Below are 54,837 nucleotides of genomic sequence, written 5' to 3' on the forward strand. Positions count from 1 at the left end.
CGCAGCCATTCGGCCTCCTGCGGCCCTGATGCGCCATGCGCGCCGAACGCGCCCGCCGCCACCGCCACTGCCGCCGAAATCGCCGCGAATACGCCAATCATGCTTCACCACCCTTGCAATGCCGTGCCGATGCGGCGAGCTATAGGGCGGCAGGAGGGAGAAGGCGATGCCCCGCGACACCCCGCTTCCCGAGGGACTAAAGCCGCCGAGCCGGCTTGCGACGCTCGGCGAGCTCGCGCTGCCGCTCGACATGCTGCGCTACGGCCTGTCGGGCTATCACCTGATCGGCGCACCGCGCGGCGACGGCCGGCCGGTCGCCCTCCTCCCCGGCTATGGCGCGAGCGAACTCTCGATGCGGCCCCTGGAGGCGTATCTCCGCCACCTCGGCTATCATGTCCGCGACTGGGGCATGGGCCGCAACCAGGGCCGCGTCGCCGCCGACGTCGAACGCTTCGCCGCCCAAGCCGCCGAGTGGGTCAAGGCCGACGGCCCCCCGCTCACCCTCATCGGCTGGAGCCTCGGCGGCGTCATCGCCCGCGAAACCGCGCGCGCCTATCCGGAGCTCATTGGCGAAATCATCACCATGGGCACGCCGATCATCGGCGGCCCCAAATATACCGCGCTCGCGCAGCGCTTCGCGGGCCGCGACTTCGACGCGATCGAACGCGAAATCCACGCCCGCAACCTCAAGGGGCTGACCCAGCCGCTCACCGTCATCTACTCCGACCGCGACGGCATCGTCGGCCCCGACATCGCGGTCGACATCTACAATCCGCAGGCGCGGAACATCAAAGTCGACAGCACGCATCTGGGGCTCGGAATCAACCCGCGGGTGTGGCGAATCGTGGCGGACACATTGGCAGGCGTGACAAACCCCGAAAAATAGACTAGGGGCGCCGCCAATCATGACAGTCAAAACCCTCCCCACCCAGCCGAAGGTCGGCATGGTTTCGCTCGGCTGCCCCAAGGCACTCGTCGACAGCGAACGGATTCTGACCAAGCTCCGCGCCGATGGCTACGGCCTGTCGCCCGATTATGCGGGCGCCGACGTCGTGCTCGTCAACACCTGCGGTTTCCTCGACTCGGCGAAGGAAGAAAGCCTCGAGGCGATCGGCGAAGCGATGGCCGAGAATGGCCGCGTCATCGTCACCGGCTGCATGGGCAATGAGGCCGAGGTCATCCGCGCGCGCTTCCCGAACGTGCTCGCAGTCACCGGCGCGCATCAGTATGAGCAGGTCGTCGACGCCGTCCACGACGCCGCGCCGCCGACGCAGGGCCCGTTCGTCGACCTCGTCCCCGAAGGCGGGCTGAAGCTCACGCCGCGGCATTACAGCTATCTGAAGATCAGCGAAGGCTGCAACCACAGCTGCTCCTTCTGCATCATCCCCGATCTGCGCGGCAAACTCGTCAGCCGCCGCATCGACGCGGTGCTGCGCGAAGCCGAAAAGCTCGTCGCCGCGGGGACGAAGGAACTGCTGGTGATCAGCCAGGACACCTCGGCGTACGGCGTCGACATCCGCCACGATCCGCGCCAGTGGCATGGTCGCGAAGTCCGCGCGCACATGACCGACCTCGCGCGCGAACTCGGGCAGCTCAAGACAAGCGAAGGCCGCGCCCCGTGGGTGCGCCTCCACTATGTCTACCCCTATCCGCACGTCGATGCGGTGATCCCGCTGATGGCCGACGGGCTGCTCACGCCTTATCTCGACATCCCCTTCCAGCACGCGGCGCCGAGCGTTCTCAAGCGCATGAAGCGCCCCGCGAACGAAGCGAAAGTGCTCGAACGGCTGAAGAGCTGGCGCGCCATCGCTCCCGACATTTCGATCCGCTCGAGCTTCGTCGTCGGCTTCCCCGGCGAGACCGAGGCCGACTTCCAATATCTCCTCGACTGGCTCGACGAAGCCCAGCTCGACCGCGTCGGCGCCTTCCGCTTCGAACCCGTCGCGGGGGCGCAGGCGAATGCGCTCGACGATCAGGTGCCCGAAGAAGTCAAGGAAGAGCGCTACCAGCGCATCATGGCGAAAACCGCCGCGATCAGCGCCGCCAAGCTCGAAGCCAAGATCGGCCGCACCCTCCCCGTGATCATCGACGAAGTCGGTGAGGCAGACGAAGACGGCAGCATCGGCGCGACCGGCCGCTCACAGGCCGACGCGCCCGAGATCGACGGTCATGTGTATCTGCGTGACGTCGCGGCCACATTGAAGGCCGGCGACATCGTCGACGTCGAGATCGAGGACGCCGACGAGCATGACCTGTTCGGGGCGGTCGCGGGCTAAAGCATAATATTGGAACGGTATTTACCGTTCGATGTTACCTAAAGGGCATCGAACAGGGGCCGTACCATGCACGCCAAGGCATTCGCCGCACTGCTGTTGATCGGATCGCTCACCGCTTGCGATCGCCAGACCGAGGTCGCGCCGCCCCCTCGCGCCTCGGACAAGGCCCCCTCGCCGACACAAAAATCGCTGATCGCCGTTCCGATCAACGCCAATACCGCCTCGCTGAAGCAAGCGCTCGAACGCGCGGTTCCACGGACATTGTGGACGATCAACCAGCGTGGGCGCGCCTGCGTCCAGCCGCAGCGCGTCAAGGTCTTTGGCAAGAAGGTCAAGGTCACCCCGCCCATCGCCTGCACGATCGTCGGACAGGTGACACGCGGGCCGCTGCGGCTGCGCGGGGAAGGCGCCGAGATCGTCGTCGACGTACCGCTCCATGCAAAGATCGCCGCACGCGACGTCGGCGGGGTGCTGAAGGGCGAGACCGCGACGGGCGCGGCGATGGCACACGCGCGCATCCGCATCGAACTCACCCCCGACTGGCGCACGCAGGGCAAGGCGCGCATCACCTATGGCTGGACGCAGGCGCCGGGCATCGATTTCCTCGGGCGCCGGATCACCTTCACCGACGAGGCCGATGCGAAGCTGAAGCCCGTCGTGGCGAGCGTCGAGCGCGAGGTGACCCGCGAGATCGCGAAGATCGACATCCGCAAACAGGCGGCCGACGTGTGGCGGCAGAGTTTCACATCGCTCGAACTCAACCGCGAGAATCCGCCGGTGTGGATGCGCGTGACGCCGCAGCGCATTCTCTATGGCGGCTACCAGGTCGAGGGGCAGCGGATGAACCTCAATCTAGGACTCGAGGCGATCACCGAGACATTTGTCTCGGGGCGGCCCGCCGACTCCGCACCTACCCTGCTGCCGCGGTTGGTCCGCGAAATCCCCAAACCGCATCTCGACGTGCGCGTGCCGGTGATCGCCGACTATGCGCAGCTCCAGCCCGTCGTCGACCGCGCGCTCGCCAAGCGGTCGAAGCGGCCGTTCGTGCTGCCGAAACTCGGCTCGATGATGGTCAAATTCGGCAAGTCGACGATCTACGGCGCGGAGGGTGGCCGGATCGCGGTGGGCGTCGACGTGGAGGCGAAGCTGGAGATGCGATCGGGCGCGCCGACGCGCGGGCGCATCTGGATGACCGCCATCTCGGCCAACAAGCCGGGCTCGGCCGAGGTTCATTTCACCGACCTCGTCATCAACGGCGACACCGACGGGGTCGGCGGCGACCTGCTCATCCTTCTCGGCCGCAGCGAGGGTTTCGCGCCATTGATCGCCGACGCGTTGACGCAGAATTTCACGAACGACCTCGGCAAGCTGCAAGGCAAGATCAAGCGCGCGGTCGACCAGCGGCGCGAAGGCGCTTTCGTTATCCGCACCCGCGTCGACCGCTTCGAAACCGGCGAGATCAAAGCCTATGGCAACGGCCTCTACCTGCCGGTGCGGATGGTCGGCGGGGCCAGCGTCGATTACCGTCCGGTGCGGTGAGCGGTCAGCGGCGGGTAAAATCCATCGTCCAGTTCACTTCCCAGCTTTCACCGCCGTCGGCCGACATCGCCTGCTCCCAGCGCGGGGTCGCGGTGTCGGTGCGGCTCCAGATGAAGCGCAACCGGATCGGCCGTTCGCCGAGCATGTCGTCGGCATAGAAGTGGCCGACGCCGTCCTCGAACCGGCCGATCACCGGAACGTCGAGGGCATGCGGGCTGCGCGCATCGAGCCACCAGATCGCCCATCTGCCTTGCGCCGGGTCATAGGATCGCAGCGCGATCGCGCGGTAGGTTCCGCCGGGGATATGGAGGACATTGTCCTCGACATTGCCGTCGCCGCCCAGAATCGGCCGCATGTCCGAAGTTCCGTCGAACTCTTCCCAATCGTCGCAACCGGCAAGCCGCTCTTTCAGCCGGCGGTGCTTCACCTGCCAGCTGCCAATCTGGAAATCGAAATCAGCGGCCATCGTGCGCGCTCCCCATTGTCACCGAGAGAGTGTTCTTATTACGTTCTCATCCGAACGCAACCCCGCCCAATTCAGAACAGGCGGGTGATCGCATAGAAGACCGCCGCCACCGCCGCGCTTGCCGGGATGGTGATGAACCACGCCGCGACGACATTGCCCGCGACGCCCCATCGCACCGCGCTCGTCCGGCGCGCCACGCCTGCGCCGATGATGCTGCCGGTGATCGTGTGCGTCGTCGACACCGGGATGCCGAGCAGGCTGGCGGTGAACACCATGATCGACCCGCCGGTCGACGCGGCAAAGCCCTGATGATGCGACAGCTTGGTGATGCGGCCGCCCATCGTCTCGATGATCTTCCACCCGCCCGACAGCGTGCCGAGCGCGATCGCGATGTAGCAGCTGAACGCGACCCAGTGCGGCACATGGAATTCGCCGCCGAGATAGCCGGTCGAATAGAGGAGGACGGTGATGATCCCCATTGTCTTTTGCGCGTCGTTCAGCCCGTGGCTGATCGAATAGGCGGCGGACGAAAAGAGGTGGAGGTGCCGGAAGGTCTTTTCGGCGAAACCGGCGGTCGCGCGGCGGAGCGCCCAGCTGCTGACCAGCATCACCAGCATCGCGAGCATCATGCCGAGCAAAGGCGACAGGAAGATCGCGATCACCGTCTTGTTGAGACCGGTCCACTCGATCCCCTCGAACCCGGCATGCGCGACGCCCGCGCCGACGATGCCGCCGACAAGCGCGTGGCTCGACGAGGAGGGAATGCCCTTCAGCCAGGTGACGACGTTCCAGAACATCGCGCCGACGAGCGCGCCGAACACGACCGCGGGGGTCACCAGATCCTTGTCGATAATCCCCTTGCCGATCGTTTCGGCGACCTTGTGCAGCTCGGGAAAGATGACCGACAGAAAATAAGCGGCAAAGTTGAAGAAGGCAGCGAACAGCACCGCCTGCACCGGCCGCAGCAACCTCGTCGCGACGACGGTCGCGATGCTGTTCGCGGCGTCGTGCAGGCCGTTGAGAAAGTCGAACGCCAGCGCGAGGATGACGAGGCCGACGAGGAGCGGGAAAGCGAGTTCGTGCATGGTGGACGTCCCCGCTTATGCGTGGTCGATGACCAGGCCGTCGATTTCGTTCGCGACATCCTCGAAGCTGTCGGTGACGCGCTCGAGATGGCGGAAGAGTTCGCGCGTGATCAGGAAGCGGGTCGGGTTCGATTCGCCATGCTCGCGGAACAGGCGCTTGAGCCCGGCAGCATGGATTTCGTCGGCATGACCTTCCATCCGCACCAGCCGCTCGGTGAGCTCGTGGAGCCGCGGACCGTTGGCGCCGATGTTGCGAAGCAGCGGCAGCGCTTCCGCCGTCAGCCGAGCGGCGTCGACGATGATCCCGGCGATGTCGCGCATCTCGGGCTCGAACTCGGTGACGTCATACAGGTCGACCGCACCCGCGGTCTTCTGCATCTCGTCGATCGCATCGTCCATCGAGGCGATCAGGTCGGTGATCGCGCTGCGGTCGAACGGGGTCAGGAAAGTGCGGCGGACGGTCTGGAGCACTTCGCGGGTGATCGCGTCGGCGTCATGCTCGCGCTCGATGATTTCCTGGACATGGTCGGCCATGCCCTCGCCGCCCTGCAACATGCGCGACAGCGCGTTCGCCCCGGCGACGAGCGTCGCGGCGTGGCTTTCGAACAATTCAAAGAAATTTCCCTGTCGCGGCAGCAAACGCTGAAACCATGCGAACATCCAGCTAACCCCTGTCTTGTCTGCTACATTTTCGACGACCCCGCGCGGCTGGGCGACGGCGCGGAAACCGCCATCACCGAACGAGCGGATGAGCGCCTGCAAATCGGGTTCCTCGACCGCCGAGGCGGCGTCGCGGAACGAAAACCATTTGCGGTCGCGTTCGTCCATTTCCTTCCAGTCGTCGAGCTCGTTCGTCACGGCGAGCGGGAAGACTTCGACATCATATTTGATCGACGCGCCGTTAGCGCGGCGCTTCCGATATTCATAGCTGCCGATCGGCGTCGGACACACCGCGCCGATCACCCCCGCCTCTTCTTCCGCCTCGATCGCGGCGGCGGCGTGACGCGTGATGCCGGTCAGCGGATTGCCCTTCGGCACCACCCAGCGCTTCGTCTCGCGCGACGTGATCAGCAGGATTTCGGTCGGCCCGTCCTGCGCGGGTCCGCCGAATCGATAGGGAAGGACGGCGATCTGACGCATGAGGCTTTCATCCTTTCCGGCGGTTTCGGGCGCGCGAGGCCATGGGTGACAAACAGGTTACGCCCCTATGACAATAATGTGACAGCGACAAGGACGCTTCATCGCCGCGGTACTTTCCGTAAACGTCAATTCGATTGCAAAATGAAACGCGGTGCGTAATCTACCCATCAAACATAGTCGGGAGACAGGATGATGGCAGGCACGGCGACGACGGAACGCCCCGCGGACGCGAAAGCTGCACCGGTCGATCAGGATGTGCTGATCGTCGGCGCGGGGATTTCGGGCATCGGCATGGCCGTGCATTTGCAGATGAATTCTCCCGACCGCAGCTTCGCCCTCGTCGAGCGCCGCGAACAGCTTGGCGGAACCTGGGATCTGTTCCGTTACCCCGGCATCCGTTCGGACAGCGACATGCACACGCTGGGTTTCGTCTTCGAACCGTGGAAGCATGAAAAATCGATCGCCGACGGCCCCTCGATCCTCGACTATCTCAATCGCATCGTCGATGAACGCCATATTCGCGAGCGCATCCGCTTCGACAGCAAGGTCGTCGGCGCAGACTGGGACAGCAATGCCGCGCGCTGGACGGTAACGATGGAGGACAGCAAGGGCGCAAGGTCGACCACGACCGCGCGCTGGCTCTATCTCGGCTCGGGCTATTACGACTATGACGAGCCCTTCGACGCGCAGTTTACGGGCCGCGAGGATTTCCAGGGGCAGATCATCCACCCGCAATTCTGGCCGAAGGACCTCGATTACAAGGGCAAGAAAGTCGTCGTGATCGGATCGGGTGCGACCGCAGTCACCATCGTCCCGTCGCTGAAAGAAGCCGCGCACGTCACGATGCTCCAGCGCACGCCGACCTGGTATTTTATCCGGCCTGCCAAGGACGCGTTCGCCAACTTCCTCCGCAAATTCCTGCCCGAAACGCTCGCGTACAAGATCACGCGCTTCAAGAATGTGCGATTGCAGGACATTGCCTTCCGCCGCGCGCGCGAGAAGCCCGAGAAGGTCAAGGAGTTCCTGACCAAGAAGCTGCAGGAAAGCCTTGGCGACCGCTACGACGCCGAAGCTTTCACGCCGCCCTATAACCCATGGGACCAGCGTCTCTGCCTCGTCCCCGATGCCGACTTCTTCGAGGCGATGAAGGCCGACAAGGCGTCGGTCGTGACCGATCATATCGAGAAATTCGACGCGACCGGCATCCAGCTGAAATCGGGCAAGCACCTCGACGCCGACATCATCGTCACCGCGACGGGTCTGAAGCTCGCGGTCGCCGGCAAGATCCCGGTGCGTGTCGACGGCGCGCCCGTCGATTGGCATGACCATTTCTATTACAAGGCGTGCATGTTCTCGAACGTGCCGAACTTCTCGGCCGTGTTCGGTTATCTCAACGCAAGCTGGACGCTGCGCGCCGACATCGTGTCCGAATATGTCTGCCGCGTGCTCAACCATATGCGCGACACCGGGACCACGGTCGCGACCCCCGCGCTCGCCGACCCGTCGAGCCTCGAAGAGGAAAATGTCTTCGACTTCTCGTCGGGCTATATCCAGCGCTCGCTGCACATCATGCCGAAGAGCACGGTCGCGCTGCCCTGGCGGCTCAGCCAGAATTATGTGCAGGACCGGATCGACATGCGCACCGGCGCGATCGCCGACGGGGTCCTGACCTTCTCCAAAGCGCAAGCGAAGGCGGCGGCGGCTCCGGCGGAACTCGAAGCCGCGGAGTAACCTCTAGTCGACGTGTTCAGGCTTGCCCTTGGCCGAGCCCTTGGCGAAATCCTCGAGCTGCTTTTCAGTCATGCTCTCGGCCATCTCTTTCGATGCGCCTTTGAGCTTCGACTTCGGCGTATCGCCGCGCTTGGCGCTGAGCGCGGCTCCGGCGGCTTTCTGCTGGGCTTTCGATTTGGCTGGCATGGTAATTCTCCTTGCCCGCCCCGCTAGCCATTAACGATCGTACCGCCGTTGGGATGCAGCACTTGGCCCGACATATAGCTGCTGTCGTCGCACGCGAGGAACAGGAAGCAGGGCGCAACCTCATTGGGCTCGCCCGGGCGTTTCATCGGTGTGCTCTCGCCGAAGGTCGCGACTTTCTCAGCGGGCGCGCCGCCGCGCGGGTTCAGCGGGGTCCAGATCGGCCCCGGCGCGACGCCGTTTACACGAATGCCCTTCTCCACCAGATTTTCGCTGAGCGAGCGGGTGAAGGCGGTGATCGCGCCCTTGGTAGCGCTGTAGTCGAGCAGGCCCTTTGAGCCCTGATACATGGTGACGCTGGTGCAATTGATGACCGCCGCGCCTTTTTTGAGGTGCGGCAACGCCGCCTGCACCAGATAGAACATGCCGAAGATATTGGTGGCGAAGGTGCGTTCGATCTGCTCGGCGCTGATATCGCGGATATCCTCGGCGGGATGCTGCTCGCCGGCATTGTTGACGAGGATGTCAAGGCGGCCGAGTTTCTCGACCGTCTGCGCGACGATCTTTTCACCCGCCTTGGGTTTTCCGACATCGGCCTTGATAGCAATCGCGCGGCCTCCTTCGGCCTCGACGATCGCCGCGGTCTCGACCGCGTCGGCCCTGTTCTCGAGATAGACGATCGCGATATCGGCGCCCTCGCGCGCGAACAGCGCGCAGACCGCCCGGCCGATGCCGCTGTCGCCGCCGGTGACGATCGCGACCTTGCCGTCGAGGCGGCCCGAGCCCGGATAGCGCGGCTCCCATTGGGGAGCGCGGTCGAGATCGGTTTCGCGATCCGACGGCGGCCTGGCGATCGTCTTGCCCGACCCGACCGCGCGGCGCAGCTTGGCCGCGGCGCTGCGCTTGCCCTTCTTTTCCCTCGCGCTTTCGCCAACCTTGCCGGGTTTGGGCCGCTTCGCCATGGCCTTGTCCTTCGGTTCAGTTGATGGGGAGGAAGTCGCGCGCATATTCGGCCTTCACGGCTTTGACGAGCACCCCCGTCACCGGCACGTTGATCTTGTAGCTCCCCTCGGCATAGGGGCCGACTTCATAGGGCGCGATCGCGATCGTCATGCGGTCGAGGTAGCGGCCGTCCGAAGAGCCGAGCCACACCGTCTGCGCCGATGCGGGCGGGCATTTGGCGAACGGGCTGTCGGGCGCCTCGTCGGCCGTGATCCCCTTCGCGACCTTCGCGCGCTTGATCCCGGCGCAGAAGGAATCGCGGATCGCGGCGTCGAACGCCTCGCCGCTCTGGAACAGGTCGAGCGGCTTCAGCTGCGTGCGCCGGTTGCGGTCCCAGATCAGCGTGTCGAAGGTCTGCATCCCGTGCGCGCCGCCGGTATAGGTCTCGATCTCGGCCGACAGGCTGAGGAAGCGCGGCGTGCTCGTCACACGTTGCCAGGTCTGTCGATAGCTATGCGCACGATAGGGAAATTCGCCCTTTTCGGCCGCCGCCTTGTCGCGCCGCGCGGCGGCGACCAACGCCTCGCGCTTCGTCGCCCGGTCGCTGTCGAGCGCCTCGGCGAGTTCGGGGATTTGGGCGGCTTCCTTGGGATAAGCGTAGACGAATTCGATCAGATCGTTGCTTTCGGCGACGTTCGACGCTGGCGCATCCTTCGCCGCTTCGTCGGCGGCGCCGCCTGACGGCGCGCCGGGCACCGACGCGGCGGCCACTTTTTCCGCCTTCGTCGGCTTGTCGTCGGAACAGCCCGCCAGCAGCAGCGCGCCGGCAAGAACGGGAGTGGCATTTCGCCAGAGTGTTTCAGTCGTCATGCCGACATAACGCCGGGAATCGACAAAATATCCCGAGCGGCCTAGCACCGCTTGCATGACCGACTATTCCGACCTGGTCCAGCCCGACAAGGGGCAGGACGCGCGCCCGATCCATCTCGTCGACAAGAAGGGCTATGATGAATGGCTGAAGGGCCGCAGCGCCCGCGAACGCGCGCATCTTGCCGCAGTCGGCTTCAAGCCCGACGCCTTCGTCCACGCGATCCTGCCGGGGGACGATCCCGAAAAATGGGCGGTCGTCACCACGGTCGCGAAGGTCGACAGCCTGTCCGCCTGGTGCCTCGCCAAACTCGGGCAAATCCTGCCCGAGGGCCGCTACCGCGTTGAAGGCCAGCAGCCGGGCAAGGCCCTGTTCGGATGGATGAGCGCGCAATATCGCTTCGACACCTATAAATCGAACCCGTCGACTAAAGGCCCGCGCGTGCTACTGACGACCGATGTCGGTGCGATCGCGCCGATGGTTGCGGAAATGCGCGCGACCGCGCTCGTCCGCGACCTCGTCAACACGCCCGCTGCCGATATGGGGCCCGCGGCGATCGAAAAGGCGGCCGAACGCATCGCCAAGGCGCACGGCGGCAAGCTGACCGTCACCAAGGGCGAGGCGCTCGAACAGGGCTATCCGATGATCCATGCGGTCGGGCGTGCTGCGGCGAAGCATCACGCACCGCGCCTGATCGAGATCGAATGGGGCAAGGACGATCATCCGCGCGTCGCGCTCGTCGGCAAGGGAATCAGCTTCGACAGCGGCGGGCTCGACATCAAGCCCGCGGCGGGCATGCGGTTGATGAAGAAGGATATGGGCGGCGCCGCGCACGTTCTCGCGCTCGCCGAGCTGGTGATGGCGAGCGGGCTGCCGGTGCGGCTCCACTGCCTTGTCGCCGCAGCCGAAAACGCGATTTCGGCCGATGCCTTCCGCCCGGGCGATGTGTTGAAGAGCCGCCTCGGCCTGACGGTCGAGATCGGCAACACCGACGCCGAAGGACGGTTGGTGCTCGGCGATGCGCTTGCGAAGGCGGGCGAAGGCAAGCCCGAGCTGATCGTCGATTTCGCGACGCTGACCGGCGCCGCGCGCGTTGCGCTCGGTCCCGACCTGCCGCCGCTCTTTGCCAATGACGACGCGCTTGCCGAAGCGATGCTGGCGGGTGGGATCGACCGCGACGATCCCCTGTGGCGGATGCCGCTGTGGGATGGCTACGCCGACCTGCTCGAAACCGACATCGCCGACCTTGGCAATGCGGGCAGTTCGGCCTTTGCCGGGACGATCACCGCGGCGCTGTTCCTGAAGCGCTTCATCCCCGAGGGCGTCCTATGGGCGCATCTCGACACCTTCGCCTGGCGCCCTTCGGCGAAGCCAGGGCGTCCGAAAGGCGGCGCCGCGCTGGGCCTCCGCGCGGCGTGGGCGATGCTGCAGGCGCGTTACGACCGGCGCGGGAAAGCCTGAACATTCTTGATCAAGAGGGTCCTGCTGGTCTAATGGCGCGCGATTGTCCGCGGCGCGCGGAACCCAGCTTTTTACAGGACGGCAAGTGACATCAGAAAGTGGCGATAATTCAGCGGCAAACCGCGTGCGCATGGGGCGTCCCGGCGCCGCGGGCGCGGGCCGCGATCGCTTTGGCCTGACCGGCACGTCGCAGGGCTTCGACCCGCGCGTCGTCGCGATCCGTCCCGACCTGGCCGATATCGCGGTCGCGGGAACGCATTTCGCGCCGCATTACGCCGCGCCGATGATGCGCAGCGGCGTGCTGCCCGCCGCATCGCTGCGCGCATCGCCGTCGGTCGACGCCGACCAGACGAGCGAGCTGCTGTTCGGCGAAGGCTTTGCCCTGCTCGACCTTACCGGCGGCTGGGCGTGGGGTTATTGCCTTGCCGACCATTATGTCGGCTATCTCGCCGCCGAGGCGCTCGCCGCGCCGATCGCGCCGACGCACCGCGTCGCGATGATCGAGGCGATGCTACACAGCGCGCCCGATGCCGCGAGCGGCGGCCCCGCCGTCCTGCCGCGCGGCGCGCTTGTGATGGGCGAGCCCGAGGGTGAATGGCTCGCAACCTCGCACGGCTATCTGCCGCTCGCTTCGCTTGTCGAAGTCGGCACGGAAGACAACGACCCTGCCGAACTCGCCGAACAGATGATCGGCACACCTTATGTGTGGGGCGGCCGCACCGCGAAGGGCATCGACTGTTCAGGCCTCGTCCAGATCGTATGGACTGCCGCCGGGATCCAGCTGCCGCGCGACAGTGACCTGCAGCTCGCTGCGCTCGGCGCCGACAAGGATGTCGATCCGGCGGCGCTCGCGCGCGGCGACCTCGTCTTCTTCCCCGGCCACGTCGGCATCATGGCGGACAGCCAGACGATCATTCACGCTAGCCGACGATGGATGGCGGTGAACAGCGAACCGCTGGCCGACGTCATCGCGCGATCGGCCGCAAAGGATCATGATCCGCCGGTGAGCGGATATAAAAGACTGCGATAACATTATGACGAAAACGGTTTTCATCGACGGCGCGGCGGGTACGACGGGCCTCGAAATCGCCGAACGCCTTGCGGGGCGGAACGAGTTCACGATGATCGCGCTCGACGATGCGCGCCGCAAGGATGCCGCGGCGCGGCGCGAGGCGCTGAATGATGCGGATTTCGTGATCCTCTGCCTTCCCGACGATGCGGCGCGCGAGGCGGTCGCGATGATCGGCAATGATCGCACCCGCGTCATCGACGCATCGACCGCGCATCGTGTCGCGCCGGGCTGGGTCTATGGCTTCCCCGAAGTCAGCGGACACGACGCCGTGGCCGAAGCCGCGCGCGTGTCGAACCCGGGCTGCTATTCGACGGGCTTTATCGCGCTGGTCGCACCGCTCGTGCAGGCGGGCCTGCTTCCCGCCGACTGGCCCTATGTCTGTCATGCGGTCAGCGGCTATTCGGGCGGCGGCAAGGCGCTGATCGAACGCTTCGAGGAAGATTCCGACATCGCCTGGCGCGGCTATGCGCTGGCGCTCGGTCATAAGCATGTGCCTGAAATGCAGGCACGGTGCGGGCTTGCAATCGGTCCACTCTTTTCGCCCGCCGTGATCGCCGCGCATCGCGGGATGGTGGTCGAGGTCCCGTTGCCGCTGATTGCCATGCCGGCCGCCGCGTCGCCCGACGCGCTGCGCGCGGCGCTCGCCGATTTCTATGGCGCGAGCCCGATCGTCGTCATGGGCGAGGCGCCGGCGGACGGCGAAATGCTCCTTCGCGCGTCGGATGCGGGCGATGACCGGATCGAATTGTCCGTCTTCGCCAATGCCGATGCCAGCCAGGCGCGCCTCGTCGCGCGGCTCGACAATCTGGGCAAGGGCGCGAGCGGCGCGTGCGTCCAGAATCTCAACATCATGGCTGGATTGCCCGAAACCGCGGGCCTTCGAATCTAGCCGCTCAATGCACCGTGTCGAGGATGTCCTCGATCGACAAATAGGTGATGAGCCGCTCGATCTGGCGCCAGCGCGCGAAATGGACGTGGTTGCCTAGCACGCGATACTGTTCGGCTCGCGCCGCCGCGGCGAAGCCTGCTTCTTCGCCATGCATGCTGATCAGCGCATGGGCATCCTCGACCGCATCGTGGTCGGTGAGAAAGGGTGCTGGCAGGTGCATCGAATTCCTGGTCCGTTTAGGGTGAGCGCCGTCCTACGCCCCGCCCCTCACCGCGGCGTTCCTAACCGTGATGAACGATTGGGTAAGGTTAATCGCCGGCCCTCACCGGTTAACCCTTCGCATGCCGATGCAACCCCTTTGACGCCGCGCTTTGCCCGTGTAGACAGGCGCCATGCGCAAGACCCTGAAATATGCCGCCCTCGCCCTGTTGCTGCTGTTGATCGTCGGCGGCATCACATTATACGTCATGTCGCGCCCCGATGTCGCGCGCTTCTCGACCGCCGAGCTGAGCGGGCGGGTGCCGGTGATGGCGTCGCAAAAAACCGAGACATTCCCGACGGTGAATGTGCCCGAGGCGACGAGCTGGCCCGCAGGTCAGGCGCCGCGCGCCGCGCAGGGGCTTAGCGTCGCACGCTTCGCCGAAGGGCTCGATCATCCGCGCACCATATTGGTGCTACCCAACGGCGACGTCCTCGTCGCGGAATCGCAGAGCCCGCCGCGCAAGGATGGCGGCGTGCAAGGCGCGGTGATGAAAAATCTGATGGGCAAGGGCGGCACCGGCCGCAAGCCGTCGGCGAACCGCATCACCCTGCTCCGTGATGCCGATGGCGACGGCAAGGCCGAGGTCAAGACGGCCTATATCACGGGCCTCAACTCACCCTATGGCATGGCGCTCGTCGGCAGCACGCTATACGTCGCGAACACTGATGCGCTGCTCGCCTTCCCCTATGTGGCGGGCGAGACGAAGATGAGCGGCAAGCCGGCCAAGCTCGTCGACCTGCCTGCAAAGGGCACCAACCGCCACTGGACCAAGAGCCTCGCCGTAGCACCCAACGGCTGGCTCTACATCGGCGTCGGCGCCGACAGCAATATCGGCGAAGCGGGCATGAACCGCGAGTTCCGCCGCGCCAGCGTGCTCGAGGTGCGGCCCGAGAACAAATATATGCGCACCTTCGCCGCGGGCATCCGCAACCCCGTCGGGCTCAATTTCTATCCCGGCAGCGACCGGCTGTGGACGGTGGTCAACGAGCGAGACATGCTCGGCAGCGATCTGGTTCCCGATTATCTGACCGACGTGACCGAAGGCGATTTCTATGGCTGGCCCTGGTATTATTGGGGCGGCTACATCGACCCGCGCGTCGAGCCCGAAGCCGAGGATCGCCGGCAATATGTCAAGCGACCCGAATATGGGCTGGGGGCGCATACCGCACCGCTTGGCTTCACCTTCACCCAGGGCCTCGACCTTGGCGATCGCTGGGCGAATGGCGCGCTGATCGCGCTGCACGGGTCTTGGAACCGCGAGCCGGTGGCTGGGTACAGCGTCGTGTTCGTCAAGTTCGGCGCCAATGGCAAGCCGGTCGACGCGCTGCCTGTCACGCTGCTCGACCAGTTCCTCGGCAAGGACGGCAAGACCACCCGCGGCCGGCCGGCCGACGTGAAGGTCGCCAAGGACGGCAGCGCGCTCGTCGCCGACGACACCGGCGGGGTGATCTGGCGGGTCGCGAAGGCCGGATAAGAAAAGGCCCCGCAAGCGCGGGGCCTTTTTCGTTTCGGGTTTATCGGGCCACTACACCCGCATCGGCATCAGTACGTAGAGCGCCGGGCTCTTCTCGCTTTCGCGGATCAGCGTCGGCGCATTCGCATCGGCTAGGTGGAGTTCGACGGTGTCGCCGTCGACCTGGCCGAGGATGTCGCTGAGATAACGGGCGTTGAAACCGATCTCCATCGCGTCGCTGTCATAGGCGGCCGCGACCTCTTCGGCGGCGGTGCCGTTTTCGGGGCTGGTCACGCTGAGCGTGATGCGGTCCTTGTCGAGGCCGACCTTGACCGCGCGGGTCTTTTCGCTGGCGATCGTCGAGACGCGGTCGACGCCCTGATACAGGCTCTTCGGATCGACCTTGAGCAGCTTGTCGTTCGCGGTCGGAATGACGCGGCTGTAGTCGGGGAAGGTGCCGTCGATCAGCTTCGAGGTCAGGATCGCGTTGCCGAGCTGGAAGCGGACCTTCGACGCCGACAGGCTGATTTCGACATTGCCTTCGGCTTCGTCGAGCAGCTTGCGGATTTCGGTGACGCATTTGCGCGGCACGATGACGTCGGGCATCGACGAGGCGCCATCGGGGCGCGTGACGGTGTAGCGCGCGAGGCGGTGGCCGTCGGTCGCCGCGGCCTTCAGCACCGGACCCGACGCATCCTCGGCGACGTGCAGGAAGATGCCGTTGAGATAGTAGCGCGTTTCCTCGGTCGAGATCGCAAAGCGCGTCTTGTCGATGATCTGGATCAGCTCGGCGACGGGCAGCTCGAAATTGGTCGGCAGGTCGCCCTCGGCGATCACCGGGAAATCGTCGCGCGGCAGCGTCGGCAGGTTGAAGTTCGACCGGCCGGCCTTGACCTGCATCTTACCCTCGGCGGCGGCGAGGCTGACCTCGGCGCCCTCGGGCAGCTTGCGGGCGATTTCGAAAAGCGTGTGCGCCGACACGGTGGTCGTGCCCGGCGTCTCGACCTTGGCCGCGATCGTTTCGACGACCTGCAGGTCGAGGTCGGTCGCCATCAATTTCAGCTGGCCCGACGCGTCGGCTTCGATCAGCACGTTCGAGAGGATCGGGATGGTATTGCGCCGTTCGACCACCGACTGGACGTGGCCGAGGCTTTTCAACAACACTGCGCGTTCGATCGTCGCTTTCATTCTAAATCCGCCATCCCTGTGTTTCGCGGGAAAAGTCCCTTGGGGACAGACCATCGGAGGCGATTCGCACCCCGATTCCGGCCCCTGAAAATGTCCACCTTCCTTAACGTACGCATCGCGGCGTGCAAGCCATGCTTGCAAAGCATCCCCAATCGCGCAAACGAGGGCCGATGCGGCGCTGGGCCTCCCTTTTTCTGATAGCGGCGGCGATGCCCGCGGTGGCGCTGGCCGCCAGCCCCACGGCGCTCGGGATTTTCGATGGCTGGGGTGCGTTCCGCGATCCCGCGACGCCGCGCTGCTACGCCCTCGCCGCGCCGTCGGCGACGATCGGGACGCCGAAGGTCAAAGCCTATGCGAGCGTCGGTTACTGGCCGAAGTCGCGCATCCGCGGGCAATTTTACGTCCGCCTGTCGAAAGAGCGCGCACCCGACCGCGAACTGCGCCTGACAATCGGCAGCCGCCGTTTCATCCTGACGGGCAACGGTGCGCACGGCTGGGCGAGCGATACGCGGATGGACGCGGCGATCGTCGCCGCGATGCGATCGGCGCCAAGCATGAGCATCGAGAGCGGCACCGCGACGGGCGGCACGATCGCCGACACCTACCGGCTGCGCGGCGCCGCGACCGCGATCGACGCGGCGGCGCTGGGGTGCGCGAAGCTGCGTTGAGGCGGTTTGGCGAAGTGGCGGAATTCTGCGCAACTTCACTCGCGATTCGCATTTCGGTTTCCCTTTCGTCACCGCGGACCCTTCGACTTCGCTCAGGACAGGCTTGACCCGGGATCCATGTGACGCATCGAGAGAAGCTGGACCCCGGGTCAAGTCCGGAGTGACGAAGAAAGAGTGAAAGGCGTTTTCGCGAAGTGGCGGAAAACTGCGTAACTTCACTCGCAAATCGCTTTTCATCGCGCGCGTTGAAGGGCGCGGAAGGGTGGCTGTAGCGGTCAGGAGGAAAGCTGCGTCGCAGGTCATCGCCCGGCACGCTAAATCGGCGAGATATTGTAGGACAGCGATTTCTGGACGGAGTGGACGCGATGAAGACAATCGGCCTGATCGGCGGTTTGAGCTGGGAAAGCTCAGCCCAATATTACCGGCTGCTCAACGAAGGCGTGCGGGCGCGGCTCGGCGGGTTGCATTCGGCACGCGTCCTGCTGCTGTCGCTCGATTTCGCGCCCATCGGCGAGTTGCAAGCGAGCGGCGACTGGGATGTGCTCGATCGCCAGATGGCGGACGCCGCTCGATCCTTGACGGCGGGCGGCGCCGAACTGCTTTTGATCTGCGCGAATACGATGCACCTGTGCGCCGAGGCGGTCGAGGCGGCGACGCCGGTGCCGCTGCTCCACATCGCCGACCCCGCCATCGCGGCCGTCCAGGCGGCGGGCCTTTCACGCGTCGGGTTGCTCGGCACGGCCTTCACGATGGAAAAGCCCTTCTATACCGCGCGCATGGCGGCGGCGGGAATCGAGGCGATGATTCCCGGCGACGCCGATCGCGCGATCATCCACGGCATCATCTATGATGAGCTGGTGCAGGGCGTCGTTAGCGACGCATCGCGCGCCGAATATCGGCGGATCATCGCCGCGCTGATCGCCGACGGCGCCGAGGCGATCGTCCTGGGCTGTACCGAAATCATGCTGCTGGTCGGCGAGGAGGATAGCGCGGTGCCGTTGTTCGACACGCTGGCGCTGCACGTTGAGGCGGCAGTGGAGGCGGCGCTGGCCCCCTGATATTTACGATATATCAATGTCGTGATTGGCTATCATGTCCAGCTCTGCGGCCATGATCGGAAATGTGCATGCGACAATCGACCACTGTCCTTTCGGCGTTTTGGACGGCCACGTTGCTGCTGTCGCCAATCGCTGCTGCAGCGGCAGACACACGCTATGAAGCTCGCGAGGATGCCGTCATCCTCGCTTTTCTGAAAAACCGGCTGGCGGAGGCGGGGCATCCCATCTGCTTCAAGCCCGGCCTGCTTGCCGTTCATCCCGACAGCATCCCCTATCTGCAAAAGCTCCGGCCCGAGCCTTCGACGCCGGCAAGCCGTGCCTATGCGCATGATGTCGTGATCTGGAAAGATGTGTCGCTCCGAATCCTCGGGCAGGAACGTCAAATTTCAATCGATGGCATAGCGTGGCAGGCGCTGCACCCACGGCCGGCGACCTATGGTGAGTGTGCGGGCACGCAGATCACGCTACGCCGCGTCGCAATCGCGCGATCGACCGCCATGATTTACGGTTCTCAGGGGAACAGATGCGGTTCGTCGACCTTCGGCACCAATGTCCGAAGCATCGACAATCGATGGACCCCGATCCACTGGAAAGGCTATTATGCGATGTTCGGCCCGCCCGGCTGTGGGCAGCTGCCAACGGCACCAGAACTGGCTGCGATGCCGGGCTATGTGATGATCGGCGAAAAACGCTAGCCGCTTATTGACGCGCGAGCTTCGTCAGTTCGGCGGCGAGGAAGTCGAGGACCAGCCGCACGCGCGGGACGTGGCGCAGCCGTTCGTGGGTCAGCAGCCACAGCCCCGTGGTGTCCTCGGTCTTCGGAGGGATGCAGCGGATCAGGTCGGGTTCGCGATCGGCGATGAAAGCGGGCAATATGGTGAGCCCCATGCCCGAGCGTACGCCCGCAAGCAGGCCCGACCCTGTGTCATATTGCATCACCACCGACTCCTCGAGCCCATGTTGGCGCAGCCACGCCTGATAGGGTTCCCAGACGCCGCCGCCGCCGCCGATGAACGGATGCGTCGCAAGCTCGGCACGCCCGTGCGGAATGCCGTGCAGATCGGCATAGGCGCGGCTGCAATAGACGGTCCAGGGATTGTCGGCGATACGCCGCCCGACGAGGCCTGCGCCCGCGGGCTGTTTGCTGCTGCGGATCGCGATGTCCGCCGCGCCGGCGGCGAGGTCGCGCGGCTCGTCCGACGTGTCGAGATGGATATGGATGCCCGGATGCGCGGCGCGAAGGTCACGCAGGATCGGCGGCAGGACGGTGACCGCAAAGATTTCCATCGTCGTCAGGCTGACCGTGCCGCCCGCATCGCGCGAGCGCGCGCCCGCCGCATCGCCGAAGCGGTCGGCGGCATCGCGGACCGCGACGGCGCTTGCCACCATCGCTTCGCCCACCGGGGTCAGCGCGTAACCCGCCTGCCGCCGCTCGAACAGGTTGAGGCCGGTCGCCTCCTCGAGCGCAGCGATGCGCCGGGCGACGGTCGTCTGGCTGACACGCATCGACTGCGCCGCCGACAGCGTGCTGCCGGTCTCGGCAACGGCCAGAAAGGCCTTCAGGTCGTTCCAATCATACATGACGCTTTGTGCGACATAATCCCCCCGCCCTCATTCTGCAATTTTGCAGAATGGCTGCGCAACATCGTTGCTCCTTTCGCCTCCATCGATCGATTATTTCTGCCTCACCGGCTTCCTCCCCTCCTCCCCAGCCGGCCGATGGAGACTCAAGATGCAAAAGCTTCTGATCCTCGCCGCCCTCGCTGCCGTATCGATCGGCCAGCCCGTATCGGCGCAAACCGTCCCTGCGAACCCGAGCGTCGCCGTGGCGCACAAAGACCTCGACCTTCGGACTGCAGCCGGCACCAAGGCGCTCGACCGCCGTATCTGGCGCGCCGTCGTCGAAGTGTGCGGCACCGCCCCCGATTTCGATATCGCGGGCAAGAATGACGTGCGGCAATGCCGCCGCGACACAAAGCGCGTCGCCTCGGTGCAGGCCGATGTGGTGGTCGCCAATGCGTCGCGCAGCGAGCCAATCCAGGTCAGCTCGATCCGCAACTGATCGGCGGACCCAAGTTGCAGGGCCCGTCAAAGCCGGGGCCATGATTCGGGCACGATCATGGTTCCGGTTTGCTATTGGATTCCGCCGCCCGAAGGTCGGAAGGTCTGTTCGTGACGGAACGGCGGCTTTGGGATGGTTAGCGGACAAACCAAAAGGGCTGGTCCGTCCCAAGTTTCCAATACTCTTCAAACTCTCCGCTATCTATTTTCTCTGGGGTTGCGTTCCCGAAACCTTCTTCCAGCGAGCAGTCAATCAGCGATGGGCAATCATCGCCGTCGCGCTGCTCGATCTCAATGCTGTTGCGGGTGATTCGTCCATCTGGATAGATTTCGACGGTTCTGAGAACGGCATCCAGTTCATAACTGATTTCGTACAGACACCATTGCCACTCGCCGTCGGGAATCCGTTCGTCGGGCCAACGATCACGAAAATAAGTCAAAGGCTGAGTCATAGCGTGTTTATAGCGACCGATTTGATGGATGGAATGTCCGCAACGGGTCTTTTCCTGCCTTCGTCATCCCGGACTTGATCCGGGATCCATAGCTGCACCGTCGTCATGGACCCCGGACCAAGTCCGGGGTGACGATGAAAGAGAAGGCCGCTTCCGGTCGTTTCCGGCGATCACAAACTTGCCTGAACCTCACCCCTGCGCGTCGAACGCCATCCGCGCCCTAGCCACCTTTTCCAGATTGGCCTCCGCCCAGACCCACACGCCGCAAAAGGCTTCACCGAGACTGTGGCCGAGGTCGGTCAGGCAATATTCGACCTTCGGCGGGACGACCGGATGCACCGTCCGCACCACCAGCCCGTCGCGCTCCATCTGGCGCAACGTTTGCGTCAGCATCTTCTGGCTGATGCCGGGAACGCGGCGCGACAATTCGGTGAAGCGGCAGGTTCCATGATCCTCCAGCTCCTCGAGAACGAGTAGAGTCCATTTGTCGGCGACTCGGCCGATGAGTTCGTTGACGAGCGTTTCGACGCGCGGATCGACCGGCGCGTTCGGATCATAGGCAATTTTTTCGGGCGTGGGCATGGCGGAAAATCCAAATCTCTCTTTTGGGTAACTATGGCACTTTCGGGTGCCTACTTTCTTGTGGAGAGTATAGGGATATCTGGGCCTTCTCACCACCCCCAAAGGAGGCATTCCATGAAGACCACAGGCAACACCATCCTCGTCACCGGCGGGGGTTCGGGCATCGGACTGGCGCTCGCGCAGCGCTGGCACGACGCGGGCAACAAGGTCATCGTCACCGGACGCAATGCCGCGAAGCTCGAAGCGGCGATCGCGGGGCGGCCGAACATGTCGGCGGTCGCGCTCGACGTCACCGATGCCGGGACGATCGCGACTTTCGCGAAGGATATCGTAGCGAAATTCCCGAGCCTCAATGTGCTGGTCAACAACGCCGGGATCATGAATGCCGAGGATGCAAGCACGAAGCGCGACTTGTCGCAGGCCGAGGCGACGGTCGTGACCAACATCCTCGGTCCGATCCGGCTGATCGACGCGCTGGTCGATCATCTGGCGGCGCAGGCGGACAGCGCGATCGTCAATGTGACGTCGGGGCTGGCGTTCGTCCCCTTCCCCAAGGCGCCGACCTATTCGGCGACCAAGGCGGCGATCCACAGCTACTCGGTCGCGCTGCGCATCCAGCTGGCGGGCAAGGTCGAGGTGATCGAGCTGGCGCCGCCCGCGGTGCGCACCGACCTGACCCCCGGCCAGTCGACGCGCGAGGGTTATATGCCGCTCGATGAGTTTGCCGATGAGGTTATGGCGCTGTTCGCGGTGGAACCCACGCCCGAAGAAATCCTGGTGCAGAATGTCCTGCCGCTGCGCAATGCCGAGGCGAGCGGGACGGTGCCGCAGGTGCTGGGGATGCTGGCGTCGTTGTAATTGCGACGAAAAAGGGCCGTTTGTCGCCGGGACTGGCGCAAGCGGCCCTTTGCCCCTATATGGCCGCCCATCATGCAGATTCCCGGCCATATCGACCCCGTCACGACGGGCACCGTTCCCTTGCGCGGCGGCAACCGCATCGACCTGATCGGGCTGACGCGCGACGCGATCGGCGGCGTGCTGGTCGAGGCAGGCCTCGACGCCAAGGCCGCGAAGCTGCGCGCCAAGCAGATCTGGCACTGGATGTACCACCGCGGGGTCACCGATTTCGAGGCGATGACCGACATCGCGAAGGCGATGCGCCCTTGGCTGACCGACCGCTTCATCATCGGCCGCCCGACGGTGCGCGAGGCGCAGGTGTCGAGCGACGGCACGCGCAAATGGCTGCTCGCCGCCGCCGACGGCCAGGAATATGAAATGGTCTTCATCCCCGACGCCGATCGGGGAACCTTGTGCGTGTCGAGCCAGGTCGGCTGCACATTGAACTGCCGTTTCTGCCATACGGGCACGATGCGCCTCGTCCGCAACCTCGCCGCGGGCGAGATCGTCGGGCAGGTGATGCTGGCACGCGACGAACTTGGCGAATGGCCCAAGGGGACGATGGCGGGCTTCGGCCCCGACCCCGAGGACGACGACGAGGATGAAGGCGGCAATTACACTGCCGACGGCCGCATCCTGACCAACATCGTGATGATGGGCATGGGCGAGCCGCTGTATAATTTCGACGAGGTCAAGGGCGCGCTCAAGATCGTCATGGATGGCGACGGACTTGCGCTGTCGCGGCGCCGCATCACGCTGTCGACGAGCGGCGTCGTGCCGATGATGGCGCGTGCGGGCGAAGAGATCGGGGTCAACCTCGCGGTCTCGCTGCACGCGGTGTCGAAGGAAATCCGCGACGAGATCGTGCCGCTCAACCGCAAATATGGCATCGACGAACTGTTGAAAGCGTGCGCCGATTATCCGGGTGCCGGCAATTCGCGGCGCATCACCTTTGAATATGTGATGCTGAAGGACAAGAACGACAGCGACGACGATGCGCGCGAGCTTGTCCGGCTGATCCGCGAATATGGCTTGCACGCGAAGGTCAATCTGATCCCCTTCAACCCCTGGCCCGGCGCAATCTATGAATGTTCGTCGCCCGAGCGCGTGCGCGCATTCAGCAACCTGATTTTCAAGGCCGGGATTTCGGCGCCGGTGCGCACTCCGCGCGGGCGCGACATCATGGCGGCGTGCGGACAATTGAAGAGTGCGGCGACCAAGCCGACGCGCGCCCAACTCGACCGGATCGCCGAGGAAAAGCAGGCCGCGCTCGGCTGAAGACGCCCCCAGGGGCTCCTTTCCCATCTTCGTAAACGTCAGAAACCCGCGGATATGCGGGATTGCGACCGCATACCTATTCCATACCGTGTGGTAAAAATAACACAGGTAAGAAAATTGTCACATTCTGAACGATCCGTTCATTGCAGCGACAGCCGCGAGCCCCATTTAGGGGGCGTCGCGACCCAAAGGGCGTGACCGATTAAAAGCAGAAGGAAAAGAACATGAAGAAATTCGCAGTTGCAGCCGCTCTCCTGACGGCCATCGTTGCAACCCCCGCCATGGCCCAGGGTGAAGCCCGCGTCGAAGTGCGCGGCGGCTATGTCACGGGCAGCGGCCTCGACGACGCCACGCTTGGCGCCGCGGCCGGCTATGATTTCGACCTCGGCTCGACGGCATTTGCCGGCGCCGAAATCGCGGGCGACAAGGTGCTGATCGACGGCGCCAAGGTCCAGTTCTCGTCGGGCGCGCGTCTCGGTGCCAAGGTCGGCGCCAACGGCAAGGCCTATGTCAACGGCGGCTACACCTTCGGTCAGATCGACGATCCCTATGTCGGTGCCGGCTACCAGCACAAGCTGACCCAGAACGTCTACGCCAAGGCCGAATATCGCCACCAGTTCATCGAGAACTTCAGCGACTTCGACACCTTCGCGGTCGGCGTCGGCTTCGCTTTCTGATCCTTTCGGACAGCGAATGACAAAGAAGGGGCGGCCCGCGGGTCGCCCCTTTTCTTTTGCGCGGCGTGCGGCCACGGTGGGCCGATGACGGCATTGGCATATATCGGTGCAGCGCTGGCCGAAATCGCGGGCTGCTTCGCCTTCTGGGCGTGGCTGCGGATGGACAAATCGGTGTGGTGGATATTGCCCGGCATCGCGTCGCTGGCGCTGTTCGCCTGGCTGCTCACGCTCGTCGACGCCGAACATGCTGGACGGACTTACGCCGCCTATGGCAGCGTCTACATCGTGTCGGCGCTGATCTGGCTGTGGGCGGTCGAGGGCGCGAAGCCCGACCGCTGGGACCTGGTCGGCGCCGCCGTGTGCCTCGGCGGTGCGGCGATCATCCTGTTCGGGCCGCGGGCGAGTTAGCCCGCGTTCGGCAGCGCCTGTTCGACCAGCGGCGCCAGTCCCGCGGCCACGACCGTCACCCCCTTAGCATTGGGATGCATATTGTCGCCGAGCATCAGTGCCTTGTCGGTGACGACATTGTCGAGGATGAAGGGGTAGAAGCTCACATCATATTTCGACGCGAGTTCGGGATAGATGGGGTTGAACTTCTTCGCATAGTCGCTGCCGAGGTTCGGCGCGGCCATCATGCCGGTGAGCAACACCGGGATCTCGCGCTTTTTCAGTTCGGCGAGCATCGCGTCGAGATTGGCGCGCGTCTGGTCGGGGCCGATCCCGCGCAGCATGTCGTTGCCGCCGAGCCCGAGCACGACGAGCGCGGGCTTCGCCTTCGCATTGTCAAGCACATAGGTGAGGCGCTGGCGCCCCGCGGCGGTGGTGTCGCCCGACACGCCCGCATTCTGGACGCGCGCGACGACACCATCGTCGGCGAGTGCGGCCTGTAATTGCGGCGCGAGGCCTTCCTTCGGACCGAGCTGGTAGCCCGCATACAGGGAGTCACCGAAGGCGATCACGAGCGGCGCGTCGGCGGGAATCGCAGGCGCCGTTTTCGCCGCGCCCTTGTCGTTGGTCGAAGCCGACGGGTTTTCTGCCGATCCGCATGCGGCGAGTGGTTGGCAAAGAATTGCGACACAACCATATATAAGAGCAGAGCGCCATCCGGCCGTTCTCATTTCAAAGGGTCCTCTTCTTGCCCGACGCCCAACGACAATCGCCCGACGTGGCGATCGCCGCCCACAATGTGACGCTGACGCTTGGAAGCGACAAGGCCCCTGTCGAAATTTTGCGCGGCGTCGATCTGGAGGTTCCCGCGGGCGCCTCGGTCGCGCTGCTGGGACCGTCGGGGTCGGGGAAAAGCTCGCTGATGGCGGTGCTGGCCGGCCTCGAACGCGCGAACGGCGGCAGCATCCGCGTCGCGGGGCTCGATTTCGGGGCGATGGACGAGGATGATCTGGCGCGCGCAAGGCGCGGGCGGATCGGCATTGTGTTGCAGGCGTTTCACCTGCTCCCGACGATGACCGCGCTCGAAAATGTCGCGGTGCCGCTGGAATTGGCCGGGATCGCCGATCCGTTCAGGCGCGCCGCGGCCGAGCTTGAAGCCGTCGGCCTCGGCCACCGCCTGACCCACTATCCCGCGCAGCTGTCGGGCGGCGAGCAGCAGCGCGTCGCGATCGCACGCGCGATGGCGAGCGAGCCCGCGATCATCTTTGCCGATGAACCGACGGGCAATCTCGACACCGCAACCGGCCATGCGATCATCGACCTGATCTTTGCGCGCCGCGCCGCATTGGGCGCGACCTTGCTGATCATCACCCACGACCCCGAACTCGCCGGGCATTGCGACCGCGTCGTCGTGATGCACGACGGGAAAATCGAAGAGCGGGCCGCCTAGGTGCTACCGCTCGCCACGCTCTGGCGCATCGCGCGCCGCGACCTTGCGACGCGCATTCGCGGGCTGCGCCTCCTCGCGGTCTGCCTGTTCCTCGGCGTCGCGACGCTCGCGGCGATCGGCAGCCTGACGCGCGGCATCACGTCCGAGCTTGAAGTCCGCGGACAGACGATCCTCGGCGGCGATGTCGAGTTCAGCCTGCCGCAGCGCGAGGCTACACCTGCGGAAATGGCGGGTTTCCGCCGCGTCGGCACGCCCTCAGCCACCGTGAGGCTGCGTGCGATGGCGAACGATCCCGACGGCGAGGCTTTGCTGTCCGAATTGAAGGCGGTCGACGGCGCCTACCCCCTCTATGGCACCATGCGGCTGGACAGCGGCGCGCGCCAAGGTCCGCCGCCGCGGGGGGGTATCTGGATCGGCAAGGATCTCGTCTCGCGGCTGGGCCTGAAGGTCGGCGAGCGCGTGAAGTTCGGCGAAAAAAGCTTCCTGATCGACGGCGTGATCGCCGAGGAGCCCGACCGGCTCGGCGAAGGCTTTACGCTCGGCCCCGTCGCGATCATCCGCCTGGCCGACCTGCCCGCGACGCAGCTGATCCAGCCGGGCAGCCTTTATGAGAGCAAATATCGCGTCCGCCTGCCCGCAAGCGCGAACCCCGAAGCGGTCGGCAAGGCGCTGACCGCCGAGTTCCCCGACGCGGGCTGGGATATCACCGACAGCAGCAACGGCGCGCCCGGCACGCGGCGCTTTATCGAGCGCATGGGGCAGTTCCTGTCGCTCGTCGGCCTTGCGGCGCTGGTGATCGCGGGGATCGGCGTCGGCAATGGCGTCGCTAGCTATCTTGCGGGCAAGCGCCCCGGCCTCGCGACGCTGAAGGTTCTCGGCGCCGACAGCGGCACGGTGGCGCGTATCTATGGATTGCAGATCCTCGCGGTCGCGGCGGTGTCGATCGTCGCGGGCCTGATCGTCGGCGCACTTGCGCCCGCCGCGATCGGCTGGATCGCCGGCGACGTGCTGCCCGTCAAACCCGGCGTTGCCATCTATCCGCTGCCGCTTGCCGTCAGCGCGGCCTATGGTCTGCTCATAGCCGTCGCCTTTGCCCTGCCCCCGCTCGCGGCGACGCGGCACGTTCCCGCCGCCGGGCTTTACCGCGCGACGGTGAGCGGCGCGGCGCGGGTCGACCGGCAGACGGTCGTCGCGGTCGCAGCGGCGCTGGCGGCGATCATCGCGCTCGCGGTCGGCACCGCGCGCGAGCCCTTGTTCGCGCTCGGTTTCATCGGGGCGGCGATCGGGCTGCTGCTCATCCTCGTCGGGCTCGGCTGGCTCGTGCGGCGCACCGCAAGCCGCCTGCCGCGTCCCAAGCGCCCGTTATTCCGCCTCGCACTCGCGAACCTCCATCGCCCCGGCGCCGCAACCGGCGCGCTGGTCGTCGCACTCGGGCTGGGCCTGACCTTGTTCGTCACGCTGGCGGCGATTCAGACGAGCATCACCGCCGAAATCCAGTCGACCGTGCCGCAGCGCGCGCCGAGCTTCTTCGTGCTCGACGTGCCGCGCACCGAAACCGCACGCTTCCAGACGATGGTGGCGGGGGCCGATCCCAAGGCCGAGATCAACATGATCCCCGCGCTGCGCGGCAGCGTCACCGAATTTGCCGGGCAGCGCGTCGACGAACTCGCCGAACTGCCCGAAGGCGCGTGGGTGCTACGCGGCGACCGCGGGCTGACGTACAGCCCGGTGCTGCCGAACGGCAGCGAGCTCGTCGGCGGCCAGTGGTGGGCCGCCGATTACAAGGGACCGCCGCTGGTCAGCGTCGAGCAGGAGGTCGCGACATCGCTCGGCCTCAAGATCGGCGATACGCTGTCGGTCAATGTGCTGGGGGTCGAAGTGCAGGCGAAGGTCGCCTCCTTCCGTACCGTCAACTGGGACAATTTCGGGCTGAACTATGTGCTCGTCTTCTCGCCCGGGACCTTCGACGCGGCGCCGCATAATATGGTCGCGACGGTGGCCGTGAGCCCCGAGGCCGAAACCGCTCTATCGCGTAGCATCCCGCGGGCCTTTCCGTCGGCGTCGCTGATCGCGGTGCGCGATGTGGTCTCGCAGGTGACAACGCTGCTGACGCAGATGAGCCAGGCGATCGCGGCGGCGGCGAGCATCGCGATCCTTGCGGGCATTGCCGTGCTGATCGGCGCGATTGCGGCGAGCCGCGAACGGCGCGTTTACGACAGCGTTATCCTGAAGCTGCTCGGCGCCACGCGCGGGCAGATTTTGGGCGCGCAGGGCATGGAATATGCGGTGCTCGCGGGCATCCTGGCGGTGCTCGCGCTCGGGCTGGGCCTTGCGGGCGCCTGGTATGTCGTGACGCAGCTGTTCGAGTTCGACTTCGCGCCCGATCCGCTGATCGTCGGGCTGACCCTGCTCGGCGGCGCCGGCTTGTCCTTCCTGATCGGGATTGCGGGAAGCTGGCCTCTGCTCTCGGCGAAGCCGGCGCAGGCTTTGCGGAGTCTTTAGTTCAAGAGCCGCACCACCGCCGACACCGCCGCGATGCCGAGGACGATCGCGACCATCGCCTGCCAGATATGCGGCGGGACCCGGCCGAAATGGCGCGCGCCGACATAATTCCCCAGCCACATCGGCACGAACAGGATCACCGCGAGCAGGAACAATCGCCACGTCGCGATCCCGACCCAGAGCGCGGCGAGCGTGCCCGCGATCGCGGTGCCAAAGAAGATCAGCAACATGGATGCGCGCGCGACCTTGGGCTCGAGATGACGACGAAGGTAGAAGGGCACGACCGGCGGTCCCGGCATCGCGGCAAAGCCGGTGAGGATGCCCGATGCGACCCCCGTCCCCGCAATCGCGCCGCGCCCCGGCCGGTGTCCCTCGGGCTGTTTGGGCAGCAGCACCGCGACAAAGGCGCCGACCGCGACGAGCGTGATCAGCAGCCGCGCGACGTCGGGCGTCGTCGCGTCGAGCGCGACCATGCCGACCGGCGTCGTCGCCATCGCGAGCAGCGCGATCGGCACCGCGGTCGCGCGGTCGGCGTCGGCCATGATGATCCCGATCCCGACCGGGCCGATCAGCAGTTGCAGCAATATGCCAAGCACCACCGCCTCGCCGGGTGCGATGATCAGGCCCAGGAGCGGCACGAGGATGATCGCCATGCCAAAGCCGGTGAGGCCGCGGACATAAGCGGCGGCGAAGGTCATCGCGGCGGCACCAACGAGCGTCAGCGGCGCGATGCCGACAAGCTGCGACAGGCCGGTCAAGCGGCGTGCGCCACGACGGACGGGCGGAAGGCGGGATGGAAGGACAGCGCTTGTTTCCCCGGCAGCGGATCGAACCGCCCGGCCGATACCGCAGGAACGCCGGGGCGGCTAGCCCCCGCCGTTCAAGCCAGCGGCCAAAGCTTGTCGACAGGGCGTTCGAGCACGTGCGCGGCGATGCTGTGCAATTTTTGCGGTACGAGGCGTCCGGTCCTTGCCGCGTCGGCAAGCCAGGTTTCGATCGATCCGCCGGTTTCGATCCATTTGTCCTGGCGCAGCATCCCGTAAAAGGCGCCCGCGAGAATATGGATGCCATCGTCCGATTTGCGCCAACGATCGGACGGATTGCGCGCGACCCCCAGTGCCTCGGCGATCAGCTGATCGAGTGCCTGCGCCAGATCCTCGTTCAGCAGGCCTTCGAGCGTCGTATAGCCCCATTTGGGATCATGCTCGGCGACGACGCGCGGGATCAGCGGGTCTTTGGCGAGGATGGCGAGCGCGGCCTTTGCCGCGGGGCCGTCCATCACCACCGGCGGGTGGAGCATTTCATGGCCCGCGTTGCGCACGGTGATCGCAGTGTTCCAGTCGGCGGCCTGCAGGAAGGTCTGCCCCTGCACCTTGATCCCGTGCGGCTTGCAGAATTGCAGCAGCACCACCTCGATCTGCGGGTCGAAGGTCCGGCCGGTCAGTTTTTCGTGAAGGCGGATCACGTCATAGGCACCCAGATCGGCCTGAAGCTGAATGATCCGTCCCTCCAGCGCGGCGATGCGTTCGGTGCGAAAGGCGGCGAAACCCGCATCACGCATCGCTTCGAGCACCGCTTTCACGCGCGGGGCATTCGCGGCGAACCACGCCCAGTCCTTTTCGTTCCAGTTGCTGCTCGCGCGATAGGCGGTGAGGAGGCGCGCCTCGGGCGCGGCGGCGGCGGCGATCAGCGCGGCAAGGCTGCTGTCGTCGCCGCCCGAAAAGATGAGCGACAAGACGGGGCCGAGCAGCCCGAAACCCGCATCATTGGCCTCGCGCGACAGCACCGGAATTTCGGCGCGCGCCGCAGCCGAAAGGCGCGGCGCGAAGGCGTCGACGTCGGCCTGATAATAGGGCAAATAAAGCTCTCCCCCCGCCAGCGGCCCCAGAAAGGCGAGCGCGTCGAAGCCTTCGGATGCGCGCACTTTCCATTGCGTGCGCATCGGCGGGCGCTGATTTTGCGCTGAGGCGATGGTGGGAACAGCGAGGGCGGCGGTGCCGAGCGAGGCGGCAATGAAGAAGCGGCGATCCATGAACCCTGCCTAGCGGGGATCGACGCCCCCGGCTTGAACGGACTTTGCCCGGTGCAGGATCGGCGGGGCGCCGGTCATCGCGGCGATCGACCGGGTCAGATGCGCCTGATCGGCGAACCCCTGGTCGGCGGCGAGATCGGCGAGACTGCCCTGCCAAGCGTCGATCGCGGTGAGCGCCCGCCGCGTCCGTGCCTCGAGCCGGAACCGCTTGGGGCTGACACCATAGGCTCGCGCGAAGCCGCGGCTGATCGACGCGGGGTTGAGCCCCATATGATCGGCCCAGTCGGCGAGCAATATGTCGGGATCGGCGGTGAGCGCCGCGGCGAGCAGGTCGGGCCAATCGTCGCGCCGCGCCGCGCCCGCGCGGAAATGATCGCGGACATAATCGGCGGCCGCCTGTGGATCGCGTTCGGCGAGGCGCACGGCGGTGTCGGGGTCGGCGATATGCCCCGCCCCCGGCGCGAGTCCCTTTGCCACCGGCAGATTGAGCACGTGCGCGCCGCGCGCGCCGAAACGATCCTGGTGCGCGGTCCAGTCGCCGTGCACGACGATCGTTCCCGGCCGCACCGCGATGCGCCCCTGATCGCCCGATTCTTCATAATCGCCACCGAGGACGAGCGCGGCATAACCAACGGCATGGCGATGACGCGGCAGGCATTCGCCCGCCGCATACCGGCCGATGCCGATCCTGCTCACGGCTCGCGCAAATCCGGCGGGGTCGCCTCGCCCTTCAGCATCGCGATCGCCTCGGCGAGCGGCATGATGCGCTGGCCGTCCTGCCCGAGGGTGCGGATCGCGACGGTGCCTTCCTCGGCTTCGCGATTGCCGACCACCAGCAGATAGGGGACTTTGGCGAGGCTGTGTTCGCGGACCTTGTAGTTGATCTTCTCGTTGCGAAGGTCGCTGTCGACGCGGATGCCCGCCGCGGTGAGCTGCGCCACCGCATCCTTGGCGTAAGCGTCGGCGTCCGACACGATCGTCGCGACGACCGCCTGCACCGGCGCGAGCCAGGTCGGGAAGCGGCCAGCGAAATGCTCGATCAATATGCCGATGAAGCGCTCGTACGTGCCGAGGATCGCGCGGTGGAGCATCACCGGGCGGTGGCGCTCTCCATCCTCGCCGATATAGCTCGCGTCGAGGCGTTCGGGCATCACGCGGTCGGACTGGATCGTCCCGCACTGCCAAGTGCGGCCGATCGCGTCGGTCAGGTGGAATTCGAGCTTGGGCGCATAGAAGGCGCCCTCGCCGGGCAGTTCTTCCCAGCCATATTCTTCGGTCGCCATGCCCGCGCGTTCGACAGCTTCGCGAAGCTCGGCCTCGGCCTTGTCCCACATCTCTTCGGTGCCGAAGCGCATGTCGGGGCGCAGCGCGAGCTTGACCGCATATTTCTCGAACCCGAGCTGCTTGTAGACGCGGTCGAGCAATGCGCAGAAGTCGCGCACTTCCTCGACGATCTGGTCCTCGCGGCAGAAGATATGGCCGTCGTCCTGCGTGAACTGGCGCACGCGCATGATGCCGTGCAGCGCGCCGTGCGGCTCGTTGCGGTGGCAGCAGCCCATTTCGGCCATGCGCAGCGGCAGGTCGCGATACGACTTCATGCCCTGACGGAAGATCAGGACGTGCGCGGGGCAGTTCATCGGCTTCAATGCCATCCACTCGGCGTCGTCCGACACCAGCGGGCCTTCACTCTCGATGTTCGGCACTTCGTCGGGGATGACGAACATATTTTCGCGATATTTGCCCCAGTGGCCCGACTGTTCCCACTGGCGCGCGTCCATCACCTGCGGGGTCTTGACCTCCTGATAGCCCGAACCGTCGATCGCGCGGCGCATATAGGCCTCGAGCTCGCGGTAGATGCGGTAGCCCTTGGGGTGCCAGAAGACGCTACCGTGCGCTTCTTCCTGCAGGTGGAACAGGTCCATCTCGCGCCCGATCTTGCGATGGTCGCGCTTCGCGGCTTCTTCCAGACGGACGAGATGTTCGGCGAGCTGCTTCTTGTTGAGCCAGCCGGTGCCGTAGATGCGGCTGAGCTGCGCATTCTTCTGGTCGCCGCGCCAATATGCGCCCGAGACGCGCGTCAGCTTGAACGCGGCGGGGTCTAGTTTGCCCGTCGAGGCGAGGTGCGGGCCGCGGCACATGTCCATCCAGCCGTCGCCGCTGCGATAGACCGTCAGCTCTTCGCCTTGCGGCAGTTCGGCAGCCCATTCGGCCTTGAAGGTCTCTCCCTCGGCCACCCATTTGGCGATCAGCTTGTCGCGCTCCCAAACCTCGCGCGTCAGCGGCAGGTCGGCGGCGATGATGCGGCGCATCTCCTCCTCGATCAGCGGCAGTTCGTCGTCGCGGAACGGGCCGCGATCGGCAGCGGGCGCGAAGTCGTAATAGAAGCCGTCGCCCGTCGAGGGGCCGAAGGTGATCTGCGTGCCCGGAAACAGCTTCTGCACCGCCTCGGCGAGGACGTGCGCATAGTCGTGGCGGAAGAGTTCGAGCGCGTCGGCCTCGTCGCGGCTCGTCACCAGCGACAGGTTCGTGTCTTCCTCCAGCGGGCGCATGATGTCGCGCAGCTCGCCGTCAATCTTCGCGGCGAGCGCGGCCTTCGCGAGGCCGGGTCCGATGTCGGCCGCGATCTGTGCCGCGGTAGTGCCGCGCACGACTTCACGGGCAGAGCCATCGGGAAGGGTGACGCGGATCATGTCGGACATCGAAAAATCGGCCTTTCTTGCGGGGTAGAACAGCGCCCCTTTGCCAGCATGCGATATGGGCGGCAAGGGGCGGATTCACAACAAAGCTTGCAATGATACAATGTATCATTATCTGGCGTCGGAACCCTCCCGCGAAAGAAACCCCATGTGCCTTCCCGCCGCGCGCCCGCGCCTTGCCGACCTGACGGGACTTGCCCTGTCGTTTACTTGCCTGCTCCACTGCCTTGCCCTGCCTTTGCTCCTGCTTCTGGCCCCCGCGTTCAGCCGCTGGATTGCGCTGCCCGAGGGGGTTCATGCGGCGATCCTGTTGCTGGCTTTGCCCGCTGCCGCGATCGCGATGCGCGATGGTTGGAGACGGCATCGGCGGGTTACGCCCACGATGCTCGCAGTTACCGGACTGGTCCTGCTTGCGCTTGGCCTGGCAGCGCACGAGGGGTGGATCGCCGCCGCCGATCCCGAGGCCGCCGACCGCCTGTTGACCTCGGCCGGCGCGCTCACGCTTGCCGCCGCGCATCTCGTCAACTGGCGCTGGCGTCATCGCGGCGGCGGGCATAAGTTGCGGGCATGACCGACGCCCCGCCGCTCCACAGCATCGCCGCGATCCTGCCGTGCACCGATCTCGATGCCAGCACCGCCTTCTACGAAAAGCTCGGCCTGTCGGTCGTCGGCGACTATGGCAGCTATCGCCTGCTCGAAGATGGCAAGGGGTGGCAGCTTCACCTGACGAACGAGTCGCCCGAGGGGTGGCTGGTGCCGGGGCAGAATCCGTTCGGCCTCTACCTCTATACCGAGCGCGTCGCAGAATTGGCCGAGCGCGTGCGCGACGCGATCCTCGAACGCGAAAAGGCGCCGACGCACAAACCGTGGGGCATGTACGAGTTCGCGCTCTCCGATCCCGACGAGACGCTGGTGCGCATCGGATGGCCAAGCGAGTTGATCGGCTAACCCTTACCTCACCTTTGTCATTCACGCGCGAAGGCGGGAACCCAGTTGCAACGCTGGCTCGCAGGGTTGCTTGGAGAGTCGCTTGCCGCTCCGCGCCTTTCGCGGGAATGACGAGAGGTGGATTGGCCTCCTTGTCACTTTGTCAATGTTACTTGACAATTTCGACTCATGATGTCAATCTTCCTTGTCCATCAGATAAGGAAGATTGACATGTCCCAGCAGGCCGCCAAAACCGAAACCGGCTTCTCGGGCCGCCACCCGGCCTTGTGGGCGCTCCCCTTCGCGGCGGCGCTGGGCGCCATCGCCTATTGCGAGCATCGCGGTTTTCTGGGCGGCTGGCGTTCGCTGCCATTTGTTGCAGCGGCGACGCTGCTTCTCGTTCCACTGACGAAGGCGGCGAACAATCGGCAAGCCGCTGCAGGCGCGCTGTCGCCGGCGACACGACGATATAATCGGCGCATGCTGATCTGGTCCTTTGGTTATGTCCTGTGCCTGGGGATAGCTATGACCGTTCGCAACTATCTCGACCCGCAAGGCGCCCTGCTGTGGGGGATCGCCGTCCTGCCATCGATGCCGATGATCTTCTTCGTGTGGACGCTGGCCCGTTATGTGGTCGAGGAAGAGGATGAATATCTGCGATATCGCCAGACCAGCGCCGCCCTGATCGGCCTCGCACTCGTCCTTCTGGCCGGAACGCTGTGGGGTTTTCTGGAAACTTTCGGCGTTGCCCCGCATGTGCCCGCCTGGTGGGTGGTTCCGGTCTGGGCGATCGGCTTGGGGCTGGGCCAGATGATCATGACGTCGGCCGAACGGCGCGCGGGCCGGACATGAAGAACCGCCTGAAAGTCCTGCGCGCCGAGCACGACTGGAGCCAGCAGGACCTCGCCGAGCGACTCGAGGTGTCGCGCCAGTCGGTCAACGCGATCGAGACCGGAAAATACGACCCGTCGCTTCCCCTCGCCTTTCGCATCGCTGACCTGTTCGACATGCGGATCGAAGAGATTTTTCTGCGCGACTGACCGGCAACCTTGCTCCCTCGCCCGTCCCCCGCTAGGGCGACGGCCAGCCGGAAAGGAGCCGTCCCCATGTTCAAGCGCCTGTTCGTCGACCATCCCAAGAGCGTCGATGAGAATTACATCGAGCATTTTGGCGTCGCGTCGAAATTCGGCGTGACGATGATCTATGGCGGCCTGTGCGCGCTCGTGCATGCCGTGGTTCCCGGCTGGTGTATCACCACGGGCAGCGACACGATCCAGCGGCTGAACCATATCATGGTCGAAAAGCGGCGCGCCAAGGGGCAGGCCGTGATGCAGATGAGCACGATCGACTGGGTCATCTGATCCCGGTGGACGCCCCACACGATTATCTCGACCGTTCGGGCCGTCCGCGGCTCGCCTATCGCTATACGGCCGGCACCAAGCCGACGATCGTCTTCCTGCCCGGTTACATGTCCGACATGGCGGGCGGAAAGGCGACCGCGCTGTTCGATTGGGCCGCGGCGGAGGGTCATGCCTGCCTGCTCCTCGACTATGCCGGATGCGGATTGTCGGACGGGTTGTTCGGCGACCAGACCCTGCTCGACTGGCGCGGCGACGTACTCGATCTGATCGATGCGAAGGCCGAGGGCCCGGTCGTCATCGTCGGATCGTCGATGGGCGGGTGGCTGATGTTGCTCACCGCATTGGCGCTCGTCCAGCGCGACGGGCCCGGCCGCGTGGCGGGACTCGTCGGCCTCGCCGCGGCGCCCGATTTCACCGACTGGGGCTTCAGCGACGCCGAGAAGGCAATCATCCTTGCCGAAGGCGAACTGCGCGAGGAAACGCCGTACAGCGACCAGCCCTATGTGACGACGCGCGGCTTTTTCCAGTCGGGCGAAGCGAACCGGCTGCTCGATACCGATATTCCCCTCGCCTGCCCGGTCCGCCTGCTCCACGGCGAAGAGGATGGCGATGTGCCGTCCGGCATCAGCCTGCGGCTTTCCGCGGCGCTTGCGAGCGCGGATGTGCAGGTGACGCTGGTCAAGGGCGGCGATCACCGCCTATCGCGCGACACCGACATCGCGCTGCTGATCGACACCGTCGCGCGTATCGCGACAAATTAGACACCGTCGCGCGGCTCGCGACGAACTAGAGGAACATCATGGCTCGCAGCGATTTCAAATTCAGCGTCAAAAAGCGCGTCCGCTATGCCGAGATCGACGCGCAGGCGGTGGTGTTCAACAGCCGCTATCTCGAATATTTCGACATCGGGATCACCGAATATTGGCGCGGCGTCGGCGTTTATGATCGCTGGCCGGCGCATAGCAGCCCCGAATTCCATGTCGCACGCGCCGAGGTCAATTATCGCGCGCCGATCCTGCTCGACGAGGAAATCGACATTTGCGTGCGCGCCGCGCGCGTCGGTACCAGTTCGATTACCTATTTGTTCGAACTGCACGGCGCGGGGAAAGACGATCTGCGCGCCGACGGCCAGCTGATCTATGTCCATGTCGCCGAGGCGCAAGGCGCGCCGGCACCGGTGCCCGACGAATTCCTATTCCTGTTCGAAGCGTTTGAAGAGCGGGCCCTTCGCGCCTAATATAGGCGGATGACCAAATATCTTCACACGATGATCCGCGTTTCGGATCCCGACGCCACCGTCGACTTCTTCAAGCTGATTGGGCTGGAGGAAACGCGCCGTTTCGACAATGAGGCCGGCCGCTTCACCCTCATCTTTCTCGCCGCCCCCGGACAGGGCGATGTGGCCGAGGTCGAGCTGACCTATAACTGGCCGCCCGCCGACGGCAGCGCGCCCGAGAAATATTCGGGCGGACGCAATTTCGGGCATCTCGCATACCGCGTCGACGATATCTATGCGACGTGCCAGCGACTGATGGACGCCGGGGTGACGATCAATCGCCCGCCGCGCGACGGCCATATGGCGTTCGTGCGCTCGCCCGACGGCATTTCGGTCGAGCTGCTGCAGGAAGGCACGCTCGACCCCGCCGAACCCTGGGCCTCGATGCCCAACACCGGCGCCTGGTAGGAGCCGCGCGATGCCGGGCCTGTTGATCAACATCGACGTGCCCGACCTCGCCGCTGCTGAGCGCTTCTATACGAGCGCCTTAGGACTGACCGCGGCCCGGCGGTTCGACGACGATATCGTCGAGCTGACCGGCTGCGAGGCGCCCATCTATCTGATCGTCAAGCCCGCGGGGTCGGCGATCGGCCCCCGCGGCGGCGACTTTCGCCGTTACAACCGGCATTGGACGCCGGTGCATCCCGATTTTTCTGTCGCTGACCTCGACGATGCGATCGCCCGCGCCATTGCCGCGGGCGCGAAACAGGAGGGCGAGACATTGGCGCTGCCCTATGGCAGACAGGCGATGTTCGCCGACCCGTTCGGCAATGGATTCTGCCTGATCGAGTTCAACGAGCGGGGCTATGACGCCCTTCTGAGCTGAGCAGGCGGATCAAGGTCCCGGCGTCCCCGCTCCGTCTTCAAGGGGTGAGACGCTGGAAAGGAGATATCATGGCTGCGCTGGACATCGTCCGTATTCCCGTCCTCAGCGACAATTATGTATGGCTGGTCCATGATCCCGTCAGCGAAGCAACGATGGTCGTCGACCCCGCAGTCGCCGAGCCCGTGCTCGAAGCCGCCGCCGCGCGCGGCTGGACGATTACCGATATCTGGAACACGCACTGGCATCCCGATCACACCGGCGGCAACGCCGCGATCAAGGAAGCGACCGGCTGCAAGATCACCGGTCCCGCGGCCGAATATGCGCGTATCCCGACGCTCGATGTGCAGGTGAAGGGGGGCGACGCGGTGCGGCTTGGCGAACATGTCGCCGATGTCTGGGATGTGCCCGCGCACACCGCGGGGCATATCGCCTATCATTTCGGCGGCGACGCCGCGATCTTCGTCGGCGATACGATGTTCGCGATGGGCTGCGGCCGCCTGTTCGAAGGCACCGCCGAGCAGATGTTCGCGAACATGCAGAAGCTCGGCACGCTCGACGATGCGACGCGCGTTTATTGCGCGCACGAATACACGCTGTCGAACGCGCGCTTTGCGGTGACGGTCGAGCCCGACAATGCCGCGCTGGCCGCGCGGCTCGCCGCGGTCGAATCCGCGCGCGCGGCGGGCGAGGCGACGGTGCCGACGAGCATCGGCGAAGAGCGCGCGACCAACCCCTTTTTACGCGCGCCGAGCGCGGCCGAACTCGGCCGTATCCGCGCGCTCAAGGATGCGGCATAATGCCGCTTCAGCGCGCATTCATCCGTCCGGGCCATAATGGCCGATCTCAAGGAGTAAATTCATGGCGAAGCTGAACCTGATGGCCGCCGCGCTGTTGACCGCGGCCGCGCCGCTGGTCGCAAGCTGCGCGCCCGCCGGTTCGGGCGAGCCCGGCGCCGCGGCGCTCACGCCCAAACAGGCCGAACGGCTCGACAAGCAGCTTGCGGGCAAGGTTCCGGGCGAGCCGGTGCGCTGCCTCCCCAATTATCGCAGCAACGACACGATCCGCGTGTCTGACAGCATCCTGCTTTATCGCTCGGGCGGCAATCTCGTCTATCGTAACGACTTGAAGAGCAGTTGCCCGGGCCTCGCGCGCGACAGCGACATCATGGTGGTCCGCCAGTTCGGGTCGTCGACCTGCGAAGGCGATTTCTTCCACCTGGTCGACCGGTCGAGCGGCATCCGCGGTCCGACATGTGTTTTTGGCGAGTTCGTCCCCTATCGCAAACCGGCGGGGGACAAAGGCTGAGCCTTGGGTTCAGTCGTAGGCGGGGTCCGGTTTGCGCCGAGCTCTTCGGGTCGCACCCCCGCCTGCTTATAGTCCCTTCCCCCTCGATGGGGGAAGGATACGCAGCCTTGTCGCGGAGCGGCTAGGCGAAGTTGGATGGGGGTGATGGTGCGTCATTGCACTGTCGCTTCAGGCCGAGACCGCACCCCCACCGCTGCGACTAGCCAGCAAGCTGGCAAGTTTCGCTGCCTCCCCCATCAAGGGGGAGGACTCAGGCTTTATACAGCGCCGCGATCTTGTCCTCGTAGACCTGTTTCAGGATATGGCGCCGGATCTTCATCGACGGCGTCATCTGCTCATTCTCGATCGTGAAGGGCTCGTCGGCGAAGTCGAATTTGCGGACCTTTTCGATCACCGAGAGCTGGCCGTTGACGCGGTCGACCGCGGCGCGCAGCGTGGCGCGGAATTTCTCATGCTCGCGGAGGCGCTCGAGATCCTTGGGCAAGCCTTCGGCCTCGGCCCATTCGGCCATCCATTCGGGATCGGGGACAAGGATGCCGACAAGATGCGGGCGCTTGTCGCCATAGACCATCGCCTGCAAAATCTCGGGCTGGAGCGTCAACATGCCCTCGACGCGCTGCGGCGAGACATTGTCGCCCTTGTCGTTGACGATCAGGTCCTTCTTGCGGTCGGTGATGACGATGCGGCCCTGCCCATCGATATGGCCGATATCGCCCGTGTGGAGCCAGCCATCAACGAGTACGCGTTCGGTCTCGGCCTTGTTGCGCCAATAACCCTTCATCACCAGCTCGCCGCGTACGAGGATTTCGCCGTCGTCAGCGATGCGCACTTCGGTGTTCATCAGCGGCGGGCCGACGGTGTCCATCTTGATCCCGGCGCTCGGGCGGTTGCAGCTGATCACCGGCCCCGCCTCGGTCTGGCCATAGCCTTGCAGCAAGGTCAGCCCGATCGAGTGGAAGAACACGCCGATTTCGGGGTTGAGCGGCGCGCCGCCCGACACGAGCGCCTTCATCCGGCCGCCGAAACGCTTGCCGATCTTGGGGCGGAACAATTTGTCGAGGATCAGGTCGACCGGGCGGTCGAGGATGCCCATCCGCCGCTCATAATCCTTTTCACCGACGCGCAGCGCCTGGTTCAGCATCCAGTTCGCGAGCTTGCCCTGTTTTTCGACCGACTTGATCATCCGTGCGCGGATCACCTCGAACAGGCGCGGGACGACGACCATGATCGTCGGGCGCGTCTCCTCGATGTTCGAGACGAGCTTTTCCAGCCCCTCGCTATAATAGATTTGCGCGCCGACCATGATCGGCAGGAACTGGCCGCCCGAATGTTCATAGGCGTGGCTGAGGGGCAGGAACGACAGGAACACTTCCTCGTCGCCGATGCCGAAATCACTGACCAGCACCTCGGCGGCGCCCGCGGCATTGTGCAGGATCGCGCCGTGATGCTGCATCACGCCGCGCGGCGCGCCGCCGGTGCCGCTGGTGTAGATGAGGCACGCGGTATCCTCGCGCTTCATCGCGGCGCCGCGCGCCTTCGTTTCTTCCACATACGCTTCGCCGCCCTCCACGAGCGGCCCCCAGTCGTGAACCGCAACCTCGCCGTGCTGGCCGACGCGCAGGCTCTCCATGCTGATCACGATGTGCGCTTCGGAGCGCATCACCGCGGGCATCAGCGTGCGTGCGAGCTTCGCGGTCGAGACGATCACCGCCTTCGCGCCGCTGTTGTCGAGGATGTGCTGATGGTCGCGTTCGGTGTTGGTCGTATAGGTCGGGACGGTGATGCAGCCCGCGGCCATGATGCCGAGGTCGGCGATGCACCATTCGGGCCGGTTCTCGCTGACCAACACCACCCGGTCGCCTTCCTTGAGCCCCAGTTCGCGCAAATTATGCGCGAGCGCCGACACCTGATTGGCGACCTGCCGCCAGCTCAGCGGATGCCAGGCGCGGTCGGCCTTGCGCCACAGGAAGGGATCTTCGCCGCCGCGCCCCGCACGGTCGAAGAACATCGCGACCAGACTCGAAAAATGGTCGAGATGGGGATTTTCAAGCTTCATTCTGCCTCTCTCCAGGGAGATTTCGTTGCTTCTGTTCTGTTATCGTTGATCAATTCTGCGCCGGCGCCCCGTCGATCGACGAGCTGCCGGGTCCGCGCGGGTCGGCGGCGCCGCGCCAGCCGGCGGTGGTGCGTTCGACCGCATTGAGCTTCGACCCGAGGCTGGTCGCGGTGAAGCTGTAGCCGAAAGGTTTCATCTTTGCGGCGATCGCCTTGCCCTCCTCGTTATTCTCGATCAGCACACCGTGGCGGCCGAAGAAAAGGTTGGGAAGCTCCATCGCCTGCTTCGCGTCGAGCCCCCAGTCGAGCACGCCGACGAGCACCTTGGTCACATGCATGATGATGCGCTTGCCGCCCGCCGAGCCGACCGCGAGCACGACCTTGCCGTCGGGGCCATAGACGACCGTCGGCGACATCGAGGAGAGCGGACGCTTGCCCGCTTCGACGCGGTTCGCGGTCGGCACCCCGCCCTCGCTCGGGGCGAGGTCGAAATCGGTGAGCTCATTGTTGAGGAAATAGCCGTTCGCCATCAGCTGGCTGCCGAAGATGCTCTCGATCGTCGAGGTCATCGACACGAGGTTACCGTCCTTGTCGGCGGTCACGAAATGCGTCGTCCCCTGCTCCTCGACCGGCGGCGCGGCGGCGCGCGGCGTGGCGCCCGGTGGGGTGCCGGGCTCATATTTGCCCGCGGCGCCATAAGGCGAGATGAGCTGGCGGCGCCCGGCAAGATAGCTCTTGTCGAGCAGCCCCTTCACCGGCACATCGACGAAATCGCCGTCGCCGAGATAGGCGGCGCGATCGGCGTAGGAAAGCTGCATCGCTTCCGCGAGCAGATGCCAGCTCATCGGATTGTCCTTTCCCATCGCCTTCATGTCCCAGCCCTCGATCATGCCGAGGATGCCAAAGACGGTGGTCGCACCCGACGAGGGCGGCCCCATTCCGCAGACCTTATAGATGCGGTAGGTGGTGCAGACCGCAGGGCGCTCTTTCGCCTTGTAGGCGGCGATGTCCTTGACCGTGAGCTGGCTCGGGTGGCGCGGCGCCTTGGCGACGGCATCGCTGATCGCCTTGGCGTTGGCGCCGGTGTAGAAGGCGTCAGGCCCGCGCGCCGCAATGTCGCGCAGCAGCTTGGCATAAGCGGGGTTCTTGATGCGCGTGCCGACCGGCGCGGGCTTGCCATCGACATAGTAGATCGCCTTGGGAGCGGGAAACTCCTTCCACATCGGCTCGAACTGGATGAGCCAGTTGTTGAGCGCGGGGGTGACGATAAAGCCTTCTTCGGCGAGCTTGATCGCGGGCTGGAACAACGCCTTCCATTCGAGCTTGCCCCATTTCTTGTGCGCCATTTCCATCAGGCGCACATTGCCCGGGACGCCGACCGACAGCCCGCCGGGGATCACATCCATATAGCCGCGCGCCTTGCCGTCGGGGCCGAGGAAACGCTCGGGCTTTGCCGCGGCGGGCGCCATTTCGCGGCCGTCGATCGTCGAGATGCTGCCGTCCTTGGCATTGTGGTGGACCATGAAGCCGCCGCCGCCGATCCCGCTCGACTGCGGCTCGACCAGCGTGAGAACCGCAACCATCGCGACCGCGGCGTCGGCAGCGGTGCCGCCCTGATGCAATATCTCGCGCCCCGCCTCGGTCGCGCGCGGATCGGCGGACGAGGTGACGCCCTGCGCGAGCGCGGGCGAGGAGACGGTGACGGAAAGAAGGGCGGCGAGCGGGAGGAATTTTTTGAGCATGGGCGCGACATTGGCGCGGAGGTCGAGGTAGCGCAACCCTTGTTCCCCTCCCGCTTGCGGGAGGGGTTAGGGGTGGGCCTGCAACGGTGCATCTGCCCACCCCGCTGCGACTAGCAAACAAGTTTGCAAGTCTCGCTGCCCCTCCCGCGAGCGGGAGGGGAGAACAGCTTATTCCCTACCCACCGCGTCCGACACGCGCGCGAAGCCGTCGCGGACGGCGAGCTTTTCGAGCCCATGTGCAATCCGGCCCGCGAGGCCCGGGCCTTCATAGACCATCGCCGAATATATCTGGACCAGGCTGGCGCCCGCACGGATGCGCTCCCATGCCTGTTCGGCGGACGCGATCCCGCCCGCCGCGACGAGCGGCAGCTTGCCGCCGCTCGCGCTGCGGAAATCCCGGACCCGCTGGAGCGCCAGCTCGGCGAGCGGCGCGCCCGAGAGACCGCCCGCTTCCTCGGCATGACGCGATGCGAGCGCCGGGCGCACGATCGTCGTGTTCGAGACGATGACCGCGGCGAGCCCCTTGCCGAACGCCACCGCGACGATGTCGTCGATGTCGGCGGGTTCGAGGTCGGGCGCGACCTTCAGGAACACCGGCTTCGCCGCGCCCGCGGGCTGCGCCGCGGCAACGCCGTCGAGCAGCGCTTCGAGCGCGCCCTTGTCCTGCAAGGCACGAAGCCCGGGCGTGTTCGGCGAGCTGATATTCACCGTCAGATAATCGGCAAGCGGCGCCATCGCCGCGGTGCCCTTCGCATAGTCGGCGATGCGGTCGGCGCTGTCCTTGTTCGCGCCGATGTTGATCCCGAGCGGCACCGGAAGGCCATAGCGGCGCAGGCACGCGATGCGCTCGGCCGCCTTCTCCTGACCGCCATTGTTGAAGCCCATGCGGTTGATCACCGCCTGATCCTCGACGAGGCGGAACAGGCGCGGGCGCGGGTTGCCCTCCTGCGGCAGCGGGGTCAGCGTCCCGACCTCGACGAAGCCGAAGCCGAAATGCGGCATCACATGCGCAACGCGCGCATCCTTGTCGAAGCCGGGGGCGAGGCCGACGGGGTTCGGGAATTTGAGGCCCGCGAGCTCGGTCGCGAGCGCCGGGCTGGTGAGCGCATGGCGCGCGCGCGGCAGCGGCTGGAGCGCGCTGAGCGTGAGGTTATGCGCCGCCTCGCCATCGGTGGCGTGGACGATCGGGCGAACAAGCGCATAGGCGCTATCGGTGAGCGAGGCAAAGAGCGACATGGCCCGCCATTGCGCCGAGCCGGGGCCTATGGCAAGCCCCGCCTCGACTATTGGCCGGACCAGCAAAGTCATCGGAAAAACCGGGAGAAATTCGTGTCGCACATTCGCATTATCGCTCGCCTGTCCACTGGGCTCGCCCTGCTCGCCGTTGCGGGCTGCGCCCCGGCCGCGGTACAGGAAGCACCCGCCACTGTAGCCGCGACGCCCGCTCCCGAAGCAGCCCCCGCCGGCGCGAACCTCGCGCAATTCTTCGAAAATTATGACGCGGCGCAGCTCTCGCTTGCCCCGCAGGGCAAGGCGTATCGCGGCATTCGCGATGCCGATTATGGCAAATGGAACGATGTCAGCGACGAAGCCGCGGTCGCGAACCAGAAGCTGCAACAAGCCACGGCAGAGGCGATGCGCGGCAGCTTCGATCCCACGACGATGTCGGCCGACGAGGCGCTGTCGTTCGAGCTGTTCAACGCGCAGGCCGCGCGCGCCGCGCGCCTGTTTCCGTATCGCAATCACGGCTATGTCTTCGACCAGATGAACGGCGCGCAAAGCCAGCTTCCCGCCTTCCTGATCAACATCCACCGCGTCGCCGATACCGCCGAGGCCGAAGCCTATATCGAACGCATCCGCGGCCTCGGCCCCGTCCTCGACGCGCTGTCGGCGCAGTCGGCCGAGCGCGCCAAGAACGGCATCCAGCCGCCGAAGTGGGTCTATGCCTATCTGATCTCCGACATCGGCAATTTACAGAAGCCGAACAATGCGGTGATCGAGGACTTCACCGCCAAGGTCGGAAAACTCGACATCGACGCCACCGAAAAGGCCCGACTGCTCGGCACCGCGAACGCCGCCTGGGCGGGAAGCGCCGGCCCCGCCTATAACCGCCTGCTGACCGAAATGAAGCGCCAGCAGGCGAGCGCGCCGACGCAGGACGGCGTGTGGCGCCTGCCCGACGGCAAAGCCTATTATGAGGCGCTGCTCGCCAATTACACGACGACCGACATGACCGCGACCCAGATCCACGACCTTGGCCTGTCCGAAGTCGCGCGCATCCACGGCGAGATGAAAAAGATCATGGCGAAGGTCGGCTTCAAGGGCACGCTGCAGCAATTCTTCGCGCATCTGCGCGACAGCCCGCAATATTATTACACTACTCGCGAAGCCTATCTGGCCGACGTCGACACCAAGGTGAAGGCGATGGAGGCGCGGCTGCCCGCCTTTTTCAACACGCTCCCCAAGGCGCATCTGCAGGTGAAGGCGGTCGAGGCGTTCCGCGAGAAATCGGCAGGCAAGGCCTTTTACCAGTCGCCCTCGCCCGACGGGTCGCGGCCGGGCACCTATTATGTGAACCTCTATGACCTGCGCGACATGTCGAAGACCGAGCTCGAGGCGCTCGCCTATCATGAGGGCGTTCCGGGGCACCACCTCCAGCGCGCGGTGCAGACCGAGCTGACCGGGCTGCCGCCCTTCCGCCGCTTCGGCGGCTTCACCGCCTATACCGAAGGCTGGGGCCTCTATACCGAGGAGCTCGCCAAGGACATGGGCTTCTACACCGATCCGTACAGCGATTTCGGGCGCCTCGGCATGGAGCTGTGGCGCGCGTGCCGCCTCGTCGTCGACACCGGCATCCACGACAAGCGCTGGACCCGCGAGCAGGCGATCCAGTATCTGAAGGACAACACGCCCAATCCGCAGGGCGACATCGAAAAGGCGATCGAGCGCTATATCGTCTACCCGGGTCAGGCGACCGCCTATCTGATCGGCAAGCTCAAGATCATGGAGCTGCGCGGCCGCGCGCAGGCGGCGCTCGGCGACAAGTTCGATTTCCGTACCTTCCACGACGTCGTGCTCGAATCGGGCCCGGTGCCGCTCGACGTGCTCGAACGGCGCGTCGACGTATGGATCGCGGCGCAGAAGGGTTAAGATAATTGACGATTGGCGCTTGACGCGCGGGGCCGAAACGCAAATGATTTGATCCAGAAAAATAAGGCAGCCGGGTCACGGTTGCCAAAGGTCTGGGTCTTCATGTCGGATATTACTTCCTCGCCCGCGGGCGTGGACGGCAGCGCGCCGTTCGAACTGCACTATTTCCCGCCCGATCCCGATCTGGCGGAGATGGTGTCGAGCTTTTATTTCGCGCGCGTCAACATGCCGCGTTTCGACGAATATGAGCGCGCCGACCGCCCGCAGTTCCGCTTCGTCACCGCCGCCGACGGCGAATATGTCTTCGCCGACGATCACCGCGCGCCGGTCTGCCGGGCCAATATCGTCGGACCGACGAGCGGGCGCGTGCGCGCGATCAGCAATTGCCCGACGCAGATGTTCGGATTCGGCATGCTGCCTGCGGGCTGGGCCGCGCTGATGGGCGACGACGCCGACAAGCTGACCGACCGCGCGATGGACGCCGCCGACCTGTTCGGCCCGTGGATCGACGAGGTCGCGACCACGCTGGAAACGGCGGCAAGCGTCGAGGACAAGCTGGTCATCGGCAATAATTTCGCGCGCGAGGTGCTGACGCGGGGCGAGACCGCGCCGATGTGGTTCATCCGCACCGTCGATGGATGGCTGACCGAATCGCCCTCGCCGCAGGTTCCCGAACTGGTCGAGGCGACGGGCATGTCGATCCGGTCGGTCGAGCGGATGACCAAACATTATTACGGACTGTCGCCGCGCATGCTCGCGCGCAAATATCGCGCGGTGCGCGCCGCGTCGGCGCTGGCACGCGGCGAAGGGCTCGATGCCGCGCAGCTTGGCGACGCCTTTTACGACCAGTCGCACCTGATCCGCGAGATCAAGCGCTTTGCCGGCGCCACGCCTGGCCAGCTCGGCAAGCCGACCAGCTATACCGAGGCAACGACCAAGGGCCGCAAGCAACTCGCCGGCCGGGTCAGCCCGCTCGTCTCCGAGACCTGACGCCGGAACCGGCGTTAACCTTCGAAAATTTTCTGTCCCGTCGTTTTGGCGTTTTCATCCAATCACGAATCGTCGCGCGGGCATAATCCCCCCTTGCGACCCAGAAGAGCTCATCCTCGGACGAGGACTTGAGACCTTCATCTTGGCACTCATTTGGCTTTGGCCGGATGGGTGCCTTTTTTTTCTTGGCGCCCAAATAGCGCCCGTTGGTTGCGCCGCACAAAAGCCGCGCCTATATAAGTGGAGTGATTTACTCCAGTTAAGAATCGTTCGCAACTGCGACGGAAAAGAACATGCGCCTGTCGAACCTTGCCGATTATGCCGTGGTGCTGATGAGCGCCGCCGCCCGCCAGTGCGGGTCGGTGCCGATTCACGCCGGCATGCTGGCCGAGCAGACGGGCATCCCCGGGCCGACCGCGCAGAAGCTGGTGAGCCAGCTCGCGCGCGCCGGGCTGCTCGTCGCGTCGCGCGGTAGCGGCGGCGGGGTGCGACTCGCGCGGCCCGCGGCGGCAATTAACGTTGCCGAGATCATCGAAGCGGTCGAAGGGCCGATCGCGCTGACCAGTTGCGTCGCCGAAGGGCGGCATGATTGCTCGCTCGAGGGCAGCTGCAAGGTGCAGCCGCACTGGGGCGTCGTGAACGGCGCGGTGCGCGGCGCGCTGGCGGAAATCAGTTTGGCGAGCCTTTCCGTCGTCCCAGCGAAAGCTGGGACCGCTATCGATGGAACCCGGCCGACCGCGACCCCAGCTTTCGCTGGGGTGACGGGTTAAAAGTTAGAGATATGACCGACAACACCGAACTCCCCGTAAAAGACCAGGCCGCGCATGACGCCGCGGCGAAGGTCGCCGATTATGAGCATGGCTGGTCCTCGACGATCGAGACCGACTTCGCGCCCAAGGGGCTGACCGAGGACACGGTCCGCTTCATCAGCGCAAAGAAGAACGAGCCCGAATGGATGCTCGACTGGCGGCTGAAGGCGTTTCGCCATTGGCAGACGATGGAGACGCCCGACTGGGCGAAGCTCAACGTCCCGCCGATCGACTACCAAGACGCGTACTATTACGCGGCGCCCAAGGCGAAGCCGAAGCTCTCCAGCCTCGACGAGGTGGATCCCGAGATTCTCGAAGTCTACAAGAAGCTCGGCATCCCGATCGAGGAGCAGAAGGTGCTCGCGGGCGTCGAAGGCGCGCGCAAGGTCGCGGTCGACGCGGTGTTCGACAGCGTCAGCGTCGCGACGACTTTCCGCGAGGAATTGAAGCGCGCCGGCGTGATCTTCCTCTCCATCTCCGAAGCGATCCGCGAATATCCCGAGCTGGTGAAAAAGTGGCTCGGCAAGGTCGTGCCGATGCACGACAATTATTTCGCGACGCTCAATTGCGCGGTCTTCTCCGACGGCACCTTCGTTTACGTGCCCGAGGGCGTGCGCTGTCCGATGGAACTCAGCACCTATTTCCGCATCAATGCCGAAAATACGGGGCAGTTCGAGCGGACGCTGATCATCGCCGACAAGGGCGCCTATGTGTCGTACCTCGAAGGCTGCACCGCGCCGATGCGCGACGAGAACCAGCTTCACGCCGCGGTGGTCGAACTCGTCGCACTCGACGATGCCGAGATCAAATATTCGACGGTGCAGAACTGGTATCCCGGCAACGCCGAGGGCCTCGGCGGCATCTATAATTTCGTGACCAAGCGCGCGCTGTGCCAGGGCAAGCGCAGCAAGGTGTCGTGGACGCAGGTCGAAACCGGCTCGGCGATCACGTGGAAATATCCGAGCTGCGTGCTCAACGGCGACGACAGCGTCGGCGAATTTTATTCGGTCGCGGTCACCAACAATTACCAGCAGGCCGACACCGGCACCAAGATGATCCACAATGGCAAGCGCACGCGCTCGACCATCGTCAGCAAGGGGATCAGCGCGGGCAAGTCGAACAACACCTATCGCGGGCTGGTGCGCGTCGCGCCGAATGCCGAGGGGGTGCGCAATTTTACCCAGTGCGACAGCCTGCTTCTGGGGTCGCTCAGCGGCGCGCACACCGTGCCGTACATCGAGATCCGCAACCCCTCGGCGCAGGTCGAGCATGAAGCGACGACGAGCAAGATCAGCGACGACCAGCTCTTCTACGCGATGCAGCGCGGGCTGGGGCAGGAAGAGGCGGTGGCGCTGATCGTCAACGGCTTTGCCAAGGAAGTACTGCAGCAGCTGCCGATGGAATTTGCGGTCGAGGCGCAGAAGCTGCTGGGGATTTCGCTTGAGGGGAGCGTGGGGTGAGCCTTGTGTTTTCAGTGCTTTTGTTGAGCGCGACGGCTGAGCCATCCGTATTCGAATGCGTCGATACGCCGCAATATGACTGTAAGACGGGCGTCTATTCCGGACCACCTGAGCAAAACCTATTCGCGCAGGATCGGGAGGCATTGACGACCATATATCGTGATTACTGGACGTGCCATTGGCAACATCTCAGTAGGCATGCTGACTTCGGCACGTCGGTTGGTAGCGCGGCAATAGCCGCGCTGGAGCAGTCACAAACCGCATGTAAGATGCAAGGTCTTGCTGCTGATCGTGGGATGGACGCTCTGTTGGCGAAACAGGCCCGCTATGGCGACGAGAAAAATCGCGAACGGTTGCGGGAAGAAAACCGAGGAATGGGCGGAGTCCTTTTCGCGTACAGATCAGCTGCAAGCCCAGAACAGAGGGCGAAATTGATGAAAACGCTCGAGGCAGCAACGGCACAGATCACGGAAAACAACAATGCTCAAAATTGAAAATCTCCACGCCAACGTCGCCGACAAGCCGATCCTGAAGGGCCTGTCGCTCAGCATCAATGCCGGCGAGATCCATGCGATCATGGGGCCCAATGGCGCGGGCAAGTCGACTTTGTCCTATGTGCTCGGCGGACGCCCCGGTTATGAGGTCACCGAGGGTTCGGCCCAATTCGAGGGTCAGGACCTGCTCGACATGGAGCCGCATGAGCGCGCCGCGGCGGGGCTGTTCCTGGGCTTCCAATATCCGGTCGAAATCCCCGGCGTGTCGAACGTCCAGTTCCTGCGCGAGGCGCTCAATGCGCAGCGCAAAGCGCGTGGGCAGGAACCGCTGTCGGGCGGCGATTTCCTGAAGCTGGCGCGCGAGAAGGCGGGGCTGCTCAAGATGGACATGGACATGCTCAAGCGCCCCGTGAACGTCGGCTTTTCAGGCGGCGAGAAGAAGCGCAACGAGATGGTGCAGATGGGGATCATCGACCCCCGGCTTGCGATCCTCGACGAGACGGACTCGGGCCTCGACATCGACGCGCTGCGCACCGTCGGCGACGGGATCAACGCGATCATGCGGCGCCCCGACAAGGCGGTGCTGCTGATCACCCACTATCAGCGCCTGCTCGACTATGTGCAGCCCGATTTCGTCCACGTTCTCGCCGCCGGGCGGATCGTGAAGTCGGGCGGCCCCGAACTCGCGCGCGAGCTGGAAGAACATGGCTATGCGGAGATCACGGCTTGACCACGAGCGCCCTCCCCTCGCGCCGTGACGAAGCATGGCGCTATAGCGACATCGACGCGGTGACTGCGGCGTGGCCGCTGCCCGCGCCCGAGAGCATCATCGTGCCCGCGGGCGGCGACTTCAAACGCGCGATCGTGCAGGACGAAGGCGCGATCCGCCAGATTGAGCTGGTGCTCGGCAAGGGCGCGGTGGCTTCGCTCCATGTGCTCAATATCGGCGGTTCCTATGGCCGTATCGAACTCAACGTGATCCTGCACGAAGGCGCCGACTTCCACCTCGGCGCGGCGCAGATCGGCGGGGGCGAGCAGAACCTCGAGATCGTCACCACCGTCACCCACGCCGAACCCGGCGCGACGTCGCGGCAGGTCGTGCGGTCGGTGCTCGGCGGCACCGCGACCGGCACCTATCTCGGCAAGGTCGCGGTCGCGCGCGATGCGCAGCAGACCGACAGCGAACAGGATGTGAAGGCGATGCTGCTCGACCGCAGCGCGACCGCCAACGCCAAGCCCGAGCTCGAAATCTTCGCCGACGATGTGAAATGCGCGCACGGCTGCGCGATTGGCGAGCTCGACCCGATGGGGCTCTATTACCTCCAGTCGCGCGGGCTGCCGCCGGGCGAGGCGAAAAAGCTGATGCTGCAGGCGTTCGTCGCGGGCGTGTTCGATGGCGCCGAGGATGAGGAGCAGCTGCGGGCGCTCGCGCTGGCGAAGCTGGGAGAGCTGGTGTGAGCACCACGACCGCCCTTCGCACCTTCCCTGACGTCCGTGCCGATTTCCCCGGCCTGACGCCCGGCTGGCACTATCTCGACACGGCGGCGACCGCGCAGAAGCCGCAAGCCGTAATCGACGCTACCGTCGCCGCGATGGGCCGCGATTATGCGACAGTGCATCGCGGCGTCTATGCGCGCTCGGCCGACATGACGCTCGCCTATGAGGCTGCGCGGCGGCGGATCGCGGCGTTTATCGGAGCGCGCGAGAGTGAGATCGCATTCGTTCGCGGCGCGACCGAGGCGATCAACCTTGTCGCCTATTCGCATCCGAAGAAGGGCCGCGTGCTGTTGTCGGTGCTCGAGCATCACAGCAATATCGTGCCGTGGCAGCTTGCCGGCTGGCAGGTCGATGTTTGCCCGCTGACCGAAGATGGCCGCATCGATCTCGACGCCGCCGAAAAGCTGCTCACCCCCGAGCACACGATGGTCGCCTTCGCGCATGTCTCAAATGTGCTCGGCAGCCCGCTCGATGTCGCACACGCCGCCGAACTCGCGCACCGCGTCGGCGCCGAACTGCTGATCGACGGCTGTCAGGCGGTGCCGCGCCTGCCCGTCGACGTCGCGGCGCTCGGCTGCGACTATTATGTCTTCTCGGGCCACAAGCTTTACGGGCCGACTGGCGTCGGCGTGCTGTGGAGCGACAAGCTCGACACCCTTCCGCCGTGGCAGGGTGGTGGGTCGATGATCGACCGCGTGACCTTTGCGAAGACGACCTACGCCCCCGCCCCGACGCGCTTCGAGGCGGGCACGCCCGCGATCATCGAGGCGATCGGACTCGCCGCGGCGGTCGATTATGTCGAAGCGATCGGGATCGACGCGATCCACGCGCATGAGGTGGCACTGGTCGGCACATTGCGCGCAGCACTCGCGCGCAAGAACAGCATCACTTTGTTCGGCCCCGAGAATAGCGCGGGAATCGTGAGTTTTGCGATGGCAGGGGTTCATCCGCACGACATCGGCACTATCTTGGACGAAAGCGGGGTCGCGATCCGCGCCGGGCACCATTGCGCACAGCCGCTGATGGAGCATCTGGGGGTGCCCGCGACCGCGCGCGCGAGTTTTGGCGTTTACAGCAATGACGACGATGTGGCGGCGCTGATCGACGGCCTCGCCCGCGTCGAGAGGATTTTCGGATGAGCGAGGACCGGATGATCAAGGTCGAAGAAGTGGAAAGCGTCGAAGCCCCGCCGAAAGCGCGCGTCGAGGATGTCGAAAGCGCGCCAGAGAAACTGGAACGCAAGCGCGACTATCTCGAAGGCTTTCTTGCCGCGAAGCCCGCTGCGGTCGATCCGCACGCGGTCGGCGGCGATCTGTACGAAGCCGTGATCAACGCGCTCAAGGACATCTACGACCCGGAAATCCCGGTGAATATCTATGACCTTGGCCTGATCTATAATGTCGAGATCAACGACGGCCATGCGCTCGTCACGATGACGCTGACGACGCCGCATTGCCCGGTCGCGGAGTCGATGCCCGCCGAGGTCGAACTGCGCGTCGGCGCGGTCCCCGGCGTCGGCGATGCCGAGGTCAATCTTGTCTGGGATCCGCCGTGGTCGCCGCAGAATATGAGCGACGAAGCGCGGCTCGAACTGGGAATGCTCTGATGACCGAGACCAAGACCCGCGCACGCCCTGCCGCCGTCGCCCTGACCGCCGGCGCCGAAGCGCGTATCGCGAAGCTGATGGCGGCTGCGCCCGAGGGCGCGATCGGCGTGCGCCTGTCGACGCCGCGCCGCGGCTGTTCGGGGCTCGCTTATTCGGTCGATTATGTCACCGAAGAGGTGAAGTTCGACGAGAAGATCGAGACCCCCGGCGGGGTCTTCTACATCGACGGCGCGTCGGTGCTGTACCTGATCGGCAGCATCATGGACTGGGTCGAGGATGATTTCGCCGCGGGCTTCGTCTTCGAGAATCCGAACGCCAAGGGCGCGTGCGGCTGCGGCGAGAGCTTCACCGTCTAGGCGCGCATTTCCGCGTAAAATCTGCTATAATGCCCCCGAAATAGCAGGGGCTGTCATGATGCGCGCGCTCTATTTGCTTTATGCCGCAGTGGCTTATGCGATCTTTTTCGCGACCTTTTTGTACCTGATCGCCTTTGTCGGCAATTTCTCGCTCGTTCCGGTGACGGTCGACTTCGCGCGCGTTGCGACGCCCCTAAAAGCCGTTCTGATCGATATGGCGCTGATCGCGCTGTTCGGCATCCAGCATAGCGTGATGGCGCGGCCGGGGTTCAAGGCGGGCTGGACGCGCATCGTCCCCGCGCCGATCGAGCGCAGCACCTATGTGCTGTTCGCCAGCATCGCGCTGATCATATTGATGGCCTTCTGGCATCAGCTGACGGCACCCGTGTGGACCATCACCCACGGCGTAGGCGCCGCGATCCTTTGGGTCCTGTTCGCGAGCGGCTGGGCGATCGTGCTGACCAGCACCTTCCTGATCAATCATTTCGAGCTGTTCGGGTTGCAGCAGGCCTGGTTCGCGCTGCGCGAAAAGGCGGCGGCGCCGCCGGTGCTGCGCCAGCCCTTCTTTTACAGATTCGTCCGCCACCCGCTCTATGCGGGTTTCTTCCTCGCCTTCTGGGCGACCCCCGCGATGACGATGGGGCATCTGCTGCTCGCGGCCGGCCTGTCGATCTATATGCTGATCGCGATCCGGTATGAGGAGCGCGACCTGATCGAGATTTTCGGCGAGGCCTATGTCGGCTATCGCAAGCGCGTCGGAATGCTCATCCCCCGCGTCGGCGGCCGCTAGCGGCAGACGGTCCAGCCCGCCGTCCGCGCCGCCATGTCGATATGGAAATGGTCGGCGTGCGCGCGATTATAGTCGGGCGACAGGATGGTGCTGAACAGGCCGCAGCTTTCGTTGCGGACCTCGTGCAGGAACTCGCTGCGCTTGTCGCCCGGCGCCCAGTCGTTGATCAGCGAGATGCGCGTGCCGTCGGCGAGGACGAAGGCCGAAATGTCGATCGCATTGGCGGTCGAATGCTGGCTCTGGTTTGGCTGCCCTGCGATCTTGCGGCAATTATAGCTGCCGAGATTTTCGAGCTCGACCACCTTTTGCCCGAAATGCTTGCGCGCGAGCGGCTGGACGACGTCGCGGTTCCATAGCGCCATCGCCGCGGTCACCGCGCAGCCCGGCGCGACATTCGCGGGGCGCATCGTCGGCACGAAACGGTCGCCGGTCAGGATCATGCGCTGGCTCGCGCGGCACGCGCCGGTGCCGATCGCCGGGCGTCGGAGGTAGCCGGCGCCGGCGCGGTCTAAGGCGGCGAAGCAGGCGGTATCGTCACCTGCCAGCGCCACCAGCTTGCGGTTCGTCGCCCAGCCCTGCGGATGCGCCAGTTCGAAGGGCGTGCCGGGGATATGCTCGGGATGATCGCGCACCCACTGCATGCCGAGGATCGCGCCGAGGGTCAGCAGCACCGCGACGGCGAACCAGATCAGATAGGGGCGGAGAGTCTTCATCGTGTCCGTTCTGCGTGCCGCAAATTACCGCTTGTTGAAAGCGCTTTGCGGCTCGATAGCGTTCCGGGTGGCAAAACGCTCGATCCTGATCGTCGGCGGCGGCACCGCGGGATGGCTCACCGCCGCCTACCTCGCGCGCTTTTTCGACCTGCCGCGCAATCCGCGGCTGTCGATCACCTTGCTGG

Annotated in this window: 62 protein-coding genes (2 of these 62 only partly in view); 41 read left to right on the plus strand and 21 right to left on the minus strand. The window is 65.2% G+C overall.

The genetic code is table 11. From position 1 onward, the window contains the following. Positions 1 to 101 carry the 5' end (the start) of a DUF423 domain-containing protein gene (locus tag V8J55_RS16810; RefSeq protein WP_336446731.1) on the minus strand. Its footprint begins 226 nt before the window's first position, so only the first 101 of its 327 coding nucleotides appear in the window; the start codon lies at positions 99 to 101; its stop codon lies off the left edge, out of view. 65 nt (positions 102 to 166) lie between these two features. Here V8J55_RS16810 and V8J55_RS16815 point away from each other — a divergent pair, with 65 nt between their 5' ends. The 3 genes from V8J55_RS16815 (at position 167) to V8J55_RS16825 (ending at position 3,815) form a co-directional block, all read left to right on the plus strand. After that, a complete protein-coding gene (locus V8J55_RS16815; RefSeq protein WP_336446732.1) occupies positions 167 to 886 on the plus strand; it encodes an esterase/lipase family protein in 720 nt (239 codons plus the stop codon). 19 nt (positions 887 to 905) lie between these two features. Further along, entirely contained in the window at positions 906 to 2,276 is a 1,371-nt protein-coding gene (gene rimO, locus V8J55_RS16820) for a 30S ribosomal protein S12 methylthiotransferase RimO (protein ID WP_336446733.1), read from the plus strand. Between the two features lie 66 nt (positions 2,277 to 2,342). Further along, positions 2,343 to 3,815, plus strand: a complete 1,473-nt coding sequence (locus V8J55_RS16825) for a DUF4403 family protein (protein ID WP_336446734.1) — start codon at positions 2,343 to 2,345, stop codon at positions 3,813 to 3,815. A 4-nt stretch (positions 3,816 to 3,819) separates the two neighbouring features. Here the strand turns inward: V8J55_RS16825 and V8J55_RS16830 are convergent, their stop codons facing one another. From V8J55_RS16830 to V8J55_RS16840, 3 genes are all read right to left on the minus strand, one after another. Then, positions 3,820 to 4,281 carry a DUF1579 domain-containing protein gene (locus tag V8J55_RS16830; protein WP_336446735.1) on the minus strand — a complete coding sequence of 154 codons (462 nt, stop codon included), beginning with the start codon at positions 4,279 to 4,281 and terminating at the stop codon, positions 3,820 to 3,822. A gap of 71 nt (positions 4,282 to 4,352) precedes the next feature. Further along, on the minus strand, positions 4,353 to 5,366 hold the full coding sequence (locus tag V8J55_RS16835) for an inorganic phosphate transporter (protein WP_336446736.1): 1,014 nt from the start codon (positions 5,364 to 5,366) through the stop codon (positions 4,353 to 4,355). A gap of 15 nt (positions 5,367 to 5,381) precedes the next feature. Beyond that, positions 5,382 to 6,506 (minus strand): DUF47 family protein, encoded by a 1,125-nt coding sequence (locus V8J55_RS16840; protein ID WP_336446737.1) that lies wholly within the window; start codon positions 6,504 to 6,506, stop codon positions 5,382 to 5,384. Between the two features lie 192 nt (positions 6,507 to 6,698). On the opposite strand from V8J55_RS16840, the gene V8J55_RS16845 reads away from it, so the two are divergent. Then, positions 6,699 to 8,237: a flavin-containing monooxygenase gene (locus V8J55_RS16845; protein ID WP_336446738.1), complete on the plus strand. Its 1,539-nt coding sequence runs from the start codon at positions 6,699 to 6,701 to the stop codon at positions 8,235 to 8,237. A 3-nt stretch (positions 8,238 to 8,240) separates the two neighbouring features. Here V8J55_RS16845 and V8J55_RS16850 read toward each other — a convergent pair whose 3' ends face one another. The 3 genes from V8J55_RS16850 to V8J55_RS16860 are packed head-to-tail and all read right to left on the minus strand — an operon-like array spanning position 8,241 to position 10,232. Next, positions 8,241 to 8,423, minus strand: a complete 183-nt coding sequence (locus V8J55_RS16850; protein ID WP_336446739.1) for a DUF3008 family protein — start codon at positions 8,421 to 8,423, stop codon at positions 8,241 to 8,243. Between the two features lie 23 nt (positions 8,424 to 8,446). Next, positions 8,447 to 9,382 carry an SDR family oxidoreductase gene (locus V8J55_RS16855; RefSeq protein ID WP_336446740.1) on the minus strand — a complete coding sequence of 312 codons (936 nt, stop codon included), beginning with the start codon at positions 9,380 to 9,382 and terminating at the stop codon, positions 8,447 to 8,449. Between the two features lie 16 nt (positions 9,383 to 9,398). Then, positions 9,399 to 10,232 (minus strand): DUF3298 and DUF4163 domain-containing protein, encoded by an 834-nt coding sequence (locus tag V8J55_RS16860; RefSeq protein ID WP_336446741.1) that lies wholly within the window; start codon positions 10,230 to 10,232, stop codon positions 9,399 to 9,401. A 55-nt stretch (positions 10,233 to 10,287) separates the two neighbouring features. On the opposite strand from V8J55_RS16860, the gene V8J55_RS16865 reads away from it, so the two are divergent. From V8J55_RS16865 to argC, 3 genes are all read left to right on the plus strand, one after another. Then, positions 10,288 to 11,691: a leucyl aminopeptidase family protein gene (locus V8J55_RS16865; RefSeq protein WP_336446742.1), complete on the plus strand. Its 1,404-nt coding sequence runs from the start codon at positions 10,288 to 10,290 to the stop codon at positions 11,689 to 11,691. A gap of 85 nt (positions 11,692 to 11,776) precedes the next feature. Further along, the gene (locus tag V8J55_RS16870; protein ID WP_336446743.1) at positions 11,777 to 12,721 is read left to right on the plus strand and encodes a C40 family peptidase; all 945 of its coding nucleotides are present in this window, start codon (positions 11,777 to 11,779) and stop codon (positions 12,719 to 12,721) included. Between the two features lie 4 nt (positions 12,722 to 12,725). Further along, a complete protein-coding gene (argC, locus tag V8J55_RS16875) occupies positions 12,726 to 13,652 on the plus strand; it encodes an N-acetyl-gamma-glutamyl-phosphate reductase (protein WP_336446744.1) in 927 nt (308 codons plus the stop codon). Between the two features lie 4 nt (positions 13,653 to 13,656). Here the strand turns inward: argC and V8J55_RS16880 are convergent, their stop codons facing one another. After that, positions 13,657 to 13,872, minus strand: coding sequence for a hypothetical protein (locus tag V8J55_RS16880; protein WP_336446745.1), 216 nt, complete (start codon positions 13,870 to 13,872; stop codon positions 13,657 to 13,659). A 172-nt stretch (positions 13,873 to 14,044) separates the two neighbouring features. Here V8J55_RS16880 and V8J55_RS16885 point away from each other — a divergent pair, with 172 nt between their 5' ends. Next, the gene (locus tag V8J55_RS16885) at positions 14,045 to 15,388 is read left to right on the plus strand and encodes a PQQ-dependent sugar dehydrogenase (protein ID WP_336446746.1); all 1,344 of its coding nucleotides are present in this window, start codon (positions 14,045 to 14,047) and stop codon (positions 15,386 to 15,388) included. 51 nt (positions 15,389 to 15,439) lie between these two features. Here the strand turns inward: V8J55_RS16885 and dnaN are convergent, their stop codons facing one another. Next, positions 15,440 to 16,555 carry a DNA polymerase III subunit beta gene (gene dnaN / locus V8J55_RS16890; RefSeq protein WP_336446747.1) on the minus strand — a complete coding sequence of 372 codons (1,116 nt, stop codon included), beginning with the start codon at positions 16,553 to 16,555 and terminating at the stop codon, positions 15,440 to 15,442. Positions 16,556 to 16,725: 170 nt separating this feature from the next. On the opposite strand from dnaN, the gene V8J55_RS16895 reads away from it, so the two are divergent. From V8J55_RS16895 to V8J55_RS16905, 3 genes are all read left to right on the plus strand, one after another. Further along, positions 16,726 to 17,223: a hypothetical protein gene (locus tag V8J55_RS16895; protein WP_336446748.1), complete on the plus strand. Its 498-nt coding sequence runs from the start codon at positions 16,726 to 16,728 to the stop codon at positions 17,221 to 17,223. Between the two features lie 365 nt (positions 17,224 to 17,588). Then, entirely contained in the window at positions 17,589 to 18,281 is a 693-nt protein-coding gene (locus tag V8J55_RS16900; protein WP_336446749.1) for an aspartate/glutamate racemase family protein, read from the plus strand. Positions 18,282 to 18,349: 68 nt separating this feature from the next. Beyond that, positions 18,350 to 18,976, plus strand: coding sequence for a hypothetical protein (locus tag V8J55_RS16905; RefSeq protein ID WP_336446750.1), 627 nt, complete (start codon positions 18,350 to 18,352; stop codon positions 18,974 to 18,976). 4 nt (positions 18,977 to 18,980) lie between these two features. On the opposite strand, the gene V8J55_RS16910 is transcribed toward V8J55_RS16905, so the two are convergent. Further along, positions 18,981 to 19,862 (minus strand): LysR family transcriptional regulator, encoded by an 882-nt coding sequence (locus tag V8J55_RS16910; protein ID WP_336446751.1) that lies wholly within the window; start codon positions 19,860 to 19,862, stop codon positions 18,981 to 18,983. Between the two features lie 151 nt (positions 19,863 to 20,013). On the opposite strand from V8J55_RS16910, the gene V8J55_RS16915 reads away from it, so the two are divergent. Further along, positions 20,014 to 20,343, plus strand: coding sequence for a UrcA family protein (locus V8J55_RS16915; RefSeq protein WP_336446752.1), 330 nt, complete (start codon positions 20,014 to 20,016; stop codon positions 20,341 to 20,343). Positions 20,344 to 20,479: 136 nt separating this feature from the next. Here the strand turns inward: V8J55_RS16915 and V8J55_RS16920 are convergent, their stop codons facing one another. Both V8J55_RS16920 and V8J55_RS16925 read right to left on the minus strand, forming a co-directional pair. Further along, the gene (locus tag V8J55_RS16920; protein WP_336446753.1) at positions 20,480 to 20,794 is read right to left on the minus strand and encodes a hypothetical protein; all 315 of its coding nucleotides are present in this window, start codon (positions 20,792 to 20,794) and stop codon (positions 20,480 to 20,482) included. Positions 20,795 to 20,983: 189 nt separating this feature from the next. Next, the gene (locus tag V8J55_RS16925; RefSeq protein ID WP_336446754.1) at positions 20,984 to 21,376 is read right to left on the minus strand and encodes a winged helix-turn-helix transcriptional regulator; all 393 of its coding nucleotides are present in this window, start codon (positions 21,374 to 21,376) and stop codon (positions 20,984 to 20,986) included. Between the two features lie 114 nt (positions 21,377 to 21,490). Here V8J55_RS16925 and V8J55_RS16930 point away from each other — a divergent pair, with 114 nt between their 5' ends. The 4 genes from V8J55_RS16930 to V8J55_RS16945 all read left to right on the plus strand — a co-directional run bounded on the left by V8J55_RS16930 (position 21,491) and on the right by V8J55_RS16945 (position 24,636). Further along, positions 21,491 to 22,234, plus strand: coding sequence for an SDR family oxidoreductase (locus tag V8J55_RS16930; protein ID WP_336446755.1), 744 nt, complete (start codon positions 21,491 to 21,493; stop codon positions 22,232 to 22,234). Between the two features lie 72 nt (positions 22,235 to 22,306). Next, a complete protein-coding gene (rlmN, locus tag V8J55_RS16935; RefSeq protein WP_336446756.1) occupies positions 22,307 to 23,551 on the plus strand; it encodes a 23S rRNA (adenine(2503)-C(2))-methyltransferase RlmN in 1,245 nt (414 codons plus the stop codon). 224 nt (positions 23,552 to 23,775) lie between these two features. Continuing rightward, positions 23,776 to 24,228 (plus strand): outer membrane protein, encoded by a 453-nt coding sequence (locus V8J55_RS16940; RefSeq protein ID WP_336446757.1) that lies wholly within the window; start codon positions 23,776 to 23,778, stop codon positions 24,226 to 24,228. 84 nt (positions 24,229 to 24,312) lie between these two features. After that, positions 24,313 to 24,636 (plus strand): YnfA family protein, encoded by a 324-nt coding sequence (locus V8J55_RS16945; protein ID WP_336446758.1) that lies wholly within the window; start codon positions 24,313 to 24,315, stop codon positions 24,634 to 24,636. Here the strand turns inward: V8J55_RS16945 and V8J55_RS16950 are convergent. Then, complete coding sequence (locus tag V8J55_RS16950; RefSeq protein ID WP_336446759.1) at positions 24,633 to 25,346, minus strand: arylesterase; 714 nt, start codon at positions 25,344 to 25,346, stop codon at positions 24,633 to 24,635. The two genes, V8J55_RS16945 and V8J55_RS16950, sit on opposite strands and share 4 nt — an antisense overlap. A gap of 17 nt (positions 25,347 to 25,363) precedes the next feature. Between V8J55_RS16950 and V8J55_RS16955 the strand changes: the two genes are divergently transcribed. Next, positions 25,364 to 26,065, plus strand: coding sequence for an ABC transporter ATP-binding protein (locus V8J55_RS16955; protein ID WP_336446760.1), 702 nt, complete (start codon positions 25,364 to 25,366; stop codon positions 26,063 to 26,065). Beyond that, entirely contained in the window at positions 26,066 to 28,567 is a 2,502-nt protein-coding gene (locus V8J55_RS16960; RefSeq protein ID WP_336446761.1) for an ABC transporter permease, read from the plus strand. Here V8J55_RS16960 and V8J55_RS16965 read toward each other — a convergent pair. The 4 genes from V8J55_RS16965 to thrS form a co-directional block, all read right to left on the minus strand. Then, the gene (locus V8J55_RS16965) at positions 28,564 to 29,325 is read right to left on the minus strand and encodes a sulfite exporter TauE/SafE family protein (RefSeq protein ID WP_336446762.1); all 762 of its coding nucleotides are present in this window, start codon (positions 29,323 to 29,325) and stop codon (positions 28,564 to 28,566) included. The two genes, V8J55_RS16960 and V8J55_RS16965, sit on opposite strands and share 4 nt — an antisense overlap. Positions 29,326 to 29,447: 122 nt before the next feature. Beyond that, positions 29,448 to 30,599 (minus strand): hypothetical protein, encoded by a 1,152-nt coding sequence (locus V8J55_RS16970; RefSeq protein ID WP_336446763.1) that lies wholly within the window; start codon positions 30,597 to 30,599, stop codon positions 29,448 to 29,450. Positions 30,600 to 30,608: 9 nt separating this feature from the next. Further along, the gene (locus V8J55_RS16975; protein WP_336446764.1) at positions 30,609 to 31,295 is read right to left on the minus strand and encodes a helix-turn-helix domain-containing protein; all 687 of its coding nucleotides are present in this window, start codon (positions 31,293 to 31,295) and stop codon (positions 30,609 to 30,611) included. Continuing rightward, complete coding sequence (gene thrS / locus V8J55_RS16980; RefSeq protein ID WP_336446765.1) at positions 31,292 to 33,298, minus strand: threonine--tRNA ligase; 2,007 nt, start codon at positions 33,296 to 33,298, stop codon at positions 31,292 to 31,294. Before thrS ends, V8J55_RS16975 begins: the two co-directional genes overlap by 4 nt. Before the next feature lie 145 nt (positions 33,299 to 33,443). Here thrS and V8J55_RS16985 point away from each other — a divergent pair, with 145 nt between their 5' ends. The 11 genes from V8J55_RS16985 (at position 33,444) to V8J55_RS17035 (ending at position 38,990) form a co-directional block, all read left to right on the plus strand. Continuing rightward, complete coding sequence (locus V8J55_RS16985) at positions 33,444 to 33,866, plus strand: MerC family mercury resistance protein (RefSeq protein ID WP_336446766.1); 423 nt, start codon at positions 33,444 to 33,446, stop codon at positions 33,864 to 33,866. Then, positions 33,863 to 34,243, plus strand: coding sequence for a VOC family protein (locus tag V8J55_RS16990; protein ID WP_336446767.1), 381 nt, complete (start codon positions 33,863 to 33,865; stop codon positions 34,241 to 34,243). Before V8J55_RS16985 ends, V8J55_RS16990 begins: the two co-directional genes overlap by 4 nt. A gap of 210 nt (positions 34,244 to 34,453) precedes the next feature. Continuing rightward, positions 34,454 to 35,074, plus strand: coding sequence for a hypothetical protein (locus V8J55_RS16995; protein WP_336446768.1), 621 nt, complete (start codon positions 34,454 to 34,456; stop codon positions 35,072 to 35,074). After that, complete coding sequence (locus tag V8J55_RS17000; RefSeq protein WP_336446769.1) at positions 35,071 to 35,262, plus strand: helix-turn-helix transcriptional regulator; 192 nt, start codon at positions 35,071 to 35,073, stop codon at positions 35,260 to 35,262. The genes V8J55_RS16995 and V8J55_RS17000 overlap by 4 nt, the downstream gene beginning before the upstream one ends. A gap of 66 nt (positions 35,263 to 35,328) precedes the next feature. After that, complete coding sequence (locus V8J55_RS17005; RefSeq protein ID WP_037511175.1) at positions 35,329 to 35,583, plus strand: DUF6356 family protein; 255 nt, start codon at positions 35,329 to 35,331, stop codon at positions 35,581 to 35,583. A gap of 5 nt (positions 35,584 to 35,588) precedes the next feature. Then, complete coding sequence (locus V8J55_RS17010) at positions 35,589 to 36,344, plus strand: alpha/beta fold hydrolase (protein ID WP_336446770.1); 756 nt, start codon at positions 35,589 to 35,591, stop codon at positions 36,342 to 36,344. A gap of 38 nt (positions 36,345 to 36,382) precedes the next feature. Beyond that, on the plus strand, positions 36,383 to 36,820 hold the full coding sequence (locus V8J55_RS17015) for an acyl-CoA thioesterase (RefSeq protein WP_336446771.1): 438 nt from the start codon (positions 36,383 to 36,385) through the stop codon (positions 36,818 to 36,820). 9 nt (positions 36,821 to 36,829) lie between these two features. Next, a complete protein-coding gene (locus V8J55_RS17020) occupies positions 36,830 to 37,267 on the plus strand; it encodes a VOC family protein (RefSeq protein ID WP_336446772.1) in 438 nt (145 codons plus the stop codon). A gap of 10 nt (positions 37,268 to 37,277) precedes the next feature. Next, positions 37,278 to 37,685 carry a VOC family protein gene (locus V8J55_RS17025; RefSeq protein WP_336446773.1) on the plus strand — a complete coding sequence of 136 codons (408 nt, stop codon included), beginning with the start codon at positions 37,278 to 37,280 and terminating at the stop codon, positions 37,683 to 37,685. A 68-nt stretch (positions 37,686 to 37,753) separates the two neighbouring features. Then, entirely contained in the window at positions 37,754 to 38,482 is a 729-nt protein-coding gene (gloB, locus tag V8J55_RS17030) for a hydroxyacylglutathione hydrolase (RefSeq protein ID WP_336446774.1), read from the plus strand. A gap of 61 nt (positions 38,483 to 38,543) precedes the next feature. Beyond that, entirely contained in the window at positions 38,544 to 38,990 is a 447-nt protein-coding gene (locus V8J55_RS17035; RefSeq protein ID WP_052187219.1) for a hypothetical protein, read from the plus strand. Positions 38,991 to 39,240: 250 nt separating this feature from the next. Here V8J55_RS17035 and V8J55_RS17040 read toward each other — a convergent pair whose 3' ends face one another. The 3 genes from V8J55_RS17040 to V8J55_RS17050 all read right to left on the minus strand — a co-directional run bounded on the left by V8J55_RS17040 (position 39,241) and on the right by V8J55_RS17050 (position 44,023). Continuing rightward, positions 39,241 to 41,046 (minus strand): AMP-dependent synthetase/ligase, encoded by a 1,806-nt coding sequence (locus tag V8J55_RS17040; protein ID WP_336446775.1) that lies wholly within the window; start codon positions 41,044 to 41,046, stop codon positions 39,241 to 39,243. 49 nt (positions 41,047 to 41,095) lie between these two features. Next, positions 41,096 to 42,787, minus strand: coding sequence for a gamma-glutamyltransferase (gene ggt, locus V8J55_RS17045; protein WP_443030836.1), 1,692 nt, complete (start codon positions 42,785 to 42,787; stop codon positions 41,096 to 41,098). Positions 42,788 to 42,955: 168 nt separating this feature from the next. Further along, complete coding sequence (locus V8J55_RS17050) at positions 42,956 to 44,023, minus strand: quinone-dependent dihydroorotate dehydrogenase (protein WP_336446777.1); 1,068 nt, start codon at positions 44,021 to 44,023, stop codon at positions 42,956 to 42,958. A gap of 93 nt (positions 44,024 to 44,116) precedes the next feature. Between V8J55_RS17050 and V8J55_RS17055 the strand changes: the two genes are divergently transcribed. From V8J55_RS17055 to mddA, 11 genes are all read left to right on the plus strand, one after another. Then, the gene (locus V8J55_RS17055; RefSeq protein ID WP_336446778.1) at positions 44,117 to 45,937 is read left to right on the plus strand and encodes a DUF885 domain-containing protein; all 1,821 of its coding nucleotides are present in this window, start codon (positions 44,117 to 44,119) and stop codon (positions 45,935 to 45,937) included. Between the two features lie 102 nt (positions 45,938 to 46,039). Then, positions 46,040 to 46,927, plus strand: a complete 888-nt coding sequence (locus V8J55_RS17060) for a helix-turn-helix domain-containing protein (RefSeq protein ID WP_336446779.1) — start codon at positions 46,040 to 46,042, stop codon at positions 46,925 to 46,927. 293 nt (positions 46,928 to 47,220) lie between these two features. Next, positions 47,221 to 47,697, plus strand: coding sequence for an SUF system Fe-S cluster assembly regulator (locus V8J55_RS17065; RefSeq protein ID WP_336446780.1), 477 nt, complete (start codon positions 47,221 to 47,223; stop codon positions 47,695 to 47,697). Between the two features lie 11 nt (positions 47,698 to 47,708). Beyond that, positions 47,709 to 49,196: a Fe-S cluster assembly protein SufB gene (gene sufB, locus V8J55_RS17070; RefSeq protein WP_336446781.1), complete on the plus strand. Its 1,488-nt coding sequence runs from the start codon at positions 47,709 to 47,711 to the stop codon at positions 49,194 to 49,196. Beyond that, positions 49,193 to 49,690 (plus strand): hypothetical protein, encoded by a 498-nt coding sequence (locus tag V8J55_RS17075; RefSeq protein WP_336446782.1) that lies wholly within the window; start codon positions 49,193 to 49,195, stop codon positions 49,688 to 49,690. The genes sufB and V8J55_RS17075 overlap by 4 nt, the downstream gene beginning before the upstream one ends. Continuing rightward, positions 49,677 to 50,420, plus strand: a complete 744-nt coding sequence (gene sufC, locus V8J55_RS17080; protein ID WP_336446783.1) for a Fe-S cluster assembly ATPase SufC — start codon at positions 49,677 to 49,679, stop codon at positions 50,418 to 50,420. The genes V8J55_RS17075 and sufC overlap by 14 nt, the downstream gene beginning before the upstream one ends. Next, a complete protein-coding gene (locus V8J55_RS17085) occupies positions 50,417 to 51,148 on the plus strand; it encodes a SufD family Fe-S cluster assembly protein (RefSeq protein WP_336446784.1) in 732 nt (243 codons plus the stop codon). The genes sufC and V8J55_RS17085 overlap by 4 nt, the downstream gene beginning before the upstream one ends. Further along, a complete protein-coding gene (locus tag V8J55_RS17090; protein ID WP_336446785.1) occupies positions 51,145 to 52,326 on the plus strand; it encodes an aminotransferase class V-fold PLP-dependent enzyme in 1,182 nt (393 codons plus the stop codon). The genes V8J55_RS17085 and V8J55_RS17090 overlap by 4 nt, the downstream gene beginning before the upstream one ends. Then, entirely contained in the window at positions 52,323 to 52,793 is a 471-nt protein-coding gene (locus V8J55_RS17095) for an SUF system Fe-S cluster assembly protein (protein ID WP_137893591.1), read from the plus strand. Before V8J55_RS17090 ends, V8J55_RS17095 begins: the two co-directional genes overlap by 4 nt. Continuing rightward, a complete protein-coding gene (locus V8J55_RS17100) occupies positions 52,793 to 53,149 on the plus strand; it encodes a HesB/IscA family protein (protein ID WP_336446786.1) in 357 nt (118 codons plus the stop codon). Before V8J55_RS17095 ends, V8J55_RS17100 begins: the two co-directional genes overlap by 1 nt. 58 nt (positions 53,150 to 53,207) lie before the next feature. Beyond that, the gene (mddA, locus tag V8J55_RS17105; RefSeq protein WP_336446787.1) at positions 53,208 to 53,939 is read left to right on the plus strand and encodes a methanethiol S-methyltransferase; all 732 of its coding nucleotides are present in this window, start codon (positions 53,208 to 53,210) and stop codon (positions 53,937 to 53,939) included. On the opposite strand, the gene V8J55_RS17110 is transcribed toward mddA, so the two are convergent. Next, positions 53,936 to 54,652: an extensin-like domain-containing protein gene (locus tag V8J55_RS17110; protein WP_336446788.1), complete on the minus strand. Its 717-nt coding sequence runs from the start codon at positions 54,650 to 54,652 to the stop codon at positions 53,936 to 53,938. The genes mddA and V8J55_RS17110 overlap by 4 nt on opposite strands. A 67-nt stretch (positions 54,653 to 54,719) precedes the next feature. Between V8J55_RS17110 and V8J55_RS17115 the strand changes: the two genes are divergently transcribed. Continuing rightward, on the plus strand, positions 54,720 to 54,837 hold the 5' portion of the coding sequence (locus V8J55_RS17115; RefSeq protein WP_336446789.1) for a tryptophan halogenase family protein. It continues 1,427 nt past the right edge of the window; the window shows 118 of its 1,545 coding nt (coding positions 1-118); it begins with the start codon at positions 54,720 to 54,722; the stop codon falls past the right edge of the window.

This window comes from Sphingopyxis sp. CCNWLW2 (assembly GCF_037095755.1).
GTDB lineage: Bacteria > Pseudomonadota > Alphaproteobacteria > Sphingomonadales > Sphingomonadaceae > Sphingopyxis.

Coding starts and splice junctions, on each gene's coding strand:
- V8J55_RS16815 (WP_336446732.1), top strand. CDS start 167: ATGCCCCGCGACACCCCGCTTCCCGAGGGACTAAAGCCGCCGAGCCGG.
- rimO (WP_336446733.1), top strand. CDS start 906: ATGACAGTCAAAACCCTCCCCACCCAGCCGAAGGTCGGCATGGTTTCG.
- V8J55_RS16825 (WP_336446734.1), top strand. CDS start 2,343: ATGCACGCCAAGGCATTCGCCGCACTGCTGTTGATCGGATCGCTCACC.
- V8J55_RS16830 (WP_336446735.1), bottom strand. CDS start 4,281: ATGGCCGCTGATTTCGATTTCCAGATTGGCAGCTGGCAGGTGAAGCAC.
- V8J55_RS16835 (WP_336446736.1), bottom strand. CDS start 5,366: ATGCACGAACTCGCTTTCCCGCTCCTCGTCGGCCTCGTCATCCTCGCG.
- V8J55_RS16840 (WP_336446737.1), bottom strand. CDS start 6,506: ATGCGTCAGATCGCCGTCCTTCCCTATCGATTCGGCGGACCCGCGCAG.
- V8J55_RS16845 (WP_336446738.1), top strand. CDS start 6,699: ATGGCAGGCACGGCGACGACGGAACGCCCCGCGGACGCGAAAGCTGCA.
- V8J55_RS16850 (WP_336446739.1), bottom strand. CDS start 8,423: ATGCCAGCCAAATCGAAAGCCCAGCAGAAAGCCGCCGGAGCCGCGCTC.
- V8J55_RS16855 (WP_336446740.1), bottom strand. CDS start 9,382: ATGGCGAAGCGGCCCAAACCCGGCAAGGTTGGCGAAAGCGCGAGGGAA.
- V8J55_RS16860 (WP_336446741.1), bottom strand. CDS start 10,232: ATGACGACTGAAACACTCTGGCGAAATGCCACTCCCGTTCTTGCCGGC.
- V8J55_RS16865 (WP_336446742.1), top strand. CDS start 10,288: ATGACCGACTATTCCGACCTGGTCCAGCCCGACAAGGGGCAGGACGCG.
- argC (WP_336446744.1), top strand. CDS start 12,726: ATGACGAAAACGGTTTTCATCGACGGCGCGGCGGGTACGACGGGCCTC.
- V8J55_RS16880 (WP_336446745.1), bottom strand. CDS start 13,872: ATGCACCTGCCAGCACCCTTTCTCACCGACCACGATGCGGTCGAGGAT.
- V8J55_RS16885 (WP_336446746.1), top strand. CDS start 14,045: ATGCGCAAGACCCTGAAATATGCCGCCCTCGCCCTGTTGCTGCTGTTG.
- dnaN (WP_336446747.1), bottom strand. CDS start 16,555: ATGAAAGCGACGATCGAACGCGCAGTGTTGTTGAAAAGCCTCGGCCAC.
- V8J55_RS16895 (WP_336446748.1), top strand. CDS start 16,726: ATGCGGCGCTGGGCCTCCCTTTTTCTGATAGCGGCGGCGATGCCCGCG.
- V8J55_RS16900 (WP_336446749.1), top strand. CDS start 17,589: ATGAAGACAATCGGCCTGATCGGCGGTTTGAGCTGGGAAAGCTCAGCC.
- V8J55_RS16905 (WP_336446750.1), top strand. CDS start 18,350: ATGCGACAATCGACCACTGTCCTTTCGGCGTTTTGGACGGCCACGTTG.
- V8J55_RS16910 (WP_336446751.1), bottom strand. CDS start 19,862: ATGTATGATTGGAACGACCTGAAGGCCTTTCTGGCCGTTGCCGAGACC.
- V8J55_RS16915 (WP_336446752.1), top strand. CDS start 20,014: ATGCAAAAGCTTCTGATCCTCGCCGCCCTCGCTGCCGTATCGATCGGC.
- V8J55_RS16920 (WP_336446753.1), bottom strand. CDS start 20,794: ATGACTCAGCCTTTGACTTATTTTCGTGATCGTTGGCCCGACGAACGG.
- V8J55_RS16925 (WP_336446754.1), bottom strand. CDS start 21,376: ATGCCCACGCCCGAAAAAATTGCCTATGATCCGAACGCGCCGGTCGAT.
- V8J55_RS16930 (WP_336446755.1), top strand. CDS start 21,491: ATGAAGACCACAGGCAACACCATCCTCGTCACCGGCGGGGGTTCGGGC.
- rlmN (WP_336446756.1), top strand. CDS start 22,307: ATGCAGATTCCCGGCCATATCGACCCCGTCACGACGGGCACCGTTCCC.
- V8J55_RS16940 (WP_336446757.1), top strand. CDS start 23,776: ATGAAGAAATTCGCAGTTGCAGCCGCTCTCCTGACGGCCATCGTTGCA.
- V8J55_RS16945 (WP_336446758.1), top strand. CDS start 24,313: ATGACGGCATTGGCATATATCGGTGCAGCGCTGGCCGAAATCGCGGGC.
- V8J55_RS16950 (WP_336446759.1), bottom strand. CDS start 25,346: ATGAGAACGGCCGGATGGCGCTCTGCTCTTATATATGGTTGTGTCGCA.
- V8J55_RS16970 (WP_336446763.1), bottom strand. CDS start 30,599: ATGGATCGCCGCTTCTTCATTGCCGCCTCGCTCGGCACCGCCGCCCTC.
- thrS (WP_336446765.1), bottom strand. CDS start 33,298: ATGTCCGACATGATCCGCGTCACCCTTCCCGATGGCTCTGCCCGTGAA.
- V8J55_RS16985 (WP_336446766.1), top strand. CDS start 33,444: ATGTGCCTTCCCGCCGCGCGCCCGCGCCTTGCCGACCTGACGGGACTT.
- V8J55_RS16990 (WP_336446767.1), top strand. CDS start 33,863: ATGACCGACGCCCCGCCGCTCCACAGCATCGCCGCGATCCTGCCGTGC.
- V8J55_RS16995 (WP_336446768.1), top strand. CDS start 34,454: ATGTCCCAGCAGGCCGCCAAAACCGAAACCGGCTTCTCGGGCCGCCAC.
- V8J55_RS17000 (WP_336446769.1), top strand. CDS start 35,071: ATGAAGAACCGCCTGAAAGTCCTGCGCGCCGAGCACGACTGGAGCCAG.
- V8J55_RS17005 (WP_037511175.1), top strand. CDS start 35,329: ATGTTCAAGCGCCTGTTCGTCGACCATCCCAAGAGCGTCGATGAGAAT.
- V8J55_RS17015 (WP_336446771.1), top strand. CDS start 36,383: ATGGCTCGCAGCGATTTCAAATTCAGCGTCAAAAAGCGCGTCCGCTAT.
- V8J55_RS17020 (WP_336446772.1), top strand. CDS start 36,830: ATGACCAAATATCTTCACACGATGATCCGCGTTTCGGATCCCGACGCC.
- V8J55_RS17025 (WP_336446773.1), top strand. CDS start 37,278: ATGCCGGGCCTGTTGATCAACATCGACGTGCCCGACCTCGCCGCTGCT.
- gloB (WP_336446774.1), top strand. CDS start 37,754: ATGGCTGCGCTGGACATCGTCCGTATTCCCGTCCTCAGCGACAATTAT.
- V8J55_RS17035 (WP_052187219.1), top strand. CDS start 38,544: ATGGCGAAGCTGAACCTGATGGCCGCCGCGCTGTTGACCGCGGCCGCG.
- V8J55_RS17040 (WP_336446775.1), bottom strand. CDS start 41,046: ATGAAGCTTGAAAATCCCCATCTCGACCATTTTTCGAGTCTGGTCGCG.
- ggt (WP_443030836.1), bottom strand. CDS start 42,787: ATGCTCAAAAAATTCCTCCCGCTCGCCGCCCTTCTTTCCGTCACCGTC.
- V8J55_RS17050 (WP_336446777.1), bottom strand. CDS start 44,023: ATGTCGCTCTTTGCCTCGCTCACCGATAGCGCCTATGCGCTTGTTCGC.
- V8J55_RS17060 (WP_336446779.1), top strand. CDS start 46,040: ATGTCGGATATTACTTCCTCGCCCGCGGGCGTGGACGGCAGCGCGCCG.
- V8J55_RS17065 (WP_336446780.1), top strand. CDS start 47,221: ATGCGCCTGTCGAACCTTGCCGATTATGCCGTGGTGCTGATGAGCGCC.
- sufB (WP_336446781.1), top strand. CDS start 47,709: ATGACCGACAACACCGAACTCCCCGTAAAAGACCAGGCCGCGCATGAC.
- sufC (WP_336446783.1), top strand. CDS start 49,677: ATGCTCAAAATTGAAAATCTCCACGCCAACGTCGCCGACAAGCCGATC.
- V8J55_RS17095 (WP_137893591.1), top strand. CDS start 52,323: ATGAGCGAGGACCGGATGATCAAGGTCGAAGAAGTGGAAAGCGTCGAA.
- V8J55_RS17100 (WP_336446786.1), top strand. CDS start 52,793: ATGACCGAGACCAAGACCCGCGCACGCCCTGCCGCCGTCGCCCTGACC.
- mddA (WP_336446787.1), top strand. CDS start 53,208: ATGCGCGCGCTCTATTTGCTTTATGCCGCAGTGGCTTATGCGATCTTT.
- V8J55_RS17110 (WP_336446788.1), bottom strand. CDS start 54,652: ATGAAGACTCTCCGCCCCTATCTGATCTGGTTCGCCGTCGCGGTGCTG.